The organism is Massilia brevitalea, assembly GCF_030711405.1.
Classification (GTDB): Bacteria; Pseudomonadota; Gammaproteobacteria; order Burkholderiales; family Burkholderiaceae_D; genus Telluria; species Telluria brevitalea.
Map to the genome: position 1 here is coordinate 1 of NZ_JAULSI010000021.1, position 57671 is coordinate 57671.

Annotated in this window: 51 protein-coding genes, 1 tRNA gene and 1 pseudogene (1 of these 53 running past the window's edge); 43 read left to right on the top strand and 10 right to left on the bottom strand. The window is 63.9% G+C overall.

Translation table 11 applies throughout. The features are described 5' to 3' along the window. The 10 genes and pseudogenes from QWL29_RS14525 to QWL29_RS14570 all read left to right on the top strand — a co-directional run. A pseudogene (locus tag QWL29_RS14525) lies at window positions 1–277 on the top strand (IS1595 family transposase); the annotation flags it as partial. 84 nt (window positions 278–361) lie between these two features. Further along, a complete protein-coding gene (locus QWL29_RS14530) occupies window positions 362–1642 on the top strand; it encodes a hypothetical protein (RefSeq protein ID WP_305823598.1) in 1281 nt (426 codons plus the stop codon). Window positions 1643–2154: 512 nt separating this feature from the next. After that, entirely contained in the window at window positions 2155–3861 is a 1707-nt protein-coding gene (locus tag QWL29_RS14535; RefSeq protein ID WP_305823599.1) for a RecQ family ATP-dependent DNA helicase, read from the top strand. A gap of 32 nt (window positions 3862–3893) precedes the next feature. Further along, a complete protein-coding gene (locus QWL29_RS14540) occupies window positions 3894–4967 on the top strand; it encodes a ligase-associated DNA damage response exonuclease (protein ID WP_305823600.1) in 1074 nt (357 codons plus the stop codon). Then, window positions 4960–6600: an ATP-dependent DNA ligase gene (locus tag QWL29_RS14545; protein ID WP_305823601.1), complete on the top strand. Its 1641-nt coding sequence runs from the start codon at window positions 4960–4962 to the stop codon at window positions 6598–6600. The genes QWL29_RS14540 and QWL29_RS14545 overlap by 8 nt, the downstream gene beginning before the upstream one ends. Continuing rightward, window positions 6597–9053 (top strand): ligase-associated DNA damage response DEXH box helicase, encoded by a 2457-nt coding sequence (locus QWL29_RS14550; protein ID WP_305823602.1) that lies wholly within the window; start codon window positions 6597–6599, stop codon window positions 9051–9053. Before QWL29_RS14545 ends, QWL29_RS14550 begins: the two co-directional genes overlap by 4 nt. Further along, on the top strand, window positions 9050–9733 hold the full coding sequence (pdeM, locus tag QWL29_RS14555) for a ligase-associated DNA damage response endonuclease PdeM (protein WP_305823603.1): 684 nt from the start codon (window positions 9050–9052) through the stop codon (window positions 9731–9733). The genes QWL29_RS14550 and pdeM overlap by 4 nt, the downstream gene beginning before the upstream one ends. Before the next feature lie 128 nt (window positions 9734–9861). Continuing rightward, the gene (locus QWL29_RS14560; RefSeq protein WP_305823604.1) at window positions 9862–10977 is read left to right on the top strand and encodes a sensor histidine kinase; all 1116 of its coding nucleotides are present in this window, start codon (window positions 9862–9864) and stop codon (window positions 10975–10977) included. Beyond that, window positions 10974–11768 (top strand): LytR/AlgR family response regulator transcription factor, encoded by a 795-nt coding sequence (locus tag QWL29_RS14565; RefSeq protein WP_305823605.1) that lies wholly within the window; start codon window positions 10974–10976, stop codon window positions 11766–11768. The genes QWL29_RS14560 and QWL29_RS14565 overlap by 4 nt, the downstream gene beginning before the upstream one ends. 138 nt (window positions 11769–11906) lie before the next feature. After that, on the top strand, window positions 11907–12731 hold the full coding sequence (locus QWL29_RS14570) for a glycine zipper 2TM domain-containing protein (RefSeq protein WP_305823606.1): 825 nt from the start codon (window positions 11907–11909) through the stop codon (window positions 12729–12731). Window positions 12732–12851: 120 nt separating this feature from the next. Here QWL29_RS14570 and QWL29_RS14575 read toward each other — a convergent pair whose 3' ends face one another. From QWL29_RS14575 to QWL29_RS14585, 3 genes are all read right to left on the bottom strand, one after another. Continuing rightward, window positions 12852–13643, bottom strand: coding sequence for a Crp/Fnr family transcriptional regulator (locus QWL29_RS14575; RefSeq protein WP_305823689.1), 792 nt, complete (start codon window positions 13641–13643; stop codon window positions 12852–12854). A 471-nt stretch (window positions 13644–14114) separates the two neighbouring features. Beyond that, window positions 14115–14759, bottom strand: coding sequence for a response regulator (locus QWL29_RS14580; protein WP_305823607.1), 645 nt, complete (start codon window positions 14757–14759; stop codon window positions 14115–14117). 106 nt (window positions 14760–14865) lie between these two features. Beyond that, window positions 14866–15333: a universal stress protein gene (locus QWL29_RS14585; RefSeq protein ID WP_305823608.1), complete on the bottom strand. Its 468-nt coding sequence runs from the start codon at window positions 15331–15333 to the stop codon at window positions 14866–14868. A gap of 384 nt (window positions 15334–15717) precedes the next feature. Here QWL29_RS14585 and QWL29_RS14590 point away from each other — a divergent pair, with 384 nt between their 5' ends. The 21 genes from QWL29_RS14590 (at window position 15718) to QWL29_RS14690 (ending at window position 39533) form a co-directional block, all read left to right on the top strand. Next, window positions 15718–16593, top strand: a complete 876-nt coding sequence (locus tag QWL29_RS14590) for a protein phosphatase CheZ (RefSeq protein ID WP_305823609.1) — start codon at window positions 15718–15720, stop codon at window positions 16591–16593. After that, the gene (locus QWL29_RS14595; RefSeq protein ID WP_305823610.1) at window positions 16593–18509 is read left to right on the top strand and encodes a chemotaxis protein CheA; all 1917 of its coding nucleotides are present in this window, start codon (window positions 16593–16595) and stop codon (window positions 18507–18509) included. Before QWL29_RS14590 ends, QWL29_RS14595 begins: the two co-directional genes overlap by 1 nt. 232 nt (window positions 18510–18741) lie before the next feature. After that, a complete protein-coding gene (gene leuC, locus QWL29_RS14600; RefSeq protein WP_305823611.1) occupies window positions 18742–20142 on the top strand; it encodes a 3-isopropylmalate dehydratase large subunit in 1401 nt (466 codons plus the stop codon). Between the two features lie 29 nt (window positions 20143–20171). After that, window positions 20172–20294 carry an entericidin A/B family lipoprotein gene (locus QWL29_RS14605; RefSeq protein WP_305823612.1) on the top strand — a complete coding sequence of 41 codons (123 nt, stop codon included), beginning with the start codon at window positions 20172–20174 and terminating at the stop codon, window positions 20292–20294. A 55-nt stretch (window positions 20295–20349) separates the two neighbouring features. Further along, a complete protein-coding gene (gene leuD / locus QWL29_RS14610; RefSeq protein ID WP_305823613.1) occupies window positions 20350–20997 on the top strand; it encodes a 3-isopropylmalate dehydratase small subunit in 648 nt (215 codons plus the stop codon). Window positions 20998–21006: 9 nt separating this feature from the next. After that, complete coding sequence (leuB, locus tag QWL29_RS14615; protein WP_305823614.1) at window positions 21007–22077, top strand: 3-isopropylmalate dehydrogenase; 1071 nt, start codon at window positions 21007–21009, stop codon at window positions 22075–22077. Between the two features lie 272 nt (window positions 22078–22349). Beyond that, window positions 22350–23477 carry an aspartate-semialdehyde dehydrogenase gene (gene asd / locus QWL29_RS14620; RefSeq protein WP_305823615.1) on the top strand — a complete coding sequence of 376 codons (1128 nt, stop codon included), beginning with the start codon at window positions 22350–22352 and terminating at the stop codon, window positions 23475–23477. 450 nt (window positions 23478–23927) lie between these two features. Beyond that, the gene (locus QWL29_RS14625) at window positions 23928–27008 is read left to right on the top strand and encodes a motility hub landmark protein FimV (protein WP_305823616.1); all 3081 of its coding nucleotides are present in this window, start codon (window positions 23928–23930) and stop codon (window positions 27006–27008) included. Beyond that, window positions 27005–27805, top strand: a complete 801-nt coding sequence (truA, locus tag QWL29_RS14630; RefSeq protein WP_305823617.1) for a tRNA pseudouridine(38-40) synthase TruA — start codon at window positions 27005–27007, stop codon at window positions 27803–27805. The genes QWL29_RS14625 and truA overlap by 4 nt, the downstream gene beginning before the upstream one ends. 3 nt (window positions 27806–27808) lie before the next feature. Then, complete coding sequence (locus QWL29_RS14635; protein ID WP_305823618.1) at window positions 27809–28537, top strand: phosphoribosylanthranilate isomerase; 729 nt, start codon at window positions 27809–27811, stop codon at window positions 28535–28537. Beyond that, window positions 28491–29777 (top strand): tryptophan synthase subunit beta, encoded by a 1287-nt coding sequence (gene trpB / locus QWL29_RS14640; RefSeq protein WP_305823619.1) that lies wholly within the window; start codon window positions 28491–28493, stop codon window positions 29775–29777. Before QWL29_RS14635 ends, trpB begins: the two co-directional genes overlap by 47 nt. A 39-nt stretch (window positions 29778–29816) precedes the next feature. Then, on the top strand, window positions 29817–30614 hold the full coding sequence (gene trpA, locus QWL29_RS14645; protein WP_305823620.1) for a tryptophan synthase subunit alpha: 798 nt from the start codon (window positions 29817–29819) through the stop codon (window positions 30612–30614). Window positions 30615–30734: 120 nt separating this feature from the next. Continuing rightward, window positions 30735–31019 (top strand): hypothetical protein, encoded by a 285-nt coding sequence (locus QWL29_RS14650; RefSeq protein ID WP_305823621.1) that lies wholly within the window; start codon window positions 30735–30737, stop codon window positions 31017–31019. A 158-nt stretch (window positions 31020–31177) separates the two neighbouring features. Then, window positions 31178–31996: an RNA-guided endonuclease InsQ/TnpB family protein gene (locus QWL29_RS14655; RefSeq protein ID WP_305823622.1), complete on the top strand. Its 819-nt coding sequence runs from the start codon at window positions 31178–31180 to the stop codon at window positions 31994–31996. Between the two features lie 182 nt (window positions 31997–32178). Further along, a complete protein-coding gene (accD, locus tag QWL29_RS14660; RefSeq protein WP_305823623.1) occupies window positions 32179–33054 on the top strand; it encodes an acetyl-CoA carboxylase, carboxyltransferase subunit beta in 876 nt (291 codons plus the stop codon). An 85-nt stretch (window positions 33055–33139) separates the two neighbouring features. After that, complete coding sequence (gene folC, locus QWL29_RS14665; RefSeq protein ID WP_305823624.1) at window positions 33140–34438, top strand: bifunctional tetrahydrofolate synthase/dihydrofolate synthase; 1299 nt, start codon at window positions 33140–33142, stop codon at window positions 34436–34438. A gap of 9 nt (window positions 34439–34447) precedes the next feature. Beyond that, a complete protein-coding gene (locus QWL29_RS14670; protein ID WP_305823625.1) occupies window positions 34448–35455 on the top strand; it encodes an SPOR domain-containing protein in 1008 nt (335 codons plus the stop codon). Window positions 35456–35471: 16 nt separating this feature from the next. Further along, window positions 35472–35960: a CvpA family protein gene (locus QWL29_RS14675; RefSeq protein ID WP_305823626.1), complete on the top strand. Its 489-nt coding sequence runs from the start codon at window positions 35472–35474 to the stop codon at window positions 35958–35960. 37 nt (window positions 35961–35997) lie between these two features. Continuing rightward, entirely contained in the window at window positions 35998–37521 is a 1524-nt protein-coding gene (gene purF, locus QWL29_RS14680) for an amidophosphoribosyltransferase (protein ID WP_305823627.1), read from the top strand. Between the two features lie 15 nt (window positions 37522–37536). Then, window positions 37537–38775, top strand: a complete 1239-nt coding sequence (locus tag QWL29_RS14685) for a cystathionine gamma-synthase family protein (RefSeq protein ID WP_305823628.1) — start codon at window positions 37537–37539, stop codon at window positions 38773–38775. Window positions 38776–38798: 23 nt separating this feature from the next. Then, on the top strand, window positions 38799–39533 hold the full coding sequence (locus QWL29_RS14690) for a tetratricopeptide repeat protein (RefSeq protein WP_305823629.1): 735 nt from the start codon (window positions 38799–38801) through the stop codon (window positions 39531–39533). Between the two features lie 530 nt (window positions 39534–40063). Here the strand turns inward: QWL29_RS14690 and lexA are convergent. Next, entirely contained in the window at window positions 40064–40699 is a 636-nt protein-coding gene (gene lexA, locus QWL29_RS14695) for a transcriptional repressor LexA (protein ID WP_305823630.1), read from the bottom strand. 242 nt (window positions 40700–40941) lie between these two features. Here lexA and rpsF point away from each other — a divergent pair, with 242 nt between their 5' ends. From rpsF to QWL29_RS14730, 7 genes are all read left to right on the top strand, one after another. Continuing rightward, the gene (gene rpsF, locus QWL29_RS14700) at window positions 40942–41337 is read left to right on the top strand and encodes a 30S ribosomal protein S6 (protein WP_305823631.1); all 396 of its coding nucleotides are present in this window, start codon (window positions 40942–40944) and stop codon (window positions 41335–41337) included. Window positions 41338–41381: 44 nt separating this feature from the next. After that, window positions 41382–41675 carry a primosomal replication protein N gene (gene priB, locus QWL29_RS14705; protein ID WP_305823632.1) on the top strand — a complete coding sequence of 98 codons (294 nt, stop codon included), beginning with the start codon at window positions 41382–41384 and terminating at the stop codon, window positions 41673–41675. Window positions 41676–41713: 38 nt separating this feature from the next. After that, on the top strand, window positions 41714–42004 hold the full coding sequence (gene rpsR / locus QWL29_RS14710) for a 30S ribosomal protein S18 (protein WP_036249492.1): 291 nt from the start codon (window positions 41714–41716) through the stop codon (window positions 42002–42004). 36 nt (window positions 42005–42040) lie between these two features. Beyond that, entirely contained in the window at window positions 42041–42493 is a 453-nt protein-coding gene (gene rplI / locus QWL29_RS14715; RefSeq protein WP_305823633.1) for a 50S ribosomal protein L9, read from the top strand. Between the two features lie 140 nt (window positions 42494–42633). Further along, window positions 42634–44019, top strand: coding sequence for a replicative DNA helicase (locus QWL29_RS14720; RefSeq protein ID WP_305823634.1), 1386 nt, complete (start codon window positions 42634–42636; stop codon window positions 44017–44019). A 75-nt stretch (window positions 44020–44094) separates the two neighbouring features. Then, window positions 44095–44721, top strand: a complete 627-nt coding sequence (locus QWL29_RS14725; RefSeq protein ID WP_229438932.1) for a DUF47 domain-containing protein — start codon at window positions 44095–44097, stop codon at window positions 44719–44721. Between the two features lie 23 nt (window positions 44722–44744). After that, complete coding sequence (locus QWL29_RS14730) at window positions 44745–45755, top strand: inorganic phosphate transporter (protein WP_305823635.1); 1011 nt, start codon at window positions 44745–44747, stop codon at window positions 45753–45755. Window positions 45756–46123: 368 nt separating this feature from the next. Here QWL29_RS14730 and QWL29_RS14735 read toward each other — a convergent pair whose 3' ends face one another. The 3 genes from QWL29_RS14735 to QWL29_RS14745 form a co-directional block, all read right to left on the bottom strand. Continuing rightward, the gene (locus QWL29_RS14735; protein WP_305823636.1) at window positions 46124–47878 is read right to left on the bottom strand and encodes a PhoH family protein; all 1755 of its coding nucleotides are present in this window, start codon (window positions 47876–47878) and stop codon (window positions 46124–46126) included. A gap of 236 nt (window positions 47879–48114) precedes the next feature. Continuing rightward, the gene (locus QWL29_RS14740) at window positions 48115–48585 is read right to left on the bottom strand and encodes a peroxiredoxin (protein WP_305823637.1); all 471 of its coding nucleotides are present in this window, start codon (window positions 48583–48585) and stop codon (window positions 48115–48117) included. A 245-nt stretch (window positions 48586–48830) separates the two neighbouring features. Next, the gene (locus QWL29_RS14745; protein ID WP_305823638.1) at window positions 48831–49208 is read right to left on the bottom strand and encodes an Mth938-like domain-containing protein; all 378 of its coding nucleotides are present in this window, start codon (window positions 49206–49208) and stop codon (window positions 48831–48833) included. A 161-nt stretch (window positions 49209–49369) separates the two neighbouring features. Between QWL29_RS14745 and QWL29_RS14750 the strand changes: the two genes are divergently transcribed. Beyond that, window positions 49370–50596 (top strand): pyridoxal phosphate-dependent aminotransferase, encoded by a 1227-nt coding sequence (locus QWL29_RS14750; protein ID WP_305823639.1) that lies wholly within the window; start codon window positions 49370–49372, stop codon window positions 50594–50596. A 16-nt stretch (window positions 50597–50612) separates the two neighbouring features. Then, window positions 50613–51932 (top strand): homoserine dehydrogenase, encoded by a 1320-nt coding sequence (locus tag QWL29_RS14755; RefSeq protein WP_305823640.1) that lies wholly within the window; start codon window positions 50613–50615, stop codon window positions 51930–51932. Window positions 51933–51960: 28 nt separating this feature from the next. On the opposite strand, the gene QWL29_RS14760 is transcribed toward QWL29_RS14755, so the two are convergent. Next, window positions 51961–52167, bottom strand: coding sequence for a hypothetical protein (locus tag QWL29_RS14760; RefSeq protein ID WP_305823641.1), 207 nt, complete (start codon window positions 52165–52167; stop codon window positions 51961–51963). Window positions 52168–52488: 321 nt separating this feature from the next. Between QWL29_RS14760 and QWL29_RS14765 the strand changes: the two genes are divergently transcribed. Together QWL29_RS14765 and QWL29_RS14770 are read left to right on the top strand one after the other, a co-directional pair. Continuing rightward, window positions 52489–54375, top strand: coding sequence for an MFS transporter (locus tag QWL29_RS14765; RefSeq protein WP_305823642.1), 1887 nt, complete (start codon window positions 52489–52491; stop codon window positions 54373–54375). Between the two features lie 71 nt (window positions 54376–54446). Beyond that, a tRNA-Pro gene (locus QWL29_RS14770) sits at window positions 54447–54523 on the top strand. Between the two features lie 56 nt (window positions 54524–54579). On the opposite strand, the gene QWL29_RS14775 is transcribed toward QWL29_RS14770, so the two are convergent. Further along, a complete protein-coding gene (locus QWL29_RS14775) occupies window positions 54580–55353 on the bottom strand; it encodes an AraC family transcriptional regulator (RefSeq protein WP_305823643.1) in 774 nt (257 codons plus the stop codon). Window positions 55354–55475: 122 nt separating this feature from the next. Between QWL29_RS14775 and QWL29_RS14780 the strand changes: the two genes are divergently transcribed. Beyond that, window positions 55476–56711, top strand: a complete 1236-nt coding sequence (locus QWL29_RS14780) for an MFS transporter (protein WP_305823644.1) — start codon at window positions 55476–55478, stop codon at window positions 56709–56711. A gap of 134 nt (window positions 56712–56845) precedes the next feature. On the opposite strand, the gene QWL29_RS14785 is transcribed toward QWL29_RS14780, so the two are convergent. Next, on the bottom strand, window positions 56846–57671 hold the 3' portion of the coding sequence (locus QWL29_RS14785) for a glycosyltransferase family 9 protein (protein WP_305823645.1). It continues 272 nt past the right edge of the window; the window shows 826 of its 1098 coding nt (coding positions 273–1098); the start codon falls outside the window, past its right edge; the stop codon is at window positions 56846–56848.

Consider the following 57671-nt stretch of genomic DNA (forward strand, 5'->3'; position numbering starts at 1 on the left):
CTACCGTGCTTTCGCCCGTGCACACGGCATTGCGCACCAGGCCGTGAATGTCGGTACCGGCGAACGCACGCGCATGGGCGCCTCCGGAGTCATCCATGTGCAGAACGTGAACGCCTATCACGGGCGCCTGCGCGAATGGTTGTTGCCGTTTCACGGCGTCGCGTCGCGCTACCTGCCGAACTACCTGGGCTGGCGCCGCATGCTTGATGGCGGGAACATCACTTCTGCCGATCAATTGTTTCGCCTTGCAATCGGACCCATCCACAGCCAACGGTGACAGCGCCTTTTTTGTCCGTTTATGCAGATGTAATTCCTGGTTACGGCAGTGCTAAACTGTTGCATCCTAAGAATCTATGTCTATATGAACTATTCTTCTCCACTAGCTGTATTTAAGCTGCACAACCTGCCGAGGTTGATCGCGCTTGCATTTGTTGCGGTCATCTTTGCCGGATGCAGCAAAACCCAACCCGCCTGTATCGACGAACCCACGGTTAATCTCGTCAAAGAAGCCGTCGTCGAATCGCTGGAACAAGACTTGTCCGGCTCCGGCGCACAGGCCGGCCTGCTCGATCTCCTTAAAAAACGCATGCAGATTGCCGTCACCACGATTCGCACATCGAACAAGGACGACAAAATCGGCAAGGTCACTTGTGAGGCCTCGCTCGAGATCACGCTGGCAAATGCCGATCAAATCGTCAAGGACCCGATATTCAAGTCGATGCGCGACATCAAACGGCTCCCTGGTGACGTCGACACAAGCGGTCCTGCCTGGAAAACCGACATCCAATACATTGCCCAACATACCGAGGACACCAAGCAACTTGTCATCGAGCTGAGCGGCCACACGCCGATGGTGCACCTGCTGTCCACGCTGGCCCAGACCGGCGTCATGGACCCCAGGCAGGCGCCTGCCGAGATCCCGGCCAACCTGCTCGCTTCCGGCAACGCGCGCGATGCCGCGGTGCGCCTGATGAATCACGTTTACGGCAAGCAGGAAGCTGAACATGGATGCTGGATATCCAGGTTTGAAGGGCTGCCGTATTGCATGAAGATCGTGCAATCGGAAATCAAGACATTCAGTGGCGGCAAGCGTCTGTATGCGATTGCAAACGGACAGGCAATTGATCAGCAGGGCGAAGCGATGACCGCCCACGCCATGCAGGGCCTGGTTGGTGCATTCATCGTTGGCGAGACCAATGGCAATCCCGCATTCATTGCGAAATCGACGACCATCCAGGCGGGCACCATGGGCACCGCGCCGTCCGAATGGATATTGACCGAGCTCGGAGCGAACAATAACTGGGGCTGGCGTGGCGAATACGGCGATTGCCACCAGGGTTATTGCGGCAGCCGGATGATGATCCTTGCAAATCGGGCCGGCATCGTTCAAGAGGTGGGCGGAATACCGATTGCCTATGACGACACGGGTGCATGCGGGGATTGCGAGGGGAAATCTTCATCGATGACCTCGACCGTGCGTGTCAGCGATGTTCCGGAGAATACCGAGTTTTATCATTTGCTCGTCGCGGTGACGGGCACCAGCAACGGCGAGGAGTTGGCGAACGAATGGACGCTTGCGTTCGACAACGCAAAGGGTACATATATTACGCCTGCGGACTGGCCGCTCGATAAGGACTTCTAAATACGAGGCAAATAAAAAGCGCCGTTCCACATCAGTGGTACGGCGCTTGCTCTATCGTGCGCGGCAAATGACCGCGGCTGGGTAAAATGCGCTAACTATCTTGCTGCAAAGGCAAGCTTTTCAGGCAAGTAGTTTGCAATAATCAGTGGAACATCATGAACGCCGCGCCCTGCAGCGCATTGGTCTCGTAGAGCAGCCAGGCGGCTGCGCTGGCGAGGGTAAGTTGCAAGGCAGTCAGGGTGGTGGGGATTGAGCGCATCATGATCGTTCTCCGGGGCGGTGGTGCATCTATTCGTTGGTGTATGGTGCCATCTTAGCCATCCGGCCGATGTTGCGGCATCGGCGGGAACTCCGCCGTTGTGTAGGAAAAAGCCTTGCGGCCCTGTCTCAGCGGCAGCCGGCCCAGCTGAACGGCGGCGCCGACAGCCGTTCTCCTACACCGCACTCCTACACACCGGTTGGCGTGCATCCTATAGCTGGGTTTGCAGGGGAGGCTTACAGTAGCCTCCACCATGACCCGACACGAACCCAAACTCCTGCATAACGGCCTCCTCGCGGTGCGCCGCAATTCCATTCGCAAGCTGCTGCGCTCCGTGTTCGGTATCGAACAGCTGCGCGAAGGGCAGCAACGCGTGATCGACAGCGTCCTCGATGGCAAGGACACGCTGGCCATCATGCCCACCGGCGGCGGCAAGTCGCTGTGTTACCAGATTCCCGCGCGCATGCTGGGCGGCACCACGGTGGTGGTCTCGCCGCTGATCTCGCTGATGAAAGACCAGCTGGAGAAGCTGGAAGAGCTGGGCGTGCGCGCCTGCCAGGTCAACAGCAGCCTGAACGCAGAGGAAGAGCACCAGGCCCTGGCGTCGATCAGCGGCGGCACCTGCGAAATCGTGTTCTGCACGCCTGAGCGCCTGACCTCGCCCGAGTTCATCGACGTGCTCAAGCAAACGACGGTCACCCTGGTGGCCATCGACGAAGCCCATTGCATTTCCCAGTGGGGCCACGATTTCCGCCCCGCCTACATCGAAATGGCGGCGGCGATTGCGGCCGTCGGCAACCCGACCGTGCTGGCCCTCACCGCCACAGCCACCGACGAGGTGATGGACGATATCGGCCGCCAGCTGAACCGGCCGCGCATGAAGGTCATCAATACCGGTATCTACCGCCCGAACCTGGAATACCGCGTGCACCAGGTGACGAGCATCGACGAAAAGTTCGCGGAAGCGCGCCGCCTGGTGGCCGAGACCGAGGGCGTGGGCATCGTGTATGCCGCCACCGTCAAGGCGGCCGAGGAAATGCACCGCATCCTGGAAGAAGCCGGCCAATCGGTGACGATCTACCACGGCAAGCTGCCGGCCGCCGAACGGCGCGCCAACCAGGATTTGTTCATGAACGACGAGCGCCGCATCATGGTGGCGACGAACGCCTTCGGCATGGGCATCGACAAGTCGGACACGCGTTTCGTCGTGCACCTGCAGATTCCGGCGAATCTCGAGTCCTACTACCAGGAGTCGGGCCGCGCCGGCCGCGACGGCCAGGACGCCCGGTGCACATTGCTGTTCCTGCAGGACGACAAGCGCCTGCAGCAGTTCTTCCTGGTGAAGCATTACCCGGATGCGGCCGAGATCCGCTCGGTGTACGACGCCGCCTGCGAGCTGGCGGAAGCGGGGCCGGTGACGACTGATCGCATCGAGGACAAGCTGGTCGACCTGAACGAAGCCAAGATCAAGATTTGCCTCAAGCTGCTGAAAGACGCCAAGCTGGTGCGGCAGAACCGCAAGCTGGAATTCGTGATCACCAGCGCCGAAGCCAAGGCGGCCACTTTCGAGCAGCTTGCCCAGATCTACATCCAGAAGCAGGACCACGACCGCGAAGCGCTGGAAAAGATGGTGGGTTACGCGGTGAGTGGCTTCTGCCGCTGGAAGCTGCTGCTCGACTACTTCAACGATGAAGTCGAAGGCTTCGAGAAGTGCTGCCGCTGCGACAACTGCCTGAACCCGCCGGCGGCTGCGCTGGAAGACATCGAGATCCGCGACGACGAATTCAGCCACGAACCGGAGCCGGAAGACACGGGGCCGCACTTTGAAGCGGGCATGCGCGTGACGGTCCCGAAGTACGGCGAGGGTGTCGTCAGCTCCGTGGCGGGTGACCAGGTCGGCATCGACTTCCCGGACGGCGAGCATCGGAGCTTTATGGCAGACTTCGTAAAACCGTTGTAAGAATTTTATCGAAATCGCCGCGAAGGAAATACATGGGAGATATGGTCGTCGTTCGTAAGGAAGGCCTGTATTGCGTGCCGGGTGGGTTTTACATCGACCCCTGGCGGCCGGTGGACCGGGCCGTGATCACGCATGCACACGGCGACCACGCGCGCTACGGCCATGGACGCTACCTGACTGCCGCCAGCGGCGTGCACGTGCTGCGTTCGCGCCTGGGCGACATCTCCGTCGACGGGCTGGAGTACGGCGAGACCGTGGTCCACAACGGCGTCGCCATTTCGCTGCACCCGGCCGGGCACGTGCTCGGCTCGGCGCAAGTGCGCATGGAATGCGGCGGCGAAGTCTGGGTCGCTTCGGGCGACTACAAGATCGAGCCCGATAAAACCTGTGCGCCCTTCGAGCCGGTGCGCTGCCATACCTTCATTACCGAATCCACCTTCGGCCTGCCGATCTACCGCTGGGCGCCCGAGCAATCCATTTTCGATGACATGAACCGCTGGTGGCGCAAGAACGCGGAAGAGGGCCGCTGCAGCGTGGTGTTTGGCTATTCCTTCGGCAAGGCCCAGCGCATCCTGTCCGGGCTCGATCCGTCGATTGGCCCCATCGTCTGCCATGGCGCGGTCGAGCCGCTGAACCGTGTGTACCGCGAAGGCGGGATTGCACTGCCGCCGACGCTGATGGTGAGCGACGTGAGCAAGGCCGACCTGAAGCAGTCCATCGTGGTAGCGCCGCCCTCGGCCTCAGGGTCGGCCTGGATGAAGCGCTTCGGCGACTACAGCGACGCCTTTGCCAGTGGCTGGATGCAGCTGCGCGGCGCACGCCGGCGCCGTGGCGTCGACCGCGGCTTCGTGCTGTCGGACCATGCCGACTGGCCAGGGCTGATGCAGGCAATCAGCGCCACCGGCGCCGGGCGCGTGATCGTCACCCACGGCTCGATCCCGGTGCTGGTGAAGTGGCTGTGCCAGCAGGGCCTGGATGCGGCCGGCTTCGATACCGAATACGGCGACGACGATGACGACGTGGCGATTCCGCTGCAGCCGGCGGAAGCAGCCGAAGCCACCGAAGCGAGCGACAGCGCGGAGCCACAGGAGGCGCGCAATGCGTGAATTCGCCCGCCTCTACGCCGAACTCGACGAAACCACCGCCACCAACCGCAAGCTCGACGCCCTGCAGCAGTACTTCTCGACCGCCGCGCCGGAAAACGCCGCCTGGGCCGTCTACTTTCTGGCCGGCGGCAAGCCGCGGCAGGCCGTGCCGACCAAGCTGCTGCGCCAGTTCGCCATCGAATACGCGGTGCTCGACGAATGGCTGTTCGACGAGTCCTACCACGCGGTCGGCGACATGGCCGAAACCATCGCCCTGATCCTGCCGCCGCCCGAGAAACAAAGCGATGTCGGCCTGGCCGAATGGATGACCGAGCGCATCGGCCCCCTGCGCGGCGCCGACCCGGAAGTCATCCGCGCTGCCCTGTTCAGCTACTGGAACGAACTCGATACGCGCGAGCGCTTCCTGTTCTGCAAGCTGATCGGCGGGGGTTTTCGCGTCGGCGTCTCCAAGCTGCTGGTCACGCGCGCGCTGGCGAATATCGCCGCCGTGGACAGCAAACTCGTAGCCCAGCGCCTGATGGGCTGGACCGACGGCAGCGTGCGTCCGACCGCCACCAAGTTCCTGCAACTCATCGCCGCCCAGTCCGACGAAGAGCACAAGCTGCGCGGCGGCCAGCCTTACCCCTTCTTCCTGGCGCACCAGCTGCAGGGCGACCCGGCCGCACTCGGCGCGCTGAGCGACTGGCAGGTCGAGTGGAAGTACGACGGCATCCGCGCCCAGCTGGTGCGGCGCGGCGCGCAAAACTATCTGTGGTCGCGCGGCGAAGACCTGATCTCGGAACGCTTCCCCGAACTGTGCGCGGTGCGCCTGCCCGAGGGCACGGTGGTCGATGGCGAAGTGCTGGTCTGGGACCATGCGAACGAGGTTCCGGCGCCGTTCGCCGAGCTGCAGCGCCGCATCGGCCGCAAGACGCTGTCCGCCAAACTGCTGGCCGAGCTGCCGGCGGTGCTGGTCTGCTACGACCTGCTCGAACTCGACGGCGTCGATTTGCGCGCGCTGCCCCAGCATGAACGGCGCACGCTGCTGGAAACGCTGGTGGCCGCCGTCGACCAGGCACAATTGAAGGTGTCGCCGGTGGTGCATGCCGACAGCTGGGAAGCGCTGGCCGAGCTGCGCGCCGAATCGCGTGCGCGCGGCGTCGAAGGCATGATGGTGAAGGCCAGGAGCGCGCAGTATGGCGTGGGCCGCACCAAGGATGTCGGCACCTGGTGGAAGTGGAAGGTCGATCCCTATTCGGTGGACGCGGTGCTGATCTATGCCCAGGCCGGCCACGGGCGCCGCGCCTCGCTGTACACCGACTACACCTTTGCCGTCTGGGACGATGAGGAAGGGAAGGGCGAGCGGCGCCTGGTGCCGTTTGCGAAAGCGTATTCGGGGCTGACCGATGCCGAGATCGCCCAGGTCGACAATGCGATCCGCAAGACCACGGTCGAGAAGTTCGGGCCGGTGCGCTCGGTCAAACCAACGATGGTGTTCGAGATCGGCTTCGAGGGCATCGCGCTGTCCACGCGCCACAAGGCGGGCATTGCGGTGCGCTTCCCGCGCATCCTGCGCCGGCGCGACGACAAGCCGGTGGAAGATGCCGACACGCTGGACACCTTGAAAGGCCTGCTGGCCGCCGCCGGTGCATGAGCGGGCCGACCAAGAAAGACGTCAAGGCGTGGTTCGACGCACGCGGCTGGAAGGCTTTTCCGTTCCAGAAGGCCGTGTGGGACGCGGCGCTGGCCGGCCAGTCCGGCCTGCTGCATGCGAACACCGGCGCCGGTAAAACCTATGCGGTGTGGCTGGCGGCGCTGCAGCGCGGCAGTCTGGGCAAGGGGAAGATGAGCGGCCTGCGCGCGCTGTGGATCACGCCGATGCGCGCACTGGCTGCCGACACCCAGCGCGCGCTGGAAGAATCGGCGGCGGCGCTGGCGCCCGAGTGGACCGTCGGCGCCCGCACCGGCGACACCGGTTCCGCCGAGCGCGCGCGCCAGGCGCGCAAGTGGCCGACTTCGCTCATCACGACTCCCGAAAGCCTGTCGCTGCTGCTCTCGCACGCGGCGGCCGAGGAACAGTTCAAGCACCTCGACATGATCGTCATCGACGAGTGGCACGAGCTGATGGGCAGCAAGCGCGGCGTGCAGGTGCAGCTGGCGCTGGCGCGCCTGCGTACCTGGCGGCCCGGCCTCGTGGTCTGGGGCGTGTCGGCCACCATGGGCGACCTGGACCTGGCGCGCCAGGTACTCCTGGGTAACGGCCCGGGTGTGCTGGTCGAAGGCGATACGAAAAAGCAGATCCTGGTCGATTCACTGATTCCGAAGGATGTCTCGCGCTTCCCCTGGGGCGGCCACCTCGGCCTGCAAATGCTGAAACCCGTGATCGACGAGATCGAGCACTACGACGCCACCCTGGTGTTTACCAACACGCGCTCGCAGTCCGAGATCTGGTACCAGAACATCCTGGAAGCGCGCCCCGACTGGGCCGGCGTGATCGCGCTGCACCACGGTTCGCTGGCGCGCGAGGTGCGCGACTGGGTCGAGATGGGCCTGAAAAAGGGCGAGCTGAAGGCCGTGATCTGCACCGCCAGCCTCGACCTCGGTGTGGACTTCCTGCCGGTCGAGCGCGTGCTGCAGGTGGGCAGCGCGAAAGGCATCGCGCGTCTGCTGCAGCGGGCCGGGCGCAGCGGCCACGCGCCGGGCCGCGTCTCGCGCGTGACCCTGGTGCCGACCAACAGCATGGAAATCCTGGAGGCGGCCGGCGCCAAGGTGGCGGTGGCGCAGCGCCGCATCGAAGGGCGCTATGTGCCGAACAAGCCTTTCGACGTGCTGGTGCAGCACCTGGTGACGGTGGCGCTGGGCGGCGGCTTTCGCTCCGAGCAGCTGTTCGAGGAAGTCAGGCGCGCCTGGTCCTACCGCGACCTGAACCAGGAAGAGTGGCAGTGGGCGCTGGATTTCGTGGCGCGCGGCGGCCAGAGCCTGACCGTGTACCCGGAATACCGGCGCGTGCTGCCGGACGAGGAGGGCGTCTACCGCGTGCCGGACGTCGGCATCGGGCGCCGCCACCGCATGGGCATCGGCACCATCGTTTCGGACGCCTCGATCCAGGTGAAGTACGTCAGCGGCGGGCGCATCGGCAGCATGGAAGAATCCTTCATCTCGCGCCTGAAGCAGGGCGACCACTTCCTGTTCGGCGGGCGCATCCTGGAATTCATCCGCGTGCACGAGATGACGGCCTTTGTAAAACGCGCCACCGGCTCGCGCGGCGCGATCGCGCGCTGGCAGGGCGCCAAGATGCCGATGTCGTCCGAGCTGGCTCACGCCGCGCTGGAACAGCTGCGCCAGGCGGCAGAGGGACGTTTCGAGGGGCCGGAAATGCAGGCAATCCGGCCGCTGCTGGAGATCCAGCAGAAATGGTCGGCGCTGCCCACCATCGACACCCTGGTGCTGGAATCGATGAAGAGCCGCGAGGGGTATCACCTGTTCGTGTACCCGTTCGCAGGCCGCTCGGTGCACATGGGCCTGGCCTCGCTGTTCGCCTGGCGCATCGGGCGCGTGCAGCCGATCACGTTTTCGATTGCGATCAACGACTACGGTTTCGAGCTGATGGCGCCGGAGCCTGTGGACTGGGAGAGCATGTTCGCGGGCGCGCTTGGCGCCGATGTGCCGCTGTTCGATACCGAGCATTTGCTGGAAGACGTGCTGGACAGCCTGAACGCGACCCAGCTCTCGCAGCAGCGCTTCCGCGAAGTGGCGCGCATCGCCGGGCTGGTGTTCCAGGGCTACCCGGGCCAGCCGAAATCGAACCGGCAGGTGCAGGCCTCGTCCTCGCTGTTCTTCGAGGTCTTCCGCAAGCACGACGCCGGCAATCTGCTGCTGACGCAGGCCCAGCGCGAAGTGCTGGAGCAGGAACTGGAACTGACGCGCCTGCGCGAGACGCTCGAGGAGCTGCATGCGCGCAAAGTGGCGTATCGTGTGGTCAAGCGCGCCACGCCCTTCGGCTTTGCGCTGATGGTCGAGCGCTTCCGCGAAAAGGTGAGCACCGAAAAACTCAACGACCGCGTGGCGCGCATGGTAAGGGAACTGGAAAAGGCAGCGCAGGTATGAGTGCTACGGGTGAGGTGGTAACAAGCGCATCGGCGCTGGCGGTGGCAGGCGAAACCTTGATGCTGTTGCCGGAAAAGGCCGTGTACTGGCCGGCGCGGCAAATGCTGATCATTGCCGATATCCACTTCGGAAAAGCGGCGTCGTTCCGCGCCCAGGGCATGCCGGTGCCGAGCGGCACCACCACGGAAAACCTGGCCGGGCTCGACGACCTGATCGAACGCCATGGCGCCCGTCACGTGATGTTCCTCGGCGACTTTTTGCATGCGCGCGCGGCCCATGCGTCCTCGACCCAGCAGGCGATGCTGGCCTGGCGCCACACCCGGCAGGAGCTGCAGCTGACCCTGGTGCGCGGCAACCACGACAAGCATGCCGGCGACCCGGCCGCCGCGCTCGGCATCGAACTGGTGGACGAGCCGCATACGGTGGGGCCGTTCGCCTTTTGCCACCATCCGGACCTCGACATGGACAACGACGCCGGCTACGCCCTGGCCGGCCACGTGCATCCGGCCTGGGTGCTGGCCACCCGCTACGACGCGCTGCGCCTGCCGTGCTTCGTGGTGGGGTCGCAGCGCATGATCCTGCCGTCGTTTGGCTCGTTTACCGGCGGGCACGTGGTCACGCGCGAAGCGGGCGACGCCATCTACGTCACCTCGGGCGAGGCTGTGCACGCGATCCGTTAGGCGGGCTCCGCGCCGGCATACTGCGTTTTCGCTCCGTCGAAACCGGCTTTCGTCGCAGCCGGCTTGCTGCCGCCCGCGCGGCTCGGCAGAATGGCTGGACCCTTGCCAATCAGATAAAGCGAGCGCCGATGTCCACCACCTTGTCTTCCTTTGTTGCCGGGCCGCCGTCCGGCATGCCGGCCCTGGCGCGGCGCCTGCTGGCCGATATGCTGGTCGCGCTGCCGGTCTCGCTGCTGGCCGGCGTGCTGATCACGCTGGCCACCGGCTATCCGGAATCGCTGTACGAACAGTTGCTGTATTCGCTAGCCATCGGCATGATCGCCTTCTTTTTGGTGGACCTGGGGCGCCTGCTGGTCTGGCCCGGCCCACAGCGGCGGCTGCTCCAGTGGCTGGCTTTCCTCGTTTTCATGCTGGGGGCCTCGGCAGTGGGACACTTTTGCGGCATCCACGTCTTTGCGTCGCTGCTCGGGCACCGGGCGCCGGGCCTGGCCGAGTATCCGTCGATCGGCCGCATCAGCATGATCCTGTTCACTTTCATGGGCATGTGCACGATGACGCTGCTGGTCGAGCACCGCGAACGCCTGGCGCGCATCCAGCGCGAGCACCAGGAAGCGCGCCTGCGCGCCGAAGTGGTCGAGCGCCAGGCCCTGCAGGCGCAACTGCGCCTGCTGCAGGCCCAGATCGAGCCGCACATGCTGTTCAATACCCTGGCCAACCTGCAGGGCCTGATCGGGCTGGACCCCGAGCGCGCCAGTCTCATGCTCGACCAATTGATCCAGTACCTGCGCGCCACGCTCGGCGCCACGCGCGCGGACAGCACCACGCTGGAGCAGGAATTCGCCGCGATGGACGCTTACCTCGGCTTGATGGGCGTACGCATGGGCGCGCGCCTGGCATACCGCTTCGATTTGCCGCCGGAGCTGCGCAAGGCGCGCCTGCCGCCATTATTGCTGCAGCCGCTGGTCGAGAACGCCATGGTGCACGGGCTGGAGCCGAAGATCGAGGGCGGCGAGATCCTGGTCGAAGCCCGCGCCCGCGACGGCCTGCTGGACATCGCCGTGCGCGACAGCGGGCTCGGCCTGGCCGGAAACCCCGCCACCAGCCGCACCGGCGGCGGGGTGGGCGTAGCCACCACCCGCGAACGCCTGCAAGCCCTGTATGGCGAGCGCGCCAGCGTGCTGCTGGCCCCGGCCCAGCCCCAGGGCACGGTCGTCCGACTCACCCTTCCATTGGAGAACCCATGAGCATCCGCGCCCTGATTGCCGAAGACGAACCGATCCTGGCCGCGGTGCTGGCCGCCAGCCTGCGCCGCCTGTGGCCGGAACTGGAAATCGCTGGCACCGCGCCGAACGGCGTTGCCGCAGTGGAGCAGGCGCTGGCGCTGCGGCCGGACATTTTGTTTTTCGACATCAAGATGCCGGGACAGAGCGGGCTGGAGGCGGCCGAGGAACTGGCCGAGCGCTGGGACGATATGGTAGAGAATGCGGCGCCATTCCCGCAGGTGGTATTCGTCACCGCCTACGACGAAGTCGCGGTACAGGCCTTCGAGCAGGCCGCCGCCGACTACGTGCTCAAGCCGGTGAACGACGCGCGCCTGGCGCGCACGGTCGAGCGCCTGCGCGCGCGAATCGCCAGCCGCGCCGGCGATGGCGGGCTGGCCGGCCTGGTCGGCCAGTTGCAGGCGCTGTTGCCGGCGGCTGCCGCGCCCGAGCGCCTGAGCATGATCCGCGCCGCCGTCGGCAATACCGTGCGCATGATCCCGGTGCACGAGGTGGTGTTCTTCCAGGCGCTCGACAAGTACGTGAACGTGGCCACCGCCGACAGCGAGGCCCTGATCCGGCTGCCGCTGAAGGATTTATTGACCCAGCTCGACCCGGCCTGTTTCCAGCAGGTCAGCCGCAGCACGGTGGTGAACATGCGCTGCGTGGCGCATGCCGGGCGCGACGCGGCGGGCAAGGTGACCCTGCACCTGCGCAACCGTCCCGACAAGCTGCGCGTCAGTCCGGTATATGCCCACCTGTTCCGGCAGATGTAGGCGGCCGGCGCCGCGGCTGCCGGACCTTACTGCTGTGCTCGCTCGCACGGTACGTTAGCGCACGGTAGCCGCGCCTGCACAGGCGTACTTTCATCCCATGCCCCAGGTCTACACCGGACCCATCCAGAGGAGGGAAACATGAAAGCACGCAAGACAATCTGCAGCCTGATGTGCGCACTGCTGCCGCTCGGCCCGCTGGCCCTGGCGCCGATGAGCGCCCATGCGCAACAACACACACGACAGTATGCGAATGAGCGCATGCCGGCGCCCGACATCCGCGGCTTCGACGTCGACGAGGTGCGCCGCATCGCCCCCGGCGTCGAGTTGCATTTCAATTTGTACGGCACGCCCGGCGGCAACGCGACGGTCAAAATCGACGGCGCCACGCGCGACCTGCGCCTGCACGAACTCGACCGTGGCCAGTACGCCGGCACCTACACGATCGGCACCCACGACCGCATCCGCAACGGCAGCCGCGTCACGGCCGACCTGCGCGTGGGCGACCGCGTGGCCAGCGACGTGCTCCGGGAAACCCTGGTGCGCGACGGCGCGCCGCCGGTAGCCCAGCGCAACCTGGCCGCCGACAACCGCGGCCGTACGACCGACGCCCCGCGCGCGGCGCGCTACTGCACCAATTGCGCAACGGTGGAAGCGGTGAACGTGGTCGAGAACAAGGGTTCCGGTGCACTGGGTACGGTGGGCGGCGCCGTCATCGGCGGCCTGCTCGGCAACCAGGTCGGCAGCGGCAGCGGGCGCACCGCGGCCACGGCGGCCGGCGCCATCGGCGGCGCGGTGGTCGGGCGGAATATCGAGCAGAACCAGCGCCGCAACCAGCGCTACGAAGTCGTGGTCCGGTACTCGGGAAATGGCGCGACGCAAACCCTGCAATACGATAACGATCCGGGCTTCCGCGCCGGCGACGCGGTGCGCGTGAACGACGGCGTGCTGTCGCGCGACCAGTAAGCCTTCAGTACGCGCCGCCAAAACGAAACCGGCTCCGATAAGGCGCTCTCGTCCTGAGAAAGCCGCATCGGAGCCGATTCTGCACTGCTGACTACGCCGGGCGAGCCCGGGTGCAAGGTGTTACGCGGTGGCGAGCATCTGGTCGTCGCCGGCCGCGTCCAGCTCGGTCTTTTTACCGGCAGCCTTGGTGCGCGAGCGCGACGGCGGCAGGCGGCGCAGCGTTTTCAGGGCTTCGGCGTCCTTGATGCCGATGGTGCGCTGGTCGACGGTGATCAGGCCGATTTCGTTGAACGCCGACAGCGTGCGGCTGACGGTTTCCAGGGTCAGGCCGAGGTAGCTGCCGATTTCGTGGCGCGTCATGCGCAGGTTGAACAGCTTGCTCGAGTAACCCATGGCGGCGAAGCGGTCGGCCAGCGATACCAGGAAGCGGGCCACGCGGGCTTCGGCGGACAGGGCGCCGAGCATGCCGATCATGGCCTGTTCGCGCACCAGCTCGCGGCTCATCACGCCGTACATCAGGTTTTCGAGCTCCATGTGCACGCGGCCGAGGGCAGTGAGTTTCTTGAACGGCAGCAGGATCAGGTCGCAGTCGGACAGGGCCACAGCCTCGGACGCGTAGTGGCGGGTGTGGATGCCGTCGACGCCGAGCATGTCGCCTTTCATCGGGAAGCTCAGCACCTGCTCGTTGCCGAACTCGTCGATGAGGACGGTTTTCAGGAAGCCCGAGTTGACGATGTACAGGGTGTCGAAGGCCTGGCCGATGGTGTGCACGCGCTGGCCAGTCTTGAACTGCACGTGCTGGAACAGCAACTCTTCCGAGTTGACCGAGACAGCGGCCGGGATGTGGAGCAGGTCGCAGACTTCCTTCAGGTTGGACCACAGGCGGCCCTGGCGCTGGCGGCCGGCCTCCATCGGCGTGGTATGCATGGTTGACGTGCTGGCGTTGCGTTGATCTGTCGTTTGCTGGGACTGCATGCTCATCTCCAGTGAAGAATTCTTTCGGGTGAGGCCGCGAGTGGCGCTGCACCGGTGCTTCAATAGGAATTCAGGAACGGCGGCAGGCTTGGCTTACGGAGAGAAAGTAGATCGCAAGCAACTCGATACGCTGGATTCAGTATGCCAACACGAGTTCGGCAGTGATATCAGCAATGGCTGAATGTGTAGGTAGGAGAGAAGGTAGTAATGTAGGAGTATTCTGACCAAATTGCTACTACATAGAGGGAGAGTGCTACAGGCTACAGATGCGGACCACTGCGAATGGATCAAACCACGCGTGGTGCTGGTGGCACGAATGCGACTGGACGGTGTCCAAGTTGATTAGGCTTATTGACTCTGCTGCCAGTCGCTTTATACATTGTGCCGGCAAGACTTTTACCTGCCGGGTTAGGCATTCATCGGCGCCAGCAGCCGGTGCGCCACCGCGTACTGCACCATTTCCGACAACGAGGTCATGCCCATCTTTTGCATGATGCGTGTCTTGTGGGTGCTGACGGTCTTCACCGACAAGTGCAGGTTGTTGGCGATCTCGGTAATCGACTTGCCGCCCACCAGCAGCGAAAACACTTCGAACTCGCGGTCCGACAACTGCTTGTGCAGCAATTGCTCGTTCGGCGCCATGATGTTCAGGGCCAGTTGCTCGGCCACCTCGGTGCTGATGTAGGGCCGCCCCGACGCCACCTTGCGGATCGCCCCCACCAGCTGGGTGCCCGCGCTCTCCTTCGTGAGGTAGCCCTGGGCGCCGGCGCGTATCGCCCGCACCGCGTACTGTTCTTCCTCGTGCATGGTGAGGATGAGGATGGCCAGCTTGGGCGCCTCGCTGCGTACCTGGCGGATCAGGTCGACCCCGCTGCGCCCGGGCATCGACAAATCCAGCAGCAGCAAATCGAAGCCGCCCTGGCGCACCAGGGACAGCACCTCGAAACCGTTGGTGGCTTCGCCGACGATCTCGACGTCGAGCGCGCCGTCGAGGATACGCTTGAGTCCTTCGCGCATGATGGTGTGATCATCTGCGATGACGATTCTGATCATGTTGCAGTCTCCCCAGTTCCAGGCAAGCCGTGGCTGTTGTTTCCGCCATATATATATGTATACGCCCGGGTGCGCGGGACGGCGCGCACCCGCTCGATCGGGCCGCTCAGTCCGGCGCCGGTTCGCTGATCAGGCGGTGCACCAGCACCGGGCGCGTGGTTTGCGCCAGCACCTTGTTGGTGACGCTGCCCAGCAGCAGCTGGCCCCAGCCGCTGCGCCCGTGCGAGCCCATGAAGATCAGGTCGCAGCCCTGCTGCTCCGCGACCTCGACGATCTTCATGGCGGTGGCGTCGGAAAACACGGTCATGCAGCTGTGCTGCAGCTTGGCTTTGGTGCAGGAATTCATGATGCGGCCCATATAGTCCTCACCCATGCGCTTCATCTGCTCGGCGTATTCTTCTTCGCTCGGGTAGGAGGGCGGGATGATTTCGACATACACGGGGTACTGGTACTCGGGTGCGACGAACAGGGCCAGCACGTCGGCGCCCATCTGTTGCGCGAACTTCACGCCGGCACAGGCCGTGTGTTGCGAGACGGCCGAGCCGTCGGTGGTGATCAGGATTTTCCGGTACATGGTAATGTCCTCCCAGACGCACGTATTGTTACCTCACTGGGCAGCCGTGTGATTGCGATGACGCAAGCCCTTGAGTTTGCTCAAACATGAGCTCGCTAGCAAAGGACCGCTCCGGAAAACCGTGCACAATCGACGCGACCACAAAACAACACCTGGCTTGTGAAAAGATTCAGGAACCGCATGGTTTTATTGTCGCGGAATTAAGTTTCCTTGTCCATTTTGTTGTACCGCGATCGCCGACATTTACCTACGGCAACCACACTGCTACACTCGCTAACTGAATTTTGGGCTTCCTGCGAGGAAAGTAATGCGCGCGGAAGTCCGCAATACCAACGGACCGAAGCACGCAGACCGCGACATTTATATTATGGAGAAGCAGGGATTATGACCGACGCCGCTGACGATTTCGACGCACTATTCGAGGAAGTGGCGGCCCAGCGTGCCAGCGCGGCGCCGGCTCCTGCCGCCCCCGCAGCCGCTCCCGCAGCACAACTCGCCGACGAGGACGACCTCGACGCCTTGTTTGACCAGGTAGCCGCCAGCGCGCCAGTGGCCGCAGCAGTCGCTGCCACGGCTCCCGCCGTGCCGGCAGCCTCTTCCGCAGCCGCAACCGCGCCTGTCGCTGGCACCCCGGGCGACGCCGCCGAAGGCGAGGGCGGCAACATGTACGAGCGCCTGGGCGGCATCGTGCGCCTGCTACACGACTCGCTGCGCGAGCTCGGCTACGACCGCGCGCTGACCGAAGCTTCGTCTCAGATCGTGGACGCCCAGGACCGCCTGGAATACGTCGCCACCCTGACCGAACAGGCCGCCAACAAGGTGCTGAACACCCTGGACGAAGGCATGCCGGCGCAGGACAAGCTGTCGAAGCAGGCGCAGGACATGGACAAGCGCTGGAACGATCTGTTCTCCGGCAAGCTCGGCCTGGACGAATTCAAGGCCCTGGCCGGCGATTCGCGCCAGTTTGCGCAGGCCGTATCGGTGGCCACCGAAGCCGAAAAGGCGCGCCTGCTCGACATCATGATGGCCCAGGATTTCCAGGACATCACCGGCCAGCTGATCAAGAAAGTGGTCACGATCACCAAGACCGTCGAGAACGAGCTGGCCCAGCTGCTGCGCGACAATGCGCCGCCGGAAACCCGCGCCAAGCTGGCCGAGAAGGAAGCCGCGCCAGTCGTACTGATGCAAGGCCCGTCCGTGCCTGACGTAGCGCTGGACCAGGACAATGTCGACGACCTTCTTGCCGATCTGGGATTCTAATGGACGATATGCTCAAGGACTTCGTCGTCGAGGCGATGGATCTGGCAGTCAATGTTGAAGAGCACCTGCTGCGCCTCGAACGCGACCCCGAGAACAAGGAAACGCTGAATGCGGTGTTTCGCTCGTTCCACACCATCAAGGGCGGCGCCGGCTTCATGGGCCTGCCCGCGCTGGTCGCGGCCTGCCACCTGACCGAAAACCTGTTCGACGCGCTGCGCACCGGCGCCGCACCCGTCACCCCGCTGTCGATCGAAGCGGCGCTGCAGGCATCGGGCTTCGTGGCCGACCAGCTGAACGACCTGAACAACGGCGCCGCGCCGGAACAGCTCGCGCCCATGCCGCAAGACCTGGAACGCATCCTGATGGATGCGATCGAAGGCAAGGCCGAGGCCGCGCCTGCGCCAGCGGCTGCTCCGGCTCCCGTGGCCGCGCCGCTTGCTGCCGCCGCGCCGGTCGCCGCACCTGCCGCCGCCGTTGGTGAAGATGGCCTCGACTGGACCGGGATGTACAACGCCGTGGTCCCGGCCGCGAATGCGATTGCCGCCGCTGCGCCTGTTGCCGCCCCTGCCGCACCTGTCGCCGCCGCCACAGGAGCAGTAGCCGCAGCGGCCGAAACCGCCCCTGCCGCTGTCGCCCCGGCTGCCCCGGCTGCGGGCAACAAGCCGGGCTGGGATGGCATCGAACGCCGTGGCGACACCAAGGTGGCCGATGCCCGCGCCGCCGCCGCGCCGGCCAAGGACGAAAGCATCCGTATCGATGCGGTGAAGCTCGACGCGCTGCTGGAAGTGGCCGGCGAATCGGTGCAGGCCGCCAACCAGGCTGCCGTGCTGCTGGAGCGCCTGTCGCAGTTCAAGTTCGAAGGCCAGGCCGCCACCCTGATGGCGACCCTGACCGAAACCCTGGAGCGCGCCTCGCGCTACTCGGCCGAACTGCAGCGCGCCACGCTGGCGACCCGCATGCAGCCGGTGGGACGCTTATTTCAAAAGTTCCCGCGCCTGGTGCGCGAACTGGCGAAAGACCTCGGCAAGGACGTCGAGCTGACCATCGAAGGCGCCGAGACCGAAGTCGACCGCGTGGTGGTGGACAGCCTGTACGATCCGCTGGTGCACATGCTGCGCAACGCGCTGGACCACGGCGTCGAATCGCCGCAGGACCGCGTCGCCGCCGGCAAGCCTGCAAAGGCCTTTATCCTGCTGAAAGCATGGCAGGAAGCCAACAGCGTCATGATCGTGCTGCAGGACGACGGCAAGGGCATGGACCCGATCAAGCTGCGCAAAAAAGCGTTCGAGAAGGGCCTGATCAGCGAGAACGGCGCCCCGAACGACGAAGACGCCTACCAGCTGGTGTTCCTGCCGGGCTTCTCGACCAAGGAAGTTGCTTCCTCGGTCTCGGGCCGCGGCGTGGGCATGGACGTGGTCAAGACTGCGGTGGAAAAGAACCGCGGCGCGATCCGCATCGATTCCCAGCTCGGTTCCGGCACCAAGTTCGCGATCCGCCTGCCGATCGAACTGTCGATCGTGCCGACCATGCTGGTCTCCACCTCGGGCGCCTCGCTGGCGCTGCCGATGGCGGTGGTCGAGCGCGTGGTCGAGCTGCCGGAAGAGTTCTCGATGGTCGGCGGCGCTCCGGTGCTGAAAGACCAGGGCCGTCCGCTGCCGGTGCGTTCGCTGGCCGGCGCGCTCGGCTACGAAGAAGCGCCGGAACGCGTCGGCATCGTCATCAACGCCCCGCAGCCTTACATCCTGGCGGTGGAAGCGGTGGACGGCACGGCCGACCTGGTGATCAAGCCGATGACGGCGCTGACCGTCGAAGGCATCACCGGTACCGCGCGTTCGGCCGAAGGCGAGCTGGTGCTGGTCGTGGGCCTGTCCTTCCTGATGGATGGCTGCCGCAGCACGGTGCGCATGGCGGCGTAGCAACGCACCAAATCCGTGAAAAGGGCCCGCCGCGGCTCTTGCAACAAAAAGCCTGTACATCTTGTGTACAGGCTTTTTTATTTGCATTCCTGTGTTCACGTGCAAACGAAATTTGCATCGAATGGCTTTTATTGGCAGAATCGTGCAAAACAGCTCGCTTGCCGCACTGCACAATCATGGGCATAATCAAAAAACGCATCTCTATTTTCAAGCGCCCGCCACAGGAAACCGCATGCTGAAGACCCTCTACGACAAACTCTGGGACGCCCACGTTGTGCGTGCCGATGCCGACGGAACGACGGTGCTGTACATCGACCGCCACCTGGTACACGAAGTCACCAGCCCGCAGGCCTTCGAGGGGCTACGCGAGACCGGCCGTCCGCTCTGGCGCAACGCCGCCAATTTGCTGGTGGCCGACCACAACGTGCCGACCACCGACCGCCGCCAGGGCATCGCCGATCCGACTTCGCGCCTGCAGGTGGAGACGCTCGACGCCAACGCGAAGAGTTTCGGCCTGACCTACTTCGACATGAACGACAAGCGCCAGGGCATCGTCCACGTGATCGGACCGGAGCAGGGCGCGACCTTGCCCGGCATGACTGTGGTCTGCGGCGACTCGCATACCTCGACACACGGCGCCTTCGGCTGCCTGGCGCACGGCATCGGCACCTCGGAAGTCGAGCACGTGCTGGCCACCCAGACCCTGCTGGCCAAGAAATCGAAAGCCATGCTGGTGCAGGTCGACGGCGCGCTGCCGAAAGGCGTGACGGCGAAAGACATCGTGCTGGCCGTGATCGGCAAGATCGGCACCGCCGGCGGAACCGGCTACGCCATCGAATTCGGCGGCTCGACCATCCGTGCGCTGTCGATGGAAGGCCGCATGACGGTCTGTAACATGGCCATCGAAGCGGGCGCGCGCGCCGGCATGGTGGCCGTCGACGACACGACGGTCGACTACGTGAAGGGCCGTCCCTTCTCGCCCGTCGGCCCGCAGTGGGAACAGGCCGTGGGCTACTGGCGCACCCTGCATTCCGACCCGGGCGCCCGCTTCGACCTGGTGGTCACGTTGAACGCAGCCGAGATCCGTCCGCAAGTCACCTGGGGCACCTCGCCCGAGATGGTGACGGCCATCGACGGCCGCGTGCCCGATCCCGAGCAGGAAAAGGACGCCGTGCGCCGCGACGCCATCGAAAAGGCGCTGACCTACATGGCGCTGGCGCCGAACACCGCCATCGAGGATATCCGCATCGACAAGGTCTTCATCGGTTCCTGCACCAATTCGCGCATCGAGGACTTGCGCGCCGCCGCGGCCGTGGTGCGCGGACGCCAGCGCGCCTCCAACGTCAAGCTGGCGATGGTGGTGCCGGGCTCCGGTCTTGTAAAAGAGCAGGCCGAGCGCGAAGGCCTGGACGCCATCTTCAAGGCCGCCGGCTTCGAGTGGCGCGAGCCGGGCTGCTCGATGTGCCTGGCGATGAACGCCGACCGCCTGGAACCGGGCGAACGCTGCGCCTCGACCTCGAACCGCAACTTCGAAGGGCGCCAGGGGCAGGGCGGCCGCACCCACCTGGTGTCGCCGGCGATGGCGGCTGCAGCAGGGATCGCCGGCCACTTCGTCGATGTGCGCGCATTGTAGAATCCGTATTTTTTGACTTCGATATCACCATGAAAAAAGCATTCGCCCTCGCTCTCGTCGCCATCGTTCTCACCGGCTGCAACACCATCTCGGGCTTCGGCCGCGACGTGCAGAAGGTCGGCCAGGTTGTCACCGGCGCCGGCGGCAAATAAATAAACAAGAGCATGCGGCAGGCGCATACGCCGCATCCGAACACAGGAACAGCAGATGGACAAATTCACCGTACACGAAGGCCTGGTGGCGCCGCTCGACCGCGCCAATGTCGATACCGACGCCATCATCCCGAAGCAGTTCCTGAAGTCGATCCGCCGCACCGGCTTCGGCCCGAACCTGTTCGACGAGTGGCGCTACCTCGACCACGGCGAACCGGGCCAGGATTGCAGCAAGCGTCCGCTGAACCCGGACTTCGTGCTGAACCAGCCGCGCTATGCCGGCGCCTCGATCCTCCTGGCGCGCAAGAACTTCGGCTGCGGCTCCTCGCGCGAGCACGCGCCCTGGGCCCTGCAGCAGTACGGCTTCCGGGCGATTGTCGCGCCGAGCTTTGCCGACATCTTCTTCAACAACTGCTACAAGAGCGGCCTGCTGCCGATCGTGCTCACCGAAGCGCAGATCGACCAGTTGTTCAATGAAGTGAAAGCCTTTGCAGGCTTCAAGCTGGTGGTGGACCTGGAAAACCAGGTACTGCGCACCGTCGACGGACGCATCGGCTTCGAGTTCGCCATCGACGACTTCCGCAAGTACTGCCTGCTGAACGGCCTGGACGACATCGGCCTGACCCTGCGCCACGCCGACGAGATCCGCGCCTTTGAAGAACGCCACCTGGCGCGCCAGCCCTGGCTGGCCAACACCATCTGAAGGAGCCCCATGAAGATTGCCATCCTGCCGGGCGACGGCATCGGCCCCGAGATCGTCGACCAGGCCGTGCGCGTGCTCGACGCACTGGGCGAACCGTTTGAAATGGAACGCGCGGAAGTCGGCGGCGCCGGCTACGCCGCCCACGGCCACCCGCTACCCGAAGGCACGCTCAAATTGGCGAAGGAAGCCGACGCGGTGCTGTTCGGCGCCGTCGGCGACTACCAATACGATGCATTGGAACGCGCGCTGCGCCCGGAGCAGGCCATCCTCGGCTTGCGCAAGGAACTCGGCCTGTTCGCCAACCTGCGCCCGGCGATCCTGTACCCGGAACTGGCCGGCGCCTCGACGCTGAAGCCGGAAGTGGTGGCCGGCCTGGACATCCTGATCATCCGCGAACTGACCGGCGACATCTATTTCGGCAAGCCGCGCGGCGTGCGCGAATGCCCCGACGGCCCGTTCAAGGGCCAGCGCGAAGGCTTCGACACGATGCGCTATGCCGAGGGCGAAATCCGCCGCATCGCCCACGTCGCCTTCCAGGCCGCGCAAAAGCGGGACAAGCGCGTGACCAGCGTCGACAAGGCGAATGTGCTGGAAACCTTCCAGTTCTGGCGCGACGTGGTAACCGACGTGCACAGGGAATACCCGGACGTCGCGCTCGAACACATGTACGTCGATAACGCCGCGATGCAGCTGGTGCGCGCGCCGAAGAAGTTCGACGTCATCGTCACCGGCAACATGTTCGGCGACATCCTGTCCGACGCCGCCGCCATGCTGACCGGCTCGATCGGCATGCTGCCCTCGGCCTCGCTCGACGCCAACAACAAGGGCCTGTACGAACCCTCGCACGGCTCAGCGCCCGACATCGCCGGCAAGGGCGTGGCGAATCCGCTGGCCACGATCCTGTCCGCCGCGATGATGCTGCGTTACTCGCTGAATAAGGCCGAACAGGCCGACCGCATCGAGACCGCCGTCAAAAGCGTCCTCCAGCAAGGATTGCGCACACCGGATATATTCGAGGATGGCACCCAGCGCGTCGGCACCCGGCAGATGGGCGACGCGGTGGTAGCGGCACTGCGCTGACGCGCGTGCTCGCAACGAACCGGCACACCGCTAACGCGTGTGCTCGCAACGACCCGGCACACCGCTAACGCACGTGCTCGCAACGACCCGGCACTGCGCTAACGCCGGTGCTCGCAACGAACCGTAGGGTGGGCACTCGTGCCCACGCGTGACCGTCGAGCATTGTTGGCAGAGTGCCCCACGCGTGACCGTCGATCATTGTTGGCACCCGTGTCCACCGATGCACCCCGATCATCGTTAACGTATCAATGAATAACCCCTAAAGGAAAAAAATGAAGTTAGTAGGCCTGGTTGGTTGGCGCGGCATGGTCGGTTCGGTCCTGATGCAGCGCATGCAGGAAGAGGGCGATTTCGCCCACATCGAACCCGTGTTCTTCACCACCTCGAACCCCGGCGGCAAGGCCCCGGCAATGGCGAAGAACGAAACCACCCTGAAGAGCGCCACCGACATCGCCGAGCTGTCGAAGTGCGAGATCATCATCTCCTGCCAGGGCGGCGACTATACGGGCGAGGTGTACCCGCAGCTGCGCGCAGCCGGCTGGAACGGCTACTGGATCGACGCCGCCTCCACCCTGCGCATGAACGACGACGCCGTCATCGTGCTCGATCCGGTCAACCGCGACGTGATCGACAGCGCCCTCGCGCGCGGCGTGAAGAACTACATCGGCGGCAACTGCACCGTGTCGTGCATGCTGATGGGCCTGGGCGGTTTGTTCGAGCAGGGCCTGGTCGAGTGGATGACGTCCATGACCTACCAGGCAGCTTCCGGCGGGGGCGCCCAGCACATGCGCGAACTGCTGACGCAGTTCGGCAGCATCAACGCGGCCGTCAAGCCGCTGCTGGACAACCCGGCCTCGGCCATCCTCGAAATCGACCGCACCGTGCTGGCTACCCAGCACGGCTACGCGCCCGACGAGATCAAGCAGTTCGGCGCGCCGCTGGCCGGCAACCTGATCCCGTGGATCGACAAGGACCTGGGCAATGGCCAGTCGAAGGAAGAGTGGAAGGCCGGCGCCGAGACCAACAAGATCCTCGGCCTGGGCGACGCCTTCGGTTCCGCCGCGATTCCGGTCGACGGCCTGTGCGTGCGCATCGGCGCGATGCGCTGCCACTCGCAGGCGCTGACCATCAAGCTGAAAAAAGACGTGCCGCTCGACGAGATCAACGACATCATCGCCTCGCACAACCAGTGGGTGAAGGTCGTGCCGAACACGCGCGAAGCCTCGGTGCATGACTTGTCGCCGGCAGCGGTGACCGGCAGCCTGACGATTCCGGTGGGCCGCCTGCGCAAGATGTCGATGGGGCCTGAGTATCTGTCGGCGTTCACCGTCGGCGACCAGCTGCTGTGGGGCGCGGCCGAGCCGCTGCGCCGCATGCTGCGGATCGTGCTGGAGAAGTAAGCCGTTATTTGTAGGGTGGGCTCTTGAGCCCACGCGGTGCGGCGCAGGATTGATCGAAAATTACCCACGATCGATCGACCGTACCATACCGCGTGGGCACAAGTGCCCACCCTACGAAATGTTCGACCGCCGCCGTATCGCTCACCGGACATCGGTGGACCGGTGATACGAGCCCCCCTACGTTATCTCCACGCTCACACCTGTTATTCCCGCGCTAATTTCCCGCCCCGCGTAACGATATCGAATCGTCACCAAACAAGCTTTTACCCCACAGAAACACGCCGCTACGCCCCGTAGCGCTTGCATGCTCTAGTGCATGATGATATGTTCAGACTTCCGGGATTCCGTCCTTTCCCAGCTAACCTACCCGTCCCCACTATGCCACTGAACCGCCGTCCTCAGATCATGTCGTCCGCGCTGAAAACACTCACCGCCGCGGTCGCCAGTGCAGTGCTTCTGTCTTCGGCGGCGTCGGCAGCGGGACTGGGCAAGCTGACGGTGCTGTCCGCCCTCGGCCAGCCACTGCGCGCCGAGATCGAGCTGACCGCGGTATCGACCGAGGAAGCGGGCGGCCTGGTTGCCAAGCTGGCCTCGGCCGAGGCCTACCGCGCCGCGAATATCGAATTCAACCCGGCGCTGCTGGCGTTGCGCTTCAATGTCGAACAGCGGGGCGGCCGCCAGTTCGTGCGCATCAGCTCGACGCAGCCGCTGAACGAGCCTTTCGTCGACCTGCTGCTGGAACTGGCCTGGGACAACGGCCGCCTGGTGCGCGAATACACCTTCCTGCTCGACCCGGCCGAACTGCGCGCGCCGCAGCCGGCGCAGGTTGCCGCCGCCCCGGCTGCACAGCGTCCGCGCGCCGCCGCGCCTGCCACCGCGCCTGCAGCCGACCCTTCGGCAGCGCCGGCCCCGGCCACCCGCCCGCAACGCAGCACCCGCGCCGCCGAGGAGGCCGGCCCGCGTTCGCCGAACGCCGCCTCGCGCTACCGCGTCCGCCGCGGCGACACCCTGAGCGACATCGCGGTGCGCCTGAAGCCCACCGACGTCTCGCTCGACATGATGCTGGTCGCACTCTACCGCGCGAACCCGGACGCCTTCATCGGCAACAACATGAACCGCCTGAAGTCGGGCCAGATCCTGGCCGTGCCCGCCGGCGACACCCTGCGCGGCGGCGATGCCGAGGATGCGCGCGGCACCGTGGTCGCGCATGCGGCCGACTTCGACGCCTACCGCGCCAAGCTGGCCGGCCAGGTGGCCACCAGCACCCCGGCGCGCGATACGGCGGCAGGGCAGAGCGCCACCGGCCGCATCACGGCCCGGGTGCAGGAACGCCCGACCGCCGCCAACGCATCCGAGGACCAGCTGCGCCTGTCGCGGGCCACGCCGGCCCCGGCAACCGGCGCCGCCGGCGGCGCCAACGCCACGGGTGCGACGAACACCGAAGATACGATCGCCCGCGAAAAGGAACTGGCCGACGCCCAGCAGCGCGTGAAGGAACTGGAAACCAACGTCAACAAGCTGGAAGAGCTGATCACGGTGAAGAACGGCGCTGGCGCCGCTGCTGCCGGTGCGGCCGCCGACGGCATCAAGCCCTTGGTCCCGCCCAACGAGGCAGCCGAAGCGCCTGCCCAGCCGGCGCCGAAGATCAAGCCGAAGGCCGCCAAGCCGGCGCCGCCTCCGGAAAAGTCGCTGTTTGACACGCTGATGGAGAACATCACCGTCATCGGCGCGGGCGTGGCCGTGCTGGCGCTGGCCGCCCTCGGCCTGTCGCAGCGGCGCAAGAAGAAGCCGGCAACGAAAGGCACCACGGCCCCTGCGGCCGAGCCGAGCATCCTGGGCGCCGCCGCCCAGCCATCCTCGGCGCAATCGCTGTACGCCGAAACCGGCGGCCAGAGCATCGACACCAGCGACAGCGTCTTCAATTCCAGCTTCGCCCCCTCGGCCAGCCAGCTCGACACCAACGAGGTCGACCCCCTGGCAGAAGCCGAGCTGTACCTGGCCTATAACTTCGACACCCAGGCCGAGGACATCCTCAAGGAAGCCCTGCGCAACGACCCGCTGCGCCATCCGGTGCGCCTGAAGCTGCTGGAAATCTACGCCGCGCGCAAGGATGTGCGCGCCTTCGAGACCCAGGCCACCGAGCTGTACAGCCTCACCGGCGGCAAGGGCGACGAATGGGCGCAGGCGGCCGGCATGGGCCTGGCCCTGGATCCGGCCAACCCGATGTACGCCGCGGCCGCCGGCAGCGGTATCGGCGCCGGTGCGGTAGCGGCGGGCGCGGCCGGCATTGCCGCCGGGGCGATTGCCGCGCAAGACGACAACAATCCGCAGACCCTGCTCTCGCAGCAGCTGGAACAGGCCTTCCGCAGCCGCGCCGAGGACACCGGGTTCATCGAGCCGGTGTCCACCACCGACGCCCTCACCGGCGCGCCGCTCGATACCGGCTTCGGCCTCGGCAGCGTCAGCCTCGACAAGAACGCGACCGCGCTGCCGCAGGCGGACGACACCGCCGTGCCGCAGGACGCCAGGGACGCGAAGTTGGATGACAACCTGCTCGACTTCGACCTGGGCGGCCTGAGCTTCGAGCCGGTCCCGGCCAGCGAGCCGGCTTCGTTCGGCCGCAACGACATCACCGCCATGCCGGCGGCCGATTCCGCCGTGCCGGACCTCCAGTTCGACATGGAGCCGTTCGCGCCGCTCGAACCGGACGCGACGCCTGCCGGCAGCGTGGCCGCGAACAGCCTGGACGACCTGTCCTTCGACATGGATTTCGACAGCGCGCAGCCGGCACAATCGGCACAAGCGGCCGCCCTGGCGCCGCTGGACGACGACGACGGCTTCGTGCTCGACCTGTCGAAGAACGGCCCGGTCACCGACATCGACATGGCGGAACTGGCCAAGGAATTCGAGCTGCCGCCGCTGCCGGAAGTGCCGCAGAGCCCGGCCGCGTCGGACCTGAAGGACCCGCTGTTCGACCTCGACGCCATGGACTTCAGCCTGGCCGACGACACGCCGGTGACCCCGGCCACGCCGGCGAATCCGGATACCCTGGACCAGGACCTCGACTTCTCGAACGATCTGAGCCTCGACTTTGCATCCACGCCTGCCGCCGAATCGCCGGCGCTAGCGAAGGACCCGCTGTTCGACCTCGACACCCTGGACTTCGGCCAGCCGGCCGCGCCGGCTGCACCGCAGGACGATCCGTTCGCGCTGGACGCCGTGCCGGCCATCCCGAACCCGGGCACCCCGGTGCCGCGCTTCGACATGGACAGCTTCGACCTCGACCTGCCGGCGGGTGACGTTGCCGCGCCGCAGTTTGCCGAGTCCACGCAGTTTGCTCCCGAAGGCGAGGGCGCTCACTCCGAACTGACCCCGGCCCAGATGGAAATGGAAACCAAGCTCGACCTGGCGATCGCCTACCAGGAAATCGGCGACAAGGAAGGCGCGCGCGAGCTGCTCGACGAAGTCATCAAGGGCGGCAGCAGCGAGCAGGCCGGCCGCGCGAGCGCCATGCGTGCCCAGTTGGCGTGAGGCGCATCGCACTAGGACTCCAGTACGTCGGCACCGGCTGGAATGGATACCAGAAACAGCCGAGCCGTGACACCGTGCAGGACGCCCTCGAGATCGCCCTCGAGAAGTTCGCCCGCACCAGGCTGGCCACGACCTGCGCCGGCCGCACCGATTCCGGCGTGCACGCGGTCGAGCAGGTGGTCCACTTCGACACCGAACTCGATCGCCCGATGCAGAGCTGGGTGCGCGGCACGAATACCTTCCTGCCCGATTCGGTCACGGTGCGCTGGGCCCACGAAGTGGCGCCCGACCCCGATGGCCAGGATTTCCACGCGCGTTTTTCGGCGCGCGCGCGCACCTACCACTACGTCCTGTACAACAACGCCAACCCATCGGCGCTGCTGGCCGGGCGCGCCGGCTGGGTGTTCCGCCCGCTCGACGTCGAGCGCATGCGCGAAGCGGCTGCGCACCTGATCGGCCTGCACGACTTTTCCTCGTTCCGCGCCTCGGGCTGCCAGGCGAACACGCCGGTGAAGGACATGCAGCACATCGGCATCGAGCGCCGCGGCGACATCATCGTGTTCACCGTGCGCGCCAGCGCCTTTTTGCACCACATGGTGCGCAACATCGTCGGCGCCCTGGTGTATGTCGGCATCGGCCGCAACGAGCCGGGCTGGATGGCCGAGGTGCTGGCCGCGCGCGACCGCGACGCCGCCGCGCCCACCTTCATGCCGGACGGCCTGTACTTCGCCAAAATCGATTACGATCCGAAGTGGGGACTGCCGCAGGAGGCGGTCTCGCCACTGCCCTGGCTGTAAGCTATGAATCAACAACGCACCCGCATCAAGATCTGCGGCATCACCCGCGAGCAGGATTTGCACGCGGCCGTCGATGCCGGCGCCGACGCCCTCGGCTTCGTGTTCTACCCGAAGAGCCCGCGCTACGTCACGCCAGAGCGCTTTGCCGAACTGGGCCGGCTGGTGCCGCCCTACGTCAGCGCCACCGCGCTGTTCGTGAACGCCACGCTGGGCGAAGTGAGGGCGGTGCTCGATGCGGCGCCGGTGGCGCTGCTGCAGTTCCACGGCGACGAAACGCCTGACGAATGCGCGACGATTGCGGCTGTGGTGAAGCGTCCATTCGTGCGTGCCTTCCGCGTCAAGCCGGACACGGCGCACGCCGAACTGCTAGAATGCGAACTCGCATACCGCGCTGCCAGCCCCTGGTTTTCGAGTCTGTTGCTCGATGCCCACGTGGACGTCTACGGCGGCGCAGGAAAGGTCTTCGATTGGTCTCTTATTCCAAAAGAGCTCGCGCCTCGGGTCGTTTTGAGTGGTGGCTTGAGCGTGCAAAACGCGACTGACGCAACGGTCCGCGTACGCCCCTACGCCGTCGACATCAGCAGTGGTGTCGAGGAAGCGAAGGGGATCAAGGACGCCCGCAAGATCGCGGCCTTTGTCGCCGCGGTGCGGGCAGCCGATGCCATCACCCATAGCGAGACCCATCATGACCATCAAGGAAGTACAGGAAGTAGCCCTGGACGCAGCAGTTGAAGCAATCGCCGAGCGCGGCCCGAACGCCCTGTTCCAGACCACCGAATACCAGTTCCCCGACGCGCGCGGCCACTTCGGCCCCTACGGAGGCAGCTTCGTCGCCGAGACGCTGAGTCACGCGCTGGCCGAACTGAACGAAGCCTACGCGCGCTATTCGCACGACGCCGAATTCCTCGAAGAATTCCGCTACGAGCTGGCCCACTTCGTCGGCCGTCCGTCGCCCGTGTACCACGCCAAGCGCTGGTCGGAACTTGCCGGTGGCGCGCAGGTATTCTTCAAGCGCGAAGACCTGAACCACACCGGCGCCCACAAGATCAACAACGTGATCGGCCAGGCCCTGCTGGCGCGGCGCATGGGCAAGACCCGCATCATCGCCGAGACCGGCGCCGGCCAGCACGGCGTGGCCACGGCCACCATCTGCGCCCGCTTCGGCCTCGAATGCATCGTCTACATGGGCGCCGAGGACGTCAAGCGCCAGGCCCAGAACGTCTACCGCATGAAGCTGCTGGGCGCGACCGTGGTGCCGGTAGAGTCGGGCAGCAAGACCCTGAAGGACGCGCTGAACGAAGCGATGCGCGACTGGGTGACGAACATCGAGAACACCTTCTACATCATCGGCACCGTGGCCGGCCCGCACCCGTACCCGATGATGGTGCGCGACTTCCAGTCGGTGATCGGCGAGGAATGCCGCGTGCAGATGCCGGAAATGACCGGCCGCCAGCCCGACTACGTGGTGGCCTGCATCGGCGGCGGCTCGAACGCGATGGGCATCTTCTATCCCTACATCGACGAGCCGGGCGTGAAACTGGTCGGCGTCGAGGCGGCGGGCGAGGGACTCGATTCGGGCAAGCACGCGGCTTCGCTGTCGGCCGGCTTCCCGGGCGTGCTGCACGGGAACCGTACCTACCTGCTGCAGGATGCGAACGGCCAGATCATCGAGACCCATTCGGTCTCGGCCGGCCTGGATTATCCGGGCGTGGGGCCCGAGCACGCCTGGCTCAAGGATTCGGCGCGCGCGGAATACGTGTCGATTACCGATGACGAAGCGTTGCAGGCGTTCCACGACTGCTGCCGCATCGAAGGCATCATTCCGGCGCTGGAATCCTCGCACGCGATTGCGTATGCGGTGAAGCTGGCGGCGACGCTGCCGCAGGACCAGAACATCCTGGTGAATCTGTCGGGACGCGGGGACAAGGACATGCACACGGTGGCGCAGAGGATGGGGCTGGATTTCAGCTGACCGATCCACGCATCCCTCATCCACACCGAAAGCACAATTATGTCCCGCATCGAACACACCTTCGCGACCCTGCGCGAACAAGATAAAACCGGCCTCGTCACCTTCATCACCGCCGGCGACCCCGGCCCCGACCTGACCGTGCCGCTGATGCACGCGCTGGTCGAAGGCGGCGCCGACGTCCTCGAACTCGGCGTTCCCTTCTCCGACCCGATGGCCGAAGGCCCGGTCATCCAGCGCGCCTGCGAACGCGCCCTGAAATTCGGCATCGGCCTGCCCGATGTCTTTAATTTCGTGCGCGAGTTCCGCAAGACGAATGCCAGCACGCCGGTGGTCCTGATGGGCTACGCCAACCCGATCGAGCGCATCGGCCCGGACGAGTTCATCCGCTGCGCAAAAGAGGCCGGCGCCGACGGCGCCATCGTGGTCGACTACCCGCCGGAAGAGTGCGAAGCCTTTGCCGACGCCATGCGCGCGGCCGGCCTCGACCTGATCTTCCTGCTGGCCCCGACCTCGACCACGGAACGCATCAGGCAGGTAGCCCGCTACGGCAGCGGCTTCAGCTATTACGTGTCGCTGAAAGGCGTCACCGGCGCCGGCAGCATCGACACCGAGGACGTGGCGCGCCGCGTGGCCGCGATCCGCGAACACGTGAGCCTGCCGATCGGCGTCGGCTTCGGCATCCGCGATGCGGCAACCGCCAGGGCCGTGGCCTCGGTGGCCGATGCGGTGGTGATCGGCAGCCGCATCATTCAGGAAATCGAGAACGCCGGCGCGGAGCATGCAGTGGCGGCGGTGCGCGATTTCGTGGGCGGCATCCGTACGGCGCTCGACAGCTAGCCGCGCTTGCCGCCTTGCCAGGACGCCGGCCGGCCGCTGACCGCCGGCGTTTTTACTTGTTCACTTGCTATCTAGTACGTTACATTGGTGCAACTTAACCTGGTATCGACAAGGCATCCCATGAAAAAGCAAGTCGTCAGCGTTTCCATCCTGCAGAACGCCAAGGTGATGGCGGCCCTGTATTTCGTGATCTCGCTCCCGTTCACGCTGCTGATGACCATCCCGGCCCTGATGGGGCAGGGGCAGGGCGCCGGCTTCTCGATCGTGATGCTGGTCCTGATGCCGCTGCTCTACACCCTGATCGGGTTCGTTTTCACGCTGGTCGGTGCCTGGGTTTACAACCAGATTGCGGCGCGTATCGGAGGATTCGAGTTCACAACGGCTGAGGTAGCTAACGATCGGTGAAGTGTTCGCTTGCTGTTCCAATCCGTATTGAGCACCGGACAGCGATGTGCTGGCAATGTCACCGTATCGTTTGCCCGGCACTAAGGCCGGATGCCATAGTCGTTGAAACCATGAGCTGACTGATAGTGTCAGACATTGAGTAAAGGAGGCTCAATGGAATGATCCTGGCCCACCGTATCCGGCTCGACCCCAACAAAGCGCAGACAACGCATCTGGCGCGTGCAGCAGGAATTGCACGTTTCGCCTACAACTGGGCACTGGTCGAATGCGAGCGACAATTCGAGGCGTGCAAGGTTAACCCAGCTTTGCCCAGGCCAAACCAAGCGGTATTGGGGCGCCAACTAAACGCGATCAAGCGCATTCAGTTCCCGTGGATGCTGGAAGTAACGAAGAATGCGCCCCAGATGGCGATCAGGCAGTTGGGCCGCGCTTTCCAGAATTTCTTTGATAAACGGGCGCGCTACCCACGCTTTCGGCGCAAGGGCACCCACGACCGCTTCACATTGACCACCGACCAGTTCCAGATCGATGGTAAACGCATCCCTATCCCAAGACTTGGATGGGTCAGGATGCGCGAAACCCTGCGCTTTTCGGGGCGGATTGTCTCTGCGACCATCTCGCGCACAGCCGACCACTGGTATGTCGGTATCACTATCGACACTTCCGACGCACATTTGCCACAAGCCAAAAACCAAGGCGCGGTAGGTGTCGACTTCGGGGTAACGCACTTGGTCACCTTGTCGACGGGAGAGAAAATCGTTGGACCCAAACCACTACAGACATTCCTGAACCGACTTCGACGCCTGTCACGCGCTTTGTCGCGCAAAACAAAGGGTTCATGTAATCGCAGTAAGGCAAAAACCAAGCTGGCCCGCCTGTACGCCAGGATCGCCAACATACGCGCGAAATACAGGGTGAAACCAGCCCCAGCGAAGCAGGAATCCAGCGGAAAGTTAAGTAGACTTAGCTTTGTGTAAGTCTGGAAGAACGTGTATAACTTGATTGCCGCCCGCCCGCATCGGCGGTTTCGAGTTCACGACGGTCGAGGTCGGTAAGTAAGCCCACTTCGGCGTAATTGTCAGAAAGCCAAGCGGTCGACAAGCCCGGCGCTAGCGGCTACACTACGCCCCAACTTCAGAAACGCCGCAAAGGAGATAACATGAGTTGGTTGGAAAAACTGCTGCCCCCACGGATCCAGCGCTCCGATGCCGCCAATCGCAAGACCATGCCGGAAGGCCTGTGGGTCAAGTGCCCATCGTGCGAAGCCGTGCTGTACCGCGCCGACCTGGACGCGAACCAGCACGTTTGCCCGAAGTGCGACCACCACATGCGTATCCGCGCCAGAGAACGCCTCGACGCGCTGCTCGACGCAGGCGGCCGCTATGAAATCGGCCAGGAAGCATTGCCGGTCGACACCCTGAAATTCAAGGACAGCAAGAAGTACCCGGACCGCCTGAAGGCCGCGATGGAGGCCACCGGCGAAACCGACGCGCTGATCGTCCAGGGCGGCTCGATCATGAGCCTGCCGGTGGTCGTGGCCTGCTTCGAATTCGAATTCATGGGCGGCTCGATGGGCTCGGTCGTCGGCGAACGCTTCGCCCGCGGCGCCCAGATCGCACTGGAACAGAAAGTGCCGTTCATCTGCATCACCGCCACCGGCGGCGCACGCATGCAGGAAGGCTTGCTGTCGCTGCTGCAGATGGCCAAGACCACGGCCATGCTGACCAAGCTGTCCGAGAAAAAACTGCCGTTCATCAGCGTGCTGACCGACCCGACCATGGGCGGCGTGTCGGCCTCGTTCGCCTTCATGGGCGACGTCGTGATTGCCGAACCGAAAGCCCTGATCGGCTTCGCCGGCCCGCGCGTGATCGAAAACACCGTGCGCGAAAAACTGCCGGAAGGCTTCCAGCGCGCCGAATTCCTGGTGCAGAAGGGCGCCGTCGACATGATCGTCGACCGCCGCAAGATGCGCGAAGAAATCGCGCGCCTGCTGGCCCTGCTGCAGAACCAGGCTGCCGAAGTCGTCGCCGAATAACAGCATCGCACATCGCTCCTGACGGCCGGCCGTCCGCCACGCGGGCCGCCGGCCGTTCATCCTTATTGCGTCTCAACATTAATCCATGCAAAACCTCCCCACCACCTTGCCTGCGTGGCTGGCGCTGATCGAGTCGCGCCACGCCGAAACCTATATCGACATGGGCCTGGACCGCGTGCGCGCCGTCAAGGAGCGCATGGGCCTGGCCTTCGCCTGCCCGGTGATCATGGTGGCCGGCACCAACGGCAAGGGCTCGACCTGCGCCATGCTCGAATCGGTCCTGCTGCATGCCGGCTACCGCGTCGGCCTCTACATCAAGCCGCACTTCCTCGACTTCAACGAGCGAGCCCGCATCAACGGCGAAATGGCGAGCGACGACGCCATCGTCGAGGCTTTCGACTACGTGGAAGCCCAGCGCGGCGACATCTCGCTGACCTATTTCGAGTTCACCACCCTGGCCATCATGCATTTGATCTCGAAAGCCGGCGTCGACGTGGCGATCCTGGAAGTGGGCCTGGGCGGGCGCCTGGACGCAGTGAACGTGATCGACGCCGACGTCTCCATCGTCACCAGCATCGACATCGACCATGCCGACTACCTGGGCGACACGCGCGAGGCCATCGGCTTCGAAAAGGCTGGCATCTTCCGCGCCGGCAAGACCGCGATCTGCAGCGACCCGGTGCCGCCAAGCACCCTGATCAAGCACGCCGAGGACATCGGCGCCGACTTGTGGCTGATCGGCCGCGACTTCAACTACCAGGGCGACCAGCAGCAGTGGAGCTGGGGCGGACGCAACCAGCGCCGCAATTCGCTGGCCTATCCGGCCCTGCGCGGCGCGAACCAGTTGCTGAACGCCTCGGCGGCGCTGGCAGCACTCGAGGCCCTGCGCATGCAACTCCCGGCTGGCGCCCAGGAAGTGCGCACGGGGCTGGCGCTGGTGGAACTGCCGGGCCGCTTCCAGGTACTGCCGGGCCGCCCGACCACGGTGCTCGATGTGGCGCATAACCCACATGCCTCGGCCACCCTGGCCCAGAACCTCGGCAACATGGGTTTCCATCGCTATACCTATGCCGTGTTCGGCATCATGGAAGACAAGGACATCGCCGGCGTGCTCGCCCCCATGGCCGGTTTGGTCGACCACTGGTGCCTGGCCGACCTGCCGTCGCCGCGCTCGGCAAAGGGCGAACAACTGGCCGAACAGGTGGCCGCGCTGAAGCCTGCCGGCGCGAAAGAAGAGGACTTTTCAGTGACCAGTTTCGCCGATCCGGCCGCCGCATTCGCAAATGCGGTGAGCCGTGCCGGGGAGAATGATAGAATTGTGGTCTTTGGCTCGTTCTATACCGTCGCCGGCGTGATGGCGGCCCGAAAAAACTCTCTTCACTGATTAAGACGCATGGGCTTGTTCTCGATCTTTAGTAAAAACAAGCAAGAAAGCACTGCCCAGGACAGTGGTCATTTCTCCCGCGACGACGACAATCTTGCCGAGCGCGCCCGTGCCAAGCGGGCTGCCTACGCGGGCGAAGCGGCAAGCGCCTCGCGCCGCAGCCGCAGCGGTGGCGACCCCATGCTGCCTGAGAAGAAGCGCGCACGGCGCCGCCTGGTAGGCGCGATCGCGCTGGCGCTGGCCGCCGCCGTCGGCCTGCCGATGCTGCTCGACTCCGAACCGCGTCCGCTGGTGGGCGACATTGCCATCGATATCCCGGCCAAGGACAAGGCGCCGGCCCTGCCTGTGCCGCCGAGCCCGGTGCCGGCTGCCGACAGCGTCGACCAGGACGAGGAAATCATCGATCCGCCGGCGCCGCCTGCTTCTACTCAAGGCACGACGCAGGGTACGACGCAAGCCGCGCCGCCGCCGGTGCGTACGGCCCAGGCGCCTAAGTTCGATCCGAAAGAGCTGGTGTACGCCGAGCCGGAACCGAAGCCTGCGCCCAAGGCGGAACATAAAGCCGAACCGAAGCCGGAACCGAAGAAGCCGGAACCGAAGCCCGTCGAGCACAAGCCCGAGCCGAAGAAGCCCGAGGCTAAGCCGGAGCCGAAGAAGCCCGAGCCGAAAAAGGCGGACGAGAAAAAGCCCGAAGACAAGCCGCGTACCAAAGACCAGGACGCCGCACGGGCGCTGGCCCTGCTCGAAGGCAAGCCAGCCGACAAGGCCGAAAAGCCCGCCGCCGCCAAGTCCGAGGCCAGCCAGCGTTTCGTGGTCCAGGTGGCCGCACTGGCGAGCCAGGACAAGGTGGCCGAATTGCAGGCAAGGCTGCGCGCCGCCGGCGTCAGCGCCCATACCCGCAAGTCGGGCGAGCTGATCCGGGTCCAGGTGGGGCCGTTCGGCAGCCGCGAAGAAGCGGAAAAGGCGCGCGCCAGGCTGAGCGCCCAGGGCTTCAGCGGTTTCCTGGTTCCGGTGTAAGCGTGGTCGGGGCAGCGTGACGATTTTCGATTATCTGGTATTGTTCGTGCTGATTTCCTCCGTCATCATCAGCACCATGCGTGGCCTGGTGAAGGAAATCCTGTCGCTGCTGGGCTGGGTCGTCGCCTTTGTGGTCGCGAATGCCTATGGCGCCCAGCTGGCGCCGCTGCTGCCGGAAATGATTCCCGGCGAAACGGTGCGCCTGATGGTGGCCTTTGTCGCCTTGTTCCTCGGTGTGCGCATCCTGATGGGATTGCTGGCGCTGGCGCTCGGTTCGCTGATCGAGGCAGCCGGGCTGACCCTGGCGGACCGCGGCCTCGGCGGCCTGTTCGGCCTGGCGCGCGGTGTTGTCATGGTGCTGGCCGCCGTTATAGTGTGTTCGATGACTTCCATCCCTCAACAAGCATTCTGGAAAGAAGCGCTGTTGTCGCCCCTGGCGGAGACCGGTGCACGCACGGTCAAGCCTTTCCTTCCCGCTGCCCTGGCGCAGCATGTTCAGTTTTGATCTTTCTGTAACGGCATTCAGTTCTTAGGAGCACACCATGTGTGGCATCGTCGGCGTCGTCTCGCAAACTCCCGTCAACCAGCTCTTGTACGACGCATTGCTGCTGCTGCAGCACCGCGGCCAGGATGCGGCGGGCATTGCAACCAATCACAGCAGCATGTTCTCGATGTACAAGGCCAACGGCCTGGTGCGCGACGTGTTCCGCACCCGTAACATGCGTTCGCTGCAGGGTAACACCGGCATCGGCCACTGCCGCTACCCGACCGCCGGCTCGTCGAGCGAAGAGGAAGCGCAGCCGTTCTACGTGAACGCGCCGTTCGGCATCACCCTGGCCCACAACGGCAACCTGACCAACCAGGCGGAATTGAAAGACGCACTGTTCCGCAACGACCGCCGCCACATCAACACCAACTCCGACTCGGAAGTGCTGCTGAATGTGCTGGCGCACGAGATCCAGGTCGCGGCTAATGGTTATTCGCTCGATGCCGAGGCCGTCTTCAAGGCGGTCGGCATCGTCCACAAGCGCGTGCGCGGCGCCTACGCCGTCGTCGCCCAGATCGCCGGCCACGGCATGCTGGCCTTCCGTGACCCCTACGGCATCCGTCCGCTGTGCCTGGGCATGAACGAAGGAGAAAATGGCGTCGAATACATGGTCGCCAGCGAATCGGTGGCCCTGGAAGGCATCGGTTTCCGTTTCGTGCGCGACATTGCGCCGGGCGAAGCCGTGTTCATCGGCGAAGATGGGCAACTCCACGCGCGCCAGTGCGCCGAGAACCCATCGCTGAACCCCTGCGCCTTCGAATACGTCTACCTGGCGCGCCCGGATTCGGTAATCGACGGCGCCTCGGTGTATGCCACGCGCCTGAAGATGGGTGAATACCTGGCAGATAAGATTCGCAAGGAAATCCCGGTCGAGGAAATCGATGTGGTCATGCCGATCCCGGATTCCTCGCGTCCGGCCGCGATCCAGCTGGCGCTGAAGCTGGGCGTGGAATACCGCGAAGGTTTCATCAAGAACCGCTATATCGGCCGCACCTTCATCATGCCGGGGCAGGGCATGCGCAAGAAATCGGTGCGCCAGAAATTGAACGCCATCGGTTCCGAGTTCAAGGGCAAGAACGTGCTGCTGGTCGACGATTCCATCGTGCGCGGCACCACCAGCCGCGAGATCGTGCAGATGGCGCGCGAAGCCGGCGCCCGCAAGGTGTTCTTCGCCTCGGCCGCGCCACCGGTGCTGTTCCCGAACGTGTACGGCATCGACATGCCGACCCGCGACGAGCTGATCGCCTATGGCCGCACGGTTGAAGAGGTGTGCAAGGAAATCACGGCCGACCGCCTGGTCTACCAGGACATCGACGCGCTGAAGCGTTCGATCTCGGATGTGAACCCGGAACTGACCAACTTCGAGGCCTCGTGCTTCGACGGCGTGTACGTGACCGGCGACGTGACCCCGGCCTACCTCGACAACCTGGAATCGGCCCGCCACAACGGCGGCAAGGCGCGTCCCGAGGACGAGGTGCGCACCCAGCTGAATTTGAATCCGCCTGTGGCCGCGGAATAATTGGCAGGAAGATCGATGAGCGACAAACAGTACGGCTTCACCACCACCATCCTGCACAACGACCGCCGCAAGACGATCGAGCAGGGCTCGCTGCACAAGCCGGTGCACACTTCGGTGGCATTCGGCTACAACGATGCGCGCCAGCTGGCCTCGGTGTTCCAGGGCAAGGAACCGGGCTTCCGCTACGGGCGCCAGGGCAACCCGACCGTCTCCGCGCTGGAAGACAAGCTCACCAAGATGGAAGACGGCGTCGCCACCCTGTGCTTCGGCACCGGCATGGCGGCCATCGGCGCGCTGTTCCAGGCGCTGCTGAAAGAGGGCGACCACATCGTCTCGTCGAGCTTTTTGTTCGGAAACACCAACAGCTTGTGGCAAACGGTGGCGGGGCAAGGCGTGGACGTGGCCTTTGTCGACGCCACCAACGTGGCGAACGTGGAAGCGGCGCTGACGCCGAATACGCGCTTCGTATTCGTCGAGACCATCGCCAATCCGCGCACCCAGGTCGCGGACCTCAAGCGCATCGGCGAACTGTGCCGTGCGCGCGGCATCCTGTACGTGGTCGACAACACCATGACCACGCCGTATCTGTTCCGCCCGAAGGACGTGGGTGCGGGCCTGGTCGTGAATTCGCTGACCAAGTCGATTGCCGGCCACGGCATCGCCCTCGGCGGCGCGCTGACCGATACCGGGCTGTTCGACTGGAGCGCCTACCCGAACATTGCCGACAACTTCCGCAAGCAGCCGGCCGCCAATCAGGGCATGGCGCAATTGCGCGCGAAAGCCCTGCGCGACTTCGGCGCCTCGCTGGGGCCGGAAGCGGCGCACCACATTGCAGTGGGCGCCGAGACGCTGGCGCTGCGCATGGAGCGCACCACGGCGAATGCGCTGGCGCTGGCGCAGATGCTGGAGGCCGACGAACGTGTGGCCGCCGTGCATTACCCGGGCCTGGCGTCGCACCCGCAGCATGGCGTGACGCAGGAACTGTTCCGCGCCGGCGGCTCGCTGTTGAGCTTTGAGCTGAAGGACGGCATCGACTGCTTCGATTACCTGAACCGCCTGCAGCTCGCCATCCCGGCAAGCAACCTGGGCGACACGCGTACCCTGGTGATTCCGGTGGCGCACACGATCTTCTTCGAGATGGGCGCCGAGCGCCGCGCCAGCATGGGCATTGCCGAGTCCCTGATCCGGGTCTCGGTGGGCATCGAGGACAGCGCCGATCTGCTGGAAGACTTCCGCGCAGCGCTGGACGCCTGAGCCATCACAAAGGACGCGACAACATGAAGAAAACTGCGCTGCTGTTTGCCGGCCTGCTGCTGGCGGGCATAGTCCATGCGGGCGAGCTGGAAGACGCCAAGGCCTTGTTCGATCAGAAGAAGTATCCCGAGGCCATGAAGCTGTACACCAGGCTGGCGAACGCCGGCAACGTCGAGGCCCAGCAGAGCCTGGGCCAGATGTATTGGTATGGCGAGGCGGGCGAGGTCGACGAGGCCAAGGCCACGGCGTGGTTCACCAAGGCCGCGGCCAAGGGCAACAAGGTGGCCGCCGATTCGCTGGTGATCATGCAGCAGCGCGTGGAGCGCCGTGCCGACATCGACTACTGGGTGTCGAAGTACGATGGCGAAGACCTGAGGTCCGGCAAGTTCCACTGCACGGCGCCGCGCGTGCCGCCGATCTCGAAGCAGAGCGACGAGATCGACCGGGTCGCGAACGCGATCAACAAGTGGCAGGATTGCTACAACGGCTTCGTGCAGAACCTGAACGCGGTCACGCCCCTGACGAACCGGATCCCGGCCGACATTGCCAAGCTGATGAACGCGGCCGAGATGGAAAAGGCCAAGGCCCACCTGGCGCAGGTGCAGGAGAACGTGTCGGAAGAAGCCAAGGTCGGCGCCAAGATGACGCTGGCGGACGTGGCGGTGTGGCGTTCGGCGACCGAGGCGTATATCGCCGAGCACAATGCCATTGTGAACAAGGCGCCGAAGGACGAGTCGTTGTCCGGCAAGCGCAAGTAAAACATACGCCACGTGAGCCGGTGTTGGGGGGGGCTCGAACCCACCGGCTGTTGCCGATGACGCGGAAGTTTACAGGTAGGGTGGGCACTTGTGCCCACGCGGTAAAACGCTCGATCGATACGCATCGCATCGTCCAGCTAACCTGCCGGGACCGTGTGCGACATTCTTATGCTGTACCGCGTGGGCACAAGTGCCCACCCTACCACCCCGCGCCATTCCACGATCTGTAAAAAAAGGCCGCGTCAGCAGCCTTTTCTACGTAGAGGATGTGAAAAAATTGTCAGGGCAAGGCGCCGAGTCGAAGACAGTACGAGCGTACGGCGAGACAAGGCAACGCAGCCATGGCGATTTTTTCACATCCTCGTAGGGTGGGTTCTCGAACCCACCAGCCATCAGTGCCAGCTGCGCATCAAGCCCACAGCCAGCCCTTCGAGCGCGAACTCATCGCCCGGCGCCACCNGAGACAAGGCAACGCAGCCATGGCGATTTTTTCACATCCTCGTAGGGTGGGTTCTCGAACCCACCAGCCATCAGTGCCAGCTGCGCATCAAGCCCACAGCCAGCCCTTCGAGCGCGAACTCATCGCCCGGCGCCACCTGGATCACCTTGAAGTCCGGATTCTCCGGCAGCAGCTCGATCAGCTCGCCCGTCTTGCGATAACGCTTGACGGTCACATCTTCGCCCAGCCGCGCGACGACGATCTGGCCATTCTTGGCGCTGTCTACTTTCTTCACGGCCAGGAAATCGCCATCCATGATGCCGGCGTCGCGCATCGACCAGCCGCGCACCTTCAGCAGGAAGTCGGGCCGGGCGGCGAACATGGCCGGGTCGACGTTATAGGTGGCTTCCACGTGTTCCTGTGCCAGGATCGGCGAGCCTGCAGCGACGCGGCCGACCAGCGGCAGCGACATCAGGAGGGCAGGCGGGATGGCCGGCAGCGCCGGTTCGGCCGTGTTGCCGAGCAGGCGGATGCCGCGCGACGTACCCGAGACGATCTCGATCGCGCCTTTGCGTGCCAGGGCTTGCAGGTGCTCCTCGGCCGCGTTGGCCGAGCGGAAGCCCAATTCCTTCGCGATCTCGGCGCGGGTCGGCGGGAAGCCGGTGTTGTCGATCGCTTCCTTGATCAGGTTGAGGATCTGTTCTTGCCTTGCAGTGAGCTTGAGCATGGGTATACCACTGGTTATCGATTCAGACTGTATTTTTGTACAGTGCTTCTCATAATGCAAGGGAAAACGCAATTAAATCCGCATTTTCTCTTGCCCGGCTGTCGCGGAAGCGGTACAGGCAGCGATGCTGGCTCCGCGATTGCCACGCCGCCGGCTTCGCGCTATAATTGCCGGCTTTCCCTTCCCACACTCGTCTTGACGCCGAGGTGGGCATTTGTTTAAACGTCCTCAAGGAGTGTTGCATGCGTCATTATGAAATCGTTTTTATCGTCCACCCGGACCAAAGCGAGCAAGTCCCGGCGATGATCGAGCGTTACAAGGCCAGCGTCACCGCGCGCGGCGGTAACATCCATCGCGTGGAAGACTGGGGCCGTCGCCAGATGGCTTACTCGATCCAGAAGCTGCCGAAGGCACACTACATCTGCATGAACATCGAGTGCGACAACGAAACCCTGGTCGAGCTGGAAACCGCATTCAAGTTCAATGATGCCGTGCTGCGTCACCTGACCGTGAAGATGAAGAAAGCTGAAACCGCTCCATCGCCAATGATGAAGTCGGTCCAGCGCGAAGACGCAGCCAAGAGCCACCGCGCAGAAGCCCCAGCGGCTGCTGCTGCCCCAGCCCCTGCTGCTGCCTAAGTTTTTTTTGCCAGAATCGTGAACGGACTCCGGTCCGCCAAGAAGTGAACCAGTTACAAGTCGTCGCCACCATCGCTGAACGCGACGTACTGCGCTACACCCCGGCCGGCGTGCCGATCGTTTCGGCAATCTTGCTGCACAGTTCGCAGCAGGTCGAGGCAGGAGTGACGCGGCTGGTGGAGTTCGAAATTGCCGCGTTTGCCGCGGGAGAAATTTCGGGCCGCTTCGCCAGCGCCGAGTTGGGCGCCGCCCACCAGTTCACGGGATTTCTGGCCAAGAAGAACCGCAACAGCAAAGCCCTGGTGTTTCACATCATTGATTTCAGTGCCGCCGCTTAAATTATCAGCGGCCCACCTTTTAGATACAGGAGCCTCAAATGGCATTCGGTAAAAAGTTCGACAAAAACAAAGCCAAGGAAAAACTGAAGCGCAAACAGCAGAACCCGCTGTTCAAGCGCAAGAAGTTCTGCCGCTTCACCGCCGCCGGCGTTGAACAAGTTGACTACAAAGACGTCGACACCCTGAAAGACTTCGTCCAGGAAAACGGCAAGATCATGCCGGCACGCCTGACCGGTACCAAGGCGCACTACCAGCGTCAGGTCGACACCGCGATCAAGCGCGCACGCTACCTCGCGCTGCTGCCGTACACCGACCTGCACAACGCTTAATCGCGCTGCTCAGTTCAGAACATCCTGGAGAAAAATATGCAAATTATCCTTTTGGAAAAAGTCGTTAACGTCGGCAACCTGGGCGACGTCGTCAAGGTCAAGGACGGTTACGCACGTAACTTCCTGATCCCGCAAAAGATGGCCCGCCGCGCAACCCAGGCCGCTGTGGCCGAGTTCGAAGTCAAGCGCGCCGAGCTGGAAAAAGCGGCTGCTGAAAAGCTGTCGGCTTCGCAAGCCCAAGGCGACAAGCTGGGCGGCATGACCATCACCGTCGCTCAAAAAGCCGGCGTCGATGGCCGTCTGTTCGGTTCGGTCACCAACTTCGACATCGCCGAAGCCCTGACCAAGCAAGGTTTCGCCGTCGAGAAGTCGCAAGTGCGCCTGCCGACCGGCCCGCTGAAAACCACCGGCGAACACCCGGTTGCGGTCGCACTGCACACCGACGTCGTCGTGGAAATCACGATCGCTGTCGTTGGCGAAGCTGCCTAAGTGACGTTGAATTGCCGCTGATTATTTAACAATAATTAGTTGTTGTATTCTGGAAAAAGCCGGGTTCGCCCGGCTTTTTTTATGACCCAAAAGTCGCCAATTATTTCAGCCGTGTGACCGGAGCAGGTATAATGCCCGCCATGAATACCCCCGCAGATCCGCAGATCGAATCGCTGCGCATCCCCCCGCACTCCATCGAAGCAGAGCAGTCCGTCATTGGCGGCCTGCTGCGCGATAACGCGGCGTGGGACCGTATTGCCGACTTCATGCACGCGGAAGATTTTTATCGCTACGACCACCGCATCATCTTCGAACAGATGGTCCGGCTGATCAACAGCGGCAAGCCGGCCGACGTCATCACCGTCTACGAGGCCATGGTCTCGCTCGGTAAGGCCGAGGACGTGGGCGGCCTGCAATACCTGAACGCGATGGCGCAAAACACGCCATCGGCCGCGAATATCCGCCGTTACGCCGAGATCGTGCGCGATCGCGGCATCCTGCGCAAGCTGATCACCGTTGCCGACGAAATCTCGGGCAATGCGTTCAATCCGCAAGGCAAGGAAGTCAAGCAGATGCTGGACGAGGCCGAGTCGAAGATCTTCGCGATTGCCGAGCAGGGCGCCCGTGGCGCCCAGGGCTGGAATCCGATCCAGCCACTGCTGACGCAGGTGGTCGAGCGCATCGACGAACTGTACTCGCGCGAAAACCAGGGCGAGACCACCGGCGTGCCGACCGGCTTCATCGACCTCGACAAGATGACCTCGGGCCTGCAGCCGGGCGACCTGGTGATCGTGGCCGGCCGTCCGTCGATGGGCAAGACCGCTTTCTCGGTGAACATCGGCGAGAACGTCGCCATCGAAGCCGGCCTGCCGGTTGCCGTGTTCTCGATGGAGATGGGCGGCGCCCAGCTGGCCATGCGTATGCTGGGCTCGGTCGGCCAGCTCGACCAGCACCGCCTGCGTACCGGCCGCCTGAACGACGAAGACTGGCCGCGCCTGACGCATGCGATCCAGAAGATGAACGACGCCCAGCTCTACATCGACGAGACACCGGCGCTGAATCCGATCGAGATGCGCGCACGCGCGCGCCGCCTTGCCCGCCAATGCGGCAAACTCGGCCTGATTATCGTCGACTACCTGCAGCTGATGCAGGGTAGCCAGCCGGGCGACAACCGCGCCGCCGAGATTTCCGAAATCTCGCGTTCGCTGAAGGGCCTGGCAAAAGAACTGCACTGCCCGGTCATCGCGCTGTCCCAGCTGAACCGCTCGCTGGAACAGCGTCCGAACAAGCGTCCCGTCATGTCCGACTTGCGCGAATCCGGCGCAATCGAGCAGGATGCGGACGTCATCATCTTCCTGTACCGCGACGAGGTGTATAACCCCGATTCGCCGGACAAGGGAACGGCCGAAATCATTATCGGCAAACAGCGTAACGGTCCGATCGGGGCGATTCGCCTCACCTGGATCGGTCAGTACACCAAGTTTGGCAACTACAGCGGCAACCTCGCCGTCTACCAAGGCGATTAAGCCGATATTGCGGCGCCGTGGACCCCTTGGTCCACAGCCCCTCGCAGTCCCAAGAGTTTTATCACGGAGAAATACATGTTTGGACGCCTGATGCCCACCGAGGGCAAGTTTTTTGATTTGTTCAACCAGCACGCAGCGCTGTGCGTGAAGGGTGCGCAAGAAATGGTTGGCCTGATGACCAACTTCGACGACCTGGAAAACCGCGTGCACGCCGTCGAAAGCATCGAAAAACAGGCGGACAAGATCACCTACGCCACCGTCGACCTGCTGCACAAGACCTTCATCACCCCGCTCGACCGCGACGACATCCACAAGCTGATCACGCGCATGGACGACATCCTCGACATGATGGAAGACGCCGCGCAAACCATCTCCCTGTACGACCTGCACGCCGTGACGCCGGAAGCCAAGCGCCTGGCCGAACTGTGCCTGTCGGCCTGCCAGAAGGTCCAGGAAGCCGTGGCCCTGCTGCACGACATGGGCAATGCCCAGAAGATCGTCGCCATCTGCGAAGAAATCGACCGCTTCGAATCCGACGCCGACCACGTGATGCGCGCGGCGATGAGCAAACTGTTCCGCGACGAACCGGACGTCCGTAACCTGATCAAGATGAAGGCGATCTACGAGATCCTCGAGACCGTCACCGACCGCTGCGAAGATGTCGCCAACATCATCGAAGGCATCATTGTCGAGAACGCGTAAGCTTCCTTAGAACAAAAATAATTATGGAACATCTCACCATCAGCATTTACGTGCTGGGTTTGCTGGTGCTGCTCGCACTGGTCTTCGACTTCATGAATGGCTTCCACGATTCGGCGAACGCGATTGCGACCGTCGTCTCGACCGGCGTCCTCAAGCCCCAATCGGCGGTTGCCATGGCGGCCTTCTTCAACTTCGTGGCGATCTTCGTGGTCAACATGAAGGTGGCGCAGACGATCGGCAAGGACATCATCGATCCGCACATCGTCGACCATTACGTGATCTTCGGGGCCCTGGTCGGGGCCATCGTCTGGAACGTGATCACTTGGTACTACGGCATTCCTTCGTCGTCCTCGCACGCCCTGATCGGCGGCCTGGTCGGCGCGGCAGTGGCCAAGTCGGGCACCGGCGCGCTGATCTCGGCCGGCCTGTGGAAAGTGGTCGCCTTTATCGTGCTGGCGCCGCTGCTGGGCTTCGTGCTCGGTTCGATCATCATGCTGATCGTGTCCTGGGTCTTCGTGAAGAGCACGCCGCGCAAGGTGGACGTCTGGTTCCGCCGCCTGCAGCTGGTGTCGGCGGCCGGCTACTCGCTCGGCCACGGTGGTAACGACGCGCAAAAGACCATGGGCATCATCTGGATGCTGCTGATCGCTGCCGGCTACGTGAATGCCGGCGACGCGCATCCGCCAGCCTGGGTCATCATCTCCTGCTACGCGGCGATCAGCTTCGGCACGCTGTTCGGCGGCTGGCGCATCGTCAAGACCATGGGCCAGAAGATTACCAAGCTCAAGCCCGTTGGCGGCTTCTGCGCGGAAACCGGCGGCGCCATGACCTTGCTGATGGCCAGCTTCTGGGGCATTCCGGTCTCGACCACCCATACCATCACCGGCGCGATTGTCGGCGTGGGCGCCTCGCAGAAGGCCTCGGCCGTGCGCTGGGGCGTGGCGGGCAACATCGTGTGGGCGTGGATCTTCACCATTCCGGCAGCAGCCTTCGTGGCGGCGATTGCCTGGTGGATTGGCAAGCACATCATGTAATGGTGCGCTGCGCGCATTGAAATGAAAAACGCCCGGCTAATATGCCGGGCGTTTTTGTTTTGTGAGCATACACGTAGCTCATTTTGATCCAACTGCTTCGAGGCTGGCGTAGGGTGGGCTCTCGAGCCCACGCGGTCTCATCGCATGATATGCGACGGCGTCGAATGGAAATCGGTACGCACGCAATTCATTTGTTTGCATACGCAATCGTGCATCAACCGCCGTACCGCGTGGGCTCGAGAGCCCACCCTACGCCCATGCATGAGTACGTATTAAACCGAAGCGGTAACGTGATTCGATGGCCGTAAAAAAACCTGCGGGCCCTGAGGCGCGCAGGTTTTGCTTGTCAGCTAATGAAGCGAAGACGCTTACAACACGTCGCTCGCGTGATCCGCCAAACGCGAACGTTCGCCGCGCGCCAGCGTCACGTGGCCGCTGTGCGCCCAGCCCTTGAAGCGGTCGACCACGTAGGTCAGGCCGCTCGAGCCTTCGGTCAGGTAAGGCGTGTCGATCTGGGCGATGTTACCCAGGCACAGGATCTTGGTGCCAGGACCGGCGCGCGTGACCAGGGTCTTCATCTGCTTCGGCGTCAGGTTCTGCGCCTCGTCGATGATCAGGAACTTGTTCACGAAGGTACGGCCGCGCATGAAGTTGAGCGACTTGATCTTGATACGCGAGCGGATCAGGTCCTGCGTGGCGGCACGGCCCCAGTCGCCGGCGTCGTTGTCCGACTTGTTCAGCACTTCGAGGTTGTCGTCGAACGCGCCCATCCACGGCGACATCTTTTCTTCCTCGGTGCCCGGCAGGAAGCCGATGTCTTCGCCCACCGGCACCGTCACGCGGGTGACGATGATTTCGTTGTACTGCTTGGTCTCCAGCACTTGCGCCAGGCCCGCGGCCAGGGCCAGCAGGGTCTTGCCGGTGCCGGCCTGGCCGAGCAGGGTAACGAAATCGCATTCCGGATTCATCAGCAAATTCAGCGCGAAGTTCTGCTCGCGGTTGCGCGCGGTGATGCCCCAGACACTGTTCTTGTTGTGGCTGTAGTCGCGCAGCACTTGCAGCACGGCGGTCTTGCCGTTGATTTCCTTGACCTGCGCCTGGAAGGGCGAATCGTTGGACTCCAGGTAGACGAACTGGTTCACCAGCAGGCTGTTGATGAAGGGACCGGTCACGCGGTAGAACGTAGTGCCGGCACGCGTGTCTTGCCACGACTCCATGTTCTTGCTGTGCTTGTCCCAGAAGTCGTCCGGCAGCTGGACGATGCCCGAGTACAGCAGGTCGGTGTCTTCCAGCACATGGTCGTTGAAGTAATCTTCCGCCGGCAAGGCCAGGGCGCGCGCCTTGATGCGCATGTTGATGTCTTTCGACACCAGCACGATGGCGCGGTCCGGCTGCTCGCTTGCCAAGGCTTTCACCACGCCAAGGATCTGGTTGTCGGCCTTGCCGACCGGCAGGCCTTCAGGAAGGGTAGGGCCGTTCTGCAGTTTGGTCTGGAAGAACAGGCGGCCCTTGGCGTCCTTGTTGCCCAGCTTGGCCAGTTCGATGCCGGCCTCGATGGTGTCGTCGTCGATGTCGGCGATCAGGGCGTCCAGGGTGCGCGACACCTGGCGGGCGTTGCGCGCAACCTCGGACATGCCTTTCTTGTGGTCGTCGAGTTCCTCAAGCGTCATCATCGGCAGGTAGACGTCGTGTTCCTCGAAGCGGAACAGGCAGGTCGGGTCATGCATCAGCACGTTGGTGTCGAGCACGAAGACCTTGGTCTTGCCGGTGCGGTCGGCCCTGCGGCTGGTGGAGGACTTGACATTGACCTCGACCGGCTTGTGCTTGGCCGGATGCGGCTCGTCCATGTCCGTTTCCTTGAGCTTGGCAACGGTGTCGACGCGGGCTGGGCGCTCAGGTGCGGCTTGCTGCGAAGGTACGGCAGACAGCGGCGTGGCCTTGTCCTTGCGGCCACGGGTGGACTTGGCGGCAGGCACGGCCTTGCCGCTGATGAGATCTTCGACAGGATCGGCCTCGACCGGCGCAGCAACGGCGCGCACAGGAGACTTGCCGGGTTCGGCCTTGGGGTATTCATTTACCGGCAGCAGCGTGGCCGGTTTCGTTGGAATTTTTGGTAGTGGCATCAGGTTCTCAATCTAAAAAAGTGGAGGACGCTCGCGTCAGCGCGTTTGGAAAAACGCACTGCCGGGCGGATTCTATGCACTGGAAAAATGTTGCGGGGGCGCGAGCCAAGGAGATAGAGGCGTTGAACAAAAACGCGCCTTGGCAGGCAGCCAGATTGAAATGATGCTGAGATGAAACGGTGCGACTCAAAATAAGCGATAAGGGTCCAGCAGGTTGATCGACTGGAGCCATCCGTTCAAGGCTGGCTCTTCACAAATTCCAGCACTTCATCGACGTGATCGGCAACTTTCACGCCACGCCATTCTTTCACCAATCGGCCTTGAGCGTCAACGACAAACGTACTGCGCTCGACCCCGCGTACTTGCTTGCCATACATGTTCTTCATCTTCATGACGCCGAACTGGTTGCACACCAGTTCCTCAGGGTCGGAGATGAGTTCGAAGGGCAGGCCGAGCTTGGACTTGAAGCCTTCGTGCGAGCGCATCGAATCGCGGCTGATGCCGTAGATTTCGGTATTCGCGGCCAGGAATTCGTCGTGCTTTTCGCGGAAGGCGATGCTTTCGGTGGTGCAGCCGGGGGTGTTGTCCTTGGGGTAGAAATACAGCACCGTGTACTTCGCGGGACGGCCGCCAAGCTGGAAGGTCTGGTCGCCGGTCATGGCGGCGCTAAAGTTCTCTACGGATGCTGCGCTTGGGCTGTCGGCCACGTGAATTCTCCTGGACTGTATCGGGCTGGTTCAAGCCCTTATCATAATCTGCGCCGCTGCCGGGTGGTAGTGCCGATACGTCACCCGGGCGGTGCTCGATGCGCCAGATGGGGGCGAAAGATTGCCTTTCAACCACAATAATCGGAATGTACACGAGGAGCCGAAGGAGGGGCGTTCGATTGAAACGCCGTGCAAAGGATATTTGCACAGGAGGCTCCGCATGCAAATATCGTTTTTACCCGGATTTACGCCGCGTCGATGATCAGGGCCAGGGTCACCTTGCGGCCTTCGCCCATCAGCACGTTATAGGTGCGGCAGGCGGCCTGGCTGTCCATGCTTTCGACGCCGGTGCGTTTGTCGGTCAGGCTGGTAATCAGGCGCGGATGCACGAAGCGCTGGCGCTCGCCGGTGCCGAGGATGACGACGTCGGGCGCATCAAGCGCGATCTGCTCGAAATGCTGGGCGGTCAGGTCTTCAAAGCGCGTCACGTCCCACGGGCGCGGCGGCGTTTCCGGCATCACCAGCAGGCTGTAGTTGAAACGCTCGGCATTGATCTCGACGCCGGAAGCATCGTAACCGGTCACGGTCTGGTATTGCTGGTTATCGTCGGAATGCAGCTTCATGGCGTGTAAAAATGAATAGGAACAAGCGGCCCATTATAAGCGTTTCGTCATCCAGGCCATTTACGCGCGCCTCGATCTGGTGCGAGGTTGCTTAAATCTGGCGCTTTCGGCAGAATGGTATTTTTCGCACTGCAACATGCGGGCCAACTACAGGTGACAATTTGCGACCGATTCTGAAATCGAACAAGCTCGACGATGTCTGCTACGAGATCCGCGGCCCGGCTTTGCAAAAGGCGCGCCAGATGGAAGACGACGGCCAGAAGATCATCAAGCTGAACATCGGCAACCTGGCCGTCTTCGGTTTCGATCCGCCCGACGAGATCATGCAGGACATGATCCGCAACATGTCGGGCGCCGCCGGGTATACCGATTCCAAGGGCCTGTTCGCGCCACGCAAGGCGATCATGCACTACACCCAGCAAAAGCGGGTCGCGGGTGTCGGCATCGACGACATTTATTTGGGTAATGGCGCATCGGAACTGATCGTCATGGCCATGCAGGGCCTGTTGAACAATGGCGACGAAGTACTGGTGCCGGCCCCGGACTATCCACTATGGACCGCCGCCGTCAGCCTGGCCGGCGGCGCCCCGGTGCACTACATCTGCGACGAGCAGGCCGACTGGATGCCGGACATCGCCGACATGCGGCGCAAGATCACCCCGAACACGCGCGCGATCGTCGTCATCAACCCGAACAACCCGACCGGCGCCCTGTATCCGCGCGAGATCCTGCTCGAGATCATCGAGCTGGCGCGCCAGCATGGCCTGATCATCTACGCCGACGAAATCTACGACAAGGTGCTGTACGACGGCCACGTGCACGAGTCGATCGCCGCGCTGGCCGACGACGTGCTGTTCGTCACCCTGAACGGCCTGTCGAAGAACTACCGCTCCTGCGGCTACCGCGCCGGCTGGATGGTGGTGTCGGGCGAGAAGCGCCACGCGAAAGACTATATCGAAGGCCTGAACATGCTGGCCTCGATGCGCCTGTGCGCAAATGCGCCGGGGCAGTTTGCGATCCAGACCGCGCTCGGCGGCTACCAGAGCATCGACGACCTGGTGCGCCCGGGCGGACGCCTGCTGAAGCAGCGCGACCTGGCCTACGAATTACTGACTTCTATCCCGGGTGTGTCCTGCGTCAAGCCAAAAGCGGCGCTCTACATGTTCCCGCGCCTGGACCCGGCGATGTACCCGATCGCCGACGACCAGCAGTTCATCTGCGAGCTGCTGGCCGAGGAAAAGGTCTTGCTGGTGCAGGGCACCGGCTTCAACTGGACTGCGCCGGACCATTTCCGGCTGGTCTTCCTGCCCAACTCCGACGACCTGACCGATGCCTGCGGCCGTATCGCCCGCTTCCTCGACGGTTACCGACGACGCCACGCGCGCTGAAACTGACACACTGCTCATGAATCCCATCAAAGTTGGCCTCCTCGGCATCGGCACGGTTGGTGCCGGCACCTTCAACGTCCTGCAACGCAACGGCGCAGACATCCGCCGCCGCGCCGGCCGCGGCATCGAGATCACCATGGTTGCCGCGCGCAACGTGGAGCGCGCTGCGCAATTGACCAACGGACAGGTCGAGATCGTCAACGATCCCTTCCTGGTGGTCGACAGCCCGGACATCGACATCGTCGTGGAACTGATCGGCGGCTACGAACTGCCGCGCGAACTGGTGCTGCGCGCGATCGCCAACGGCAAGCACGTGGTCACCGCCAACAAGGCCTTGCTGGCCCTGCACGGCAACGAGATCTTTGCCGCCGCCCAGGAAAAGGGCGTGATGGTCGCCTTCGAGGCGGCCGTGGCCGGCGGCGTGCCGATCATCAAGGCGCTGCGCGAAGGCCTGACGGCGAATCGCATCGAATCGGTGGCCGGCATCATCAACGGCACCACCAATTTCATCCTGTCCGAGATGCGCGACAAAGGCCTGGATTTTGCTACCGTCCTGAAGCAGGCGCAGGAACTCGGCTATGCCGAAGCCGACCCGACCTTCGACATCGAAGGCGTGGACGCGGCGCACAAGCTCACCATCATGTCGGCGATTGCCTTCGGCATTCCGGTGCAGTTCGACAAGGCCCACGTGGAAGGCATCAGCCAGCTGCAGGCCGACGATATTCTTTACGCCCAGGAACTGGGCTACCGCATCAAGCTGCTGGGCATCACCCGGCGTGTGCACACCGACGGCGTCGAAGGCATCGAGCTGCGCGTGCACCCGACCCTGATCCCCGCCACGCGCCTGATCGCGAACGTCGAAGGCGCCATGAACGCGGTGCTGGTACAGGGCGACGCCGTCGGCGCCAGCCTGTACTACGGCAAGGGCGCCGGCGCGGAACCGACCGCATCAAGCGTGATCGCCGACCTGGTCGACGTGACGCGCCTGGCCACCGTCGACCCCTACTGCCGCGTGCCGCACCTGGCCTTCCAGCCGAACCAGATGACCGACGTGGCCATCCTGCCGATGTCGGAAATCACGACCAGCTATTACCTGCGCGTGTACGTGAACGACCAGCTCGGCGTGATGGCCGACCTGACCCGCATCCTGGCCGACGCCGGCATCTCGATCGACGCCGTGCTGCAAAAGGAAACCCGCGGCGACGCCCGCACCGACATCATCATGATCACCCACCAGACGCGCGAAAAGAACGTCGACGCCGCCATCGCGCGCATCGAGGCGCTGGCTTCGGTGGTCGGCAAGGTGATCCGGATCAGGCTGGAAACGCTGAGCTGAGCTGCTGGATGGCCGGCGCCGCCGCGTCCTAGCAGGGCGGGCGGCCGCTGTCTGTCAGGCTCAGCTCGGCCAGGAATTCGTTATCGAACTCGTCCACGGTGGTGGTGATGGTGGGGGACGGGGCGCCGTCGTCGTCGAGCGAGGCGGTGGTAAGGTCGAGCAGGTCTTGCTCGATATCGTCGAGCAGTGCATCGGGTGCACGCTGCTGGAGGCTGGGGAGCTTGGGAGGATTCATCCGAGCATTCTACTCACGCTGCACTGCACAACAAGGTGGACGGAGATGGCGTTTGCGCTGCCTCAAACGCATTTTGGCGCCGTCAACCGAACTTCTTGCAAGGGTGGCGCCACGCACCTAGCCGGGCGCAGGGGCTGGTAGTGTTGCACTTGCTCGACCTCAACAACCCCGTTCGACCCCATGACAGCAGTATCGCGCACTGCTACCAGAAGTATTACTATCGGCGGCTGAATTGCTACACGGGAAATAGTTGTATTCAAGCCTGGCGAGGTATTGTAAATTACACACCGCCACCCGCACCGACGCCTACGAGACCGAAGCATGAGCCAATCGAGCCAGTTTTCCCTGTTGTCCCAACGCCGTTTTTCGCCGTTCTTCTGGACCCAGTTCCTGGGCGCCTTCAACGACAACCTGTTCAAGACGGCGCTGATGGTAACGCTCACCTATGACGCCTTGTCCTGGACCACGCTCGAGCCAAGCCTGCTGAACAACCTGATTCCCGGCCTGTTCATCCTGCCGTATGTCGTGTTTTCCGCCACTGCCGGCCAGATTGCCGATAAGGTCGAGAAGGGCAGGCTGTCGCGCTTCGTCAAACTGCTCGAAGTCGGCATCATGCTGGTGGCCGGCATCGGCTGGATGACGCATACCCTGTGGCTCCTGATCGCCGCCGTGGTCGGCATGGGCGTGCATTCGACCCTGTTTGGACCGGTGAAGTATGCCTACCTGCCGCAGCACCTGAAACCCGAGGAACTGGTGGGCGGCAACGGCGTGATCGAAATGGGCACCTTTGTCGGCATCCTGCTGGGCCAGGTGCTGGGTGCACTGCTCGTGGTGCACAAGCCCTGGGGCATCGAACTGGTGGCCGGCGCCAGCTTCGCCGTGGCGCTGCTCGGTTTGGTGACGAGCTGGCGGATTCCGGCCTCGCCGGCCCCGGCGCCGGAGCTGCAGGTCAGCAAGAATTTCATTGCCGAGTCGATCCGCAATTTGCGCTTCTCGGCCCAGAACCGCACGGTATTCCTGTCAATGCTGGGCAATTCCTGGTTCTGGTTCTACGGCGCCCTGGTGCTGTCGCAATTCCCACTGTATGCCAAGGATTACCTGCACGGCGACAACAGCGTGTTCGTGCTGCTGCTGACGGTGTTTTCGCTGGGCGTCGGCGCCGGCTCGCTGCTGTGCGAAAAGCTGTCGGGCCACAAGGTCGAGATCGGCCTGGTGCCGTTCGGCGCGATCGGCTTGTCGGTGTTCGGTATCGATTTGTACTTCGCCAGCCTGGCCTATACGAATACGGCGACGGTCGGCGCCATGGCGCTGCTGCAACTGCCAGGCACGCTGCGCATCCTGGCCGATGTGGTATTGATCGGCGTGTTCGGCGGCCTGTTCATCGTGCCGCTGTTCGCGTTGATCCAGACCCGTTGCGATCCGAAACACGTGTCGCGCACGATTGCCGGAATGAACATCCTGAACGCCCTGTTCATGGTGGCGGCCGCCGGCGTGGCCATCCTGCTGCTGGGGCAGGGGTTTACCATTCCGCAGATGTTCCTGGTCACTGCCTTATTGAATGCGCTGGTGGCGCTGTACATCTTCTCGCTGGTGCCGGAATTCCTGATGCGCTTCCTGGCCTGGCTGCTGATCCACACGATTCACCGCGTAAAAACCGTGGACGTCGACCGGATTCCGGACGAAGGCCCGGCCGTGCTGGTGTGCAACCACGTCAGCTACGTCGACGCGATCGTGATCGGCGCCGCCAGCCCGCGTCCGATCCGTTTCGTGATGGACCACCGCATTTTCAAGACGCCTTTCCTGGGCTGGATCTTCCGCACCGCCAAGGCGATTCCGATTGCGCCGGCCAAGGAAGACCCGTTCCTGATGGAGCGCGCCTTTATCGATATTGCCGAGGCCCTGCACCAGGGCGATTTGGTCTGCATCTTCCCCGAGGGGAAACTGACGCGCACCGGCGACATGAGCGAGTTCCGCGGCGGGATTTCGAAGATCGTCGAGCGCAGCAAGGTGCCGGTGATTCCGATGGCGCTGCGCGGGCTGTGGGGCAGCGTGTTCACGCGCGATCCGGGAAATGTGTTCGAACGCTCGCTGACGCGCGGTTTGCGCTCGCAGCTGTCGCTGGCGGTAGGCGCGCCGGTGCCGCCGCAGGAGGCGACGCCGGAGTACCTGTACGAACAGGTGAGCGAGTTGCGCGGGGACTGGAAGTAAGCTTCGAGCAAGACTGGAGTGTGACAAAAACCTAAGACATTTTTCTGTCTCTGGTATAATTGTTGACTAGTCGGGGCGTAGCGCAGCCTGGTAGCGTACGTGCATGGGGTGCACGGGGTCGGAGGTTCGAATCCTCTCGCCCCGACCAAGGAATCAGGGAAAAAGGCCAATCTTCGGATTGGCCTTTTTCTTTATCAGTGCTGGTTATTTGAAAAAGCTGGTCGGCGTCACGCCGAAATGGCGCTTGAACATGGCGGCGAACGCACTTGGGCTGGCATAGCCGCAGTCGAGCGCCACGTCGATGATCTTGTCGCCGTTCGCAATCCGTTGCAGTGCATGCAGCAGGCGCGCCTGCTCGCGCCAGGTGGCGAAGGTCATGCCGGTTTCCTTCACGAACATGCGGTGCAGGGTGCGCTCGCCGACGCCGATCGAGGCTGCCCATTGCGCGGCGCTGCTTGATGCAGCCGGCTTGGCGCTCAGTTCGCGGCACAGCGTTCTCAAACGTGGATCGTCCGGCATCGGCAGGTGCAGCGGCAGCACGGGGGAAATGCGGATTTCGTCGAGCAGCAAATCGAGCAGGCGGGCGTCGCGTCCTTGCGGCGGTGTCGAGGGCGAAATGCGCACGGCCTCGACCAGCAGTTCCCGCAGCAGCGGGGATACATTCAGCACACAGCTTTCGGTGGGCAGGGTCGGTATTTGCGCAACATCGATGTAAGCCGTGCGGATCAGCACATCGCCTGACATGGTGACATTGTGACGCAGGCCAGGCAGCATCCACAGGGCGCGGTTCGGCGTGACGACCCAGGAGCCGGCGTCGGTATGCACCAGCATTACGCCCTCGGTTGCATACAGCAATTGGCCGGTCGCATGCATGTGCCAGCCGGTGGAGGTGCCGGCGGACCGGCGGTCTTCCATCACGACGATAGCACGCGAGGACGGCGCAGGATGCGATTGTTTTTCGGAAGAGTGGACTGACATGGCAGGAATTCTACAGCTGGTGACGGCTTAGCGGGAGACGGCCACCAGCGGCTCGACTATGCTCTAGTCTTGCGCCGATCCCATTACTTGGGCCGGGCGCCACTCACCTTTCCGTTCTTTTCATGACTGCACAAGCTTCCCAACCCGGTACGCCGGACGCACCGACGTCCCTCACTGCCGAGAAGCCGCACGGCTTCCTCCTGCCCATCGTCGGCGGCGCCGCGGTGGCGCACCTGCTCAACGACATGATCCAGGCCATGCTGCCCGCGATCTTCCCGATGCTGAAAGCCAGCTTCGCGCTGGACTTCGGCCAGATCGGCATCCTGGCGCTGGTCTACCAGATCACGGCGTCGCTGCTGCAGCCCTGGGTCGGCATCTACACCGACAAGCATCCGCAACCCTGGCTGCTGCCATCGGGCATGGTGATGACGGCGATCGGCATCGTCCTGCTTGCCACCGCCGGCAGCTACGAGATGTTGCTGGTGGCGGCAGCCGTGATCGGCGTCGGTTCCGCCACCTTCCACCCCGAAGCCTCGCGCATCGCGCGCCTGGGGTCGGGCGGCAAGTTCGGCACCGCGCAGTCGACCTTCCAGGTCGGCGGCAATTCCGGCAGCGCGATCGGCCCGCTGCTGACGGCGGCGATCATTATTCCGCACGGCCAGGCGGCGGTGGCCTGGTTCCTGGTGGTGGCCATCGTCGCCATCCTGGTGCTGCGCCGCCTGAGCATCTGGGGACGTCACCACGGCGCGGCCAAGGCGAAAAGCCTGTCGCAAAGCCAGGGCGCGGGCCTGGACCGGGCCGATGTGGTCCGCGCGGTGGCCGTCATCTGCATTTTGATGTTCGCCAAGTTCGTCTACATCGCCTCGTTCACGAATTACTTTACCTTCTACCTGATCGAGCGTTTCGGCCTGAGCGTACAGCACAGCCAGATGTTCCTGTTCATGTTCCTGGCGGCCGTGGCGGCAGGTACCTTTGCCGGCGGACCGGTGGGCGACCGCATCGGCCGCAAGGCGGTGATCTGGATCTCTTTCCTGGGCGTGGCGCCGTTCGCGCTGGCGCTGCCTTACGCCAACCTGTTCTGGACGGCAGTGCTGGCAATTGCCATCGGCCTGGTGATGTCCTCGGCCTTTGCCGCGCTGGTGGTGTATGCGCAGGAAGCGGTGCCGGGGCGCGTGGGCATGGTGTCGGGTTTGATGTTCGGGCTGATGTTCGGCATCGGCGGCATAGGCGCGGCCGGGCTGGGCGAGCTGGCCGACAAGCACGGCATCGTCTGGGTGTACGGCGTGATTTCCTTCCTGCCGCTGCTGGGCCTGGCCACGGCCTTCCTGCCGAATGCACGCAAGGCCCAGCAAAGCTGAACGGCGGGCTCGAACCGGAAGGCATTTCGGTCCAAGGGGCAAAGCCGACGCCGTTCGAGGGCACGATCTTCGCAGCAATGACAAGCCGGAGAAGGAAGCGGTGCGCCAGGCCGTGGACAACTGGATCCGCAACATCACGCCATGCGCATCTTCTTTCGCCGATAAGGCTCGGTTTGCTTGAGCAAACTGCAGACGGCGTCGACCACCTGGCTCGGCGCGAGTTTTTCCAGGCAGTCGTGGTGGCCTTGTGGGCAGACGCTGCGTTCGCAGTTGCGGCAGTCGACGTCGTGGTTCAGCACGCGGCTGGGTACGCGCCACGGCGTGTGCTGCGGATTCGTCAGCGCATACAGGTCGACCACCGGGGTACCCACTGCCGCCGCCAGGTGGGCCGGCCCGGTGTTGTTGCTCACCACCAGCGAAGCTTGGGCCAATAAGGCGCCGAGTTCGCCAATGTGCAGTTGTCCGGCAAGCGAATGGATATGGACTCCGGCGCCGATCTGCCCGATCAGCGCCACTTCGTGCGCCGCGCCGGTGAAGACCAGCGGGCACCTGACGCGTTCGCCCAGCGCACGCACCAGGGCCTGCCAGTGGTGCGGCGGGTAGCGGCGCGACGGGGCGCTGGCGCCGGGATGCAGCACCAGCCAGCGTCCATCCGGATCGATCCCCATAGCATGCAGCCTGACGCGCACCGCGTCGAGATCGGCAGGCGCGGGCGTGAAGGCCAGCCGCTCGTCGGCAATCTCGGCGCCGACACGGCGCACCAGGTCGAGCTGGCGCTGCACTTCATGGCGCACCATGGCGCCGGGTTCCGGATCGGCGATCCAGTCGCTTAACAATTGGTAAGGATTCTCGCGGCAATAGGCCAGGCGCAAAGGAATGCCGGCCAGCTGGCAGAGCAGGGCGGCGTGCAGCGCGCTCTGGCTATAGCCGGTGAATACGACGGCGGCGTCGAAGCGGTGT

Excerpts from the sequence above, each read along its gene's own strand:
- QWL29_RS14530 (WP_305823598.1), top strand. The coding sequence starts at position 362 with ATGAACTATTCTTCTCCACTAGCTGTATTTAAGCTGCACAACCTGCCG.
- QWL29_RS14535 (WP_305823599.1), top strand. The coding sequence starts at position 2,155 with ATGACCCGACACGAACCCAAACTCCTGCATAACGGCCTCCTCGCGGTG.
- QWL29_RS14540 (WP_305823600.1), top strand. The coding sequence starts at position 3,894 with ATGGGAGATATGGTCGTCGTTCGTAAGGAAGGCCTGTATTGCGTGCCG.
- QWL29_RS14545 (WP_305823601.1), top strand. The coding sequence starts at position 4,960 with ATGCGTGAATTCGCCCGCCTCTACGCCGAACTCGACGAAACCACCGCC.
- QWL29_RS14550 (WP_305823602.1), top strand. The coding sequence starts at position 6,597 with ATGAGCGGGCCGACCAAGAAAGACGTCAAGGCGTGGTTCGACGCACGC.
- pdeM (WP_305823603.1), top strand. The coding sequence starts at position 9,050 with ATGAGTGCTACGGGTGAGGTGGTAACAAGCGCATCGGCGCTGGCGGTG.
- QWL29_RS14560 (WP_305823604.1), top strand. The coding sequence starts at position 9,862 with ATGTCCACCACCTTGTCTTCCTTTGTTGCCGGGCCGCCGTCCGGCATG.
- QWL29_RS14565 (WP_305823605.1), top strand. The coding sequence starts at position 10,974 with ATGAGCATCCGCGCCCTGATTGCCGAAGACGAACCGATCCTGGCCGCG.
- QWL29_RS14570 (WP_305823606.1), top strand. The coding sequence starts at position 11,907 with ATGAAAGCACGCAAGACAATCTGCAGCCTGATGTGCGCACTGCTGCCG.
- QWL29_RS14575 (WP_305823689.1), bottom strand. The coding sequence starts at position 13,643 with ATGGAGGCCGGCCGCCAGCGCCAGGGCCGCCTGTGGTCCAACCTGAAG.
- QWL29_RS14580 (WP_305823607.1), bottom strand. The coding sequence starts at position 14,759 with ATGATCAGAATCGTCATCGCAGATGATCACACCATCATGCGCGAAGGA.
- QWL29_RS14585 (WP_305823608.1), bottom strand. The coding sequence starts at position 15,333 with ATGTACCGGAAAATCCTGATCACCACCGACGGCTCGGCCGTCTCGCAA.
- QWL29_RS14590 (WP_305823609.1), top strand. The coding sequence starts at position 15,718 with ATGACCGACGCCGCTGACGATTTCGACGCACTATTCGAGGAAGTGGCG.
- QWL29_RS14595 (WP_305823610.1), top strand. The coding sequence starts at position 16,593 with ATGGACGATATGCTCAAGGACTTCGTCGTCGAGGCGATGGATCTGGCA.
- leuC (WP_305823611.1), top strand. The coding sequence starts at position 18,742 with ATGCTGAAGACCCTCTACGACAAACTCTGGGACGCCCACGTTGTGCGT.
- QWL29_RS14605 (WP_305823612.1), top strand. The coding sequence starts at position 20,172 with ATGAAAAAAGCATTCGCCCTCGCTCTCGTCGCCATCGTTCTCACCGGC.
- leuD (WP_305823613.1), top strand. The coding sequence starts at position 20,350 with ATGGACAAATTCACCGTACACGAAGGCCTGGTGGCGCCGCTCGACCGC.
- leuB (WP_305823614.1), top strand. The coding sequence starts at position 21,007 with ATGAAGATTGCCATCCTGCCGGGCGACGGCATCGGCCCCGAGATCGTC.
- asd (WP_305823615.1), top strand. The coding sequence starts at position 22,350 with ATGAAGTTAGTAGGCCTGGTTGGTTGGCGCGGCATGGTCGGTTCGGTC.
- QWL29_RS14635 (WP_305823618.1), top strand. The coding sequence starts at position 27,809 with ATGAATCAACAACGCACCCGCATCAAGATCTGCGGCATCACCCGCGAG.
- trpB (WP_305823619.1), top strand. The coding sequence starts at position 28,491 with ATGACCATCAAGGAAGTACAGGAAGTAGCCCTGGACGCAGCAGTTGAA.
- trpA (WP_305823620.1), top strand. The coding sequence starts at position 29,817 with ATGTCCCGCATCGAACACACCTTCGCGACCCTGCGCGAACAAGATAAA.
- QWL29_RS14650 (WP_305823621.1), top strand. The coding sequence starts at position 30,735 with ATGAAAAAGCAAGTCGTCAGCGTTTCCATCCTGCAGAACGCCAAGGTG.
- QWL29_RS14655 (WP_305823622.1), top strand. The coding sequence starts at position 31,178 with ATGATCCTGGCCCACCGTATCCGGCTCGACCCCAACAAAGCGCAGACA.
- accD (WP_305823623.1), top strand. The coding sequence starts at position 32,179 with ATGAGTTGGTTGGAAAAACTGCTGCCCCCACGGATCCAGCGCTCCGAT.
- folC (WP_305823624.1), top strand. The coding sequence starts at position 33,140 with ATGCAAAACCTCCCCACCACCTTGCCTGCGTGGCTGGCGCTGATCGAG.
- QWL29_RS14670 (WP_305823625.1), top strand. The coding sequence starts at position 34,448 with ATGGGCTTGTTCTCGATCTTTAGTAAAAACAAGCAAGAAAGCACTGCC.
- purF (WP_305823627.1), top strand. The coding sequence starts at position 35,998 with ATGTGTGGCATCGTCGGCGTCGTCTCGCAAACTCCCGTCAACCAGCTC.
- QWL29_RS14685 (WP_305823628.1), top strand. The coding sequence starts at position 37,537 with ATGAGCGACAAACAGTACGGCTTCACCACCACCATCCTGCACAACGAC.
- QWL29_RS14690 (WP_305823629.1), top strand. The coding sequence starts at position 38,799 with ATGAAGAAAACTGCGCTGCTGTTTGCCGGCCTGCTGCTGGCGGGCATA.
- lexA (WP_305823630.1), bottom strand. The coding sequence starts at position 40,699 with ATGCTCAAGCTCACTGCAAGGCAAGAACAGATCCTCAACCTGATCAAG.
- rpsF (WP_305823631.1), top strand. The coding sequence starts at position 40,942 with ATGCGTCATTATGAAATCGTTTTTATCGTCCACCCGGACCAAAGCGAG.
- rpsR (WP_036249492.1), top strand. The coding sequence starts at position 41,714 with ATGGCATTCGGTAAAAAGTTCGACAAAAACAAAGCCAAGGAAAAACTG.
- rplI (WP_305823633.1), top strand. The coding sequence starts at position 42,041 with ATGCAAATTATCCTTTTGGAAAAAGTCGTTAACGTCGGCAACCTGGGC.
- QWL29_RS14720 (WP_305823634.1), top strand. The coding sequence starts at position 42,634 with ATGAATACCCCCGCAGATCCGCAGATCGAATCGCTGCGCATCCCCCCG.
- QWL29_RS14725 (WP_229438932.1), top strand. The coding sequence starts at position 44,095 with ATGTTTGGACGCCTGATGCCCACCGAGGGCAAGTTTTTTGATTTGTTC.
- QWL29_RS14730 (WP_305823635.1), top strand. The coding sequence starts at position 44,745 with ATGGAACATCTCACCATCAGCATTTACGTGCTGGGTTTGCTGGTGCTG.
- QWL29_RS14735 (WP_305823636.1), bottom strand. The coding sequence starts at position 47,878 with ATGCCACTACCAAAAATTCCAACGAAACCGGCCACGCTGCTGCCGGTA.
- QWL29_RS14745 (WP_305823638.1), bottom strand. The coding sequence starts at position 49,208 with ATGAAGCTGCATTCCGACGATAACCAGCAATACCAGACCGTGACCGGT.
- QWL29_RS14755 (WP_305823640.1), top strand. The coding sequence starts at position 50,613 with ATGAATCCCATCAAAGTTGGCCTCCTCGGCATCGGCACGGTTGGTGCC.
- QWL29_RS14760 (WP_305823641.1), bottom strand. The coding sequence starts at position 52,167 with ATGAATCCTCCCAAGCTCCCCAGCCTCCAGCAGCGTGCACCCGATGCA.
- QWL29_RS14765 (WP_305823642.1), top strand. The coding sequence starts at position 52,489 with ATGAGCCAATCGAGCCAGTTTTCCCTGTTGTCCCAACGCCGTTTTTCG.
- QWL29_RS14775 (WP_305823643.1), bottom strand. The coding sequence starts at position 55,353 with ATGTCAGTCCACTCTTCCGAAAAACAATCGCATCCTGCGCCGTCCTCG.
- QWL29_RS14780 (WP_305823644.1), top strand. The coding sequence starts at position 55,476 with ATGACTGCACAAGCTTCCCAACCCGGTACGCCGGACGCACCGACGTCC.